Source organism: Succinivibrio dextrinosolvens (assembly GCF_900116345.1).
Lineage (GTDB): Bacteria > Pseudomonadota > Gammaproteobacteria > Enterobacterales > Succinivibrionaceae > Succinivibrio > Succinivibrio dextrinosolvens_B.
This window is the reverse complement of the sequence record NZ_FPAH01000023.1, coordinates 1-41,171: the sequence shown is the minus strand read 5'-3', so window position 1 is coordinate 41,171 and position 41,171 is coordinate 1. Positions and strand designations below refer to the sequence as shown.

At 39.7% G+C, this 41,171-nt stretch carries 23 protein-coding genes and 1 rRNA gene; 11 read left to right on the top strand and 13 right to left on the bottom strand.

Annotated elements, in window-relative coordinates; translation table 11 throughout:
* Positions 1-282 (bottom strand): 16S ribosomal RNA (locus BM308_RS08195); the annotation flags it as partial.
* Positions 283-799: 517 nt separating this feature from the next.
* Between BM308_RS08195 and BM308_RS08190 the strand changes: the two genes are divergently transcribed.
* A complete protein-coding gene (locus tag BM308_RS08190; RefSeq protein WP_074944427.1) occupies positions 800-1,255 on the top strand; it encodes a CesT family type III secretion system chaperone in 456 nt (151 codons plus the stop codon).
* Between the two features lie 10 nt (positions 1,256-1,265).
* Entirely contained in the window at positions 1,266-2,684 is a 1,419-nt protein-coding gene (locus BM308_RS08185) for a hypothetical protein (protein WP_074944426.1), read from the top strand.
* A gap of 86 nt (positions 2,685-2,770) precedes the next feature.
* Here the strand turns inward: BM308_RS08185 and BM308_RS08180 are convergent, their stop codons facing one another.
* The 5 genes from BM308_RS08180 to BM308_RS08160 all read right to left on the bottom strand — a co-directional run bounded on the left by BM308_RS08180 (position 2,771) and on the right by BM308_RS08160 (position 9,926).
* Positions 2,771-4,081, bottom strand: a complete 1,311-nt coding sequence (locus tag BM308_RS08180) for a histidine-type phosphatase (protein ID WP_074944425.1) — start codon at positions 4,079-4,081, stop codon at positions 2,771-2,773.
* A 237-nt stretch (positions 4,082-4,318) separates the two neighbouring features.
* Positions 4,319-4,885, bottom strand: a complete 567-nt coding sequence (locus tag BM308_RS08175) for a flavodoxin (RefSeq protein WP_083425506.1) — start codon at positions 4,883-4,885, stop codon at positions 4,319-4,321.
* 221 nt (positions 4,886-5,106) lie between these two features.
* The gene (locus tag BM308_RS08170; protein WP_074944423.1) at positions 5,107-5,628 is read right to left on the bottom strand and encodes a nitroreductase family protein; all 522 of its coding nucleotides are present in this window, start codon (positions 5,626-5,628) and stop codon (positions 5,107-5,109) included.
* 35 nt (positions 5,629-5,663) lie between these two features.
* Positions 5,664-8,801, bottom strand: coding sequence for an efflux RND transporter permease subunit (locus BM308_RS08165; protein WP_074944422.1), 3,138 nt, complete (start codon positions 8,799-8,801; stop codon positions 5,664-5,666).
* Between the two features lie 3 nt (positions 8,802-8,804).
* The gene (locus tag BM308_RS08160; RefSeq protein WP_074944420.1) at positions 8,805-9,926 is read right to left on the bottom strand and encodes an efflux RND transporter periplasmic adaptor subunit; all 1,122 of its coding nucleotides are present in this window, start codon (positions 9,924-9,926) and stop codon (positions 8,805-8,807) included.
* A 262-nt stretch (positions 9,927-10,188) separates the two neighbouring features.
* Between BM308_RS08160 and BM308_RS08155 the strand changes: the two genes are divergently transcribed.
* Complete coding sequence (locus BM308_RS08155; protein WP_074944419.1) at positions 10,189-11,214, top strand: hypothetical protein; 1,026 nt, start codon at positions 10,189-10,191, stop codon at positions 11,212-11,214.
* Positions 11,207-11,659 carry a CesT family type III secretion system chaperone gene (locus BM308_RS08150; RefSeq protein WP_074944417.1) on the top strand — a complete coding sequence of 151 codons (453 nt, stop codon included), beginning with the start codon at positions 11,207-11,209 and terminating at the stop codon, positions 11,657-11,659. The genes BM308_RS08155 and BM308_RS08150 overlap by 8 nt, the downstream gene beginning before the upstream one ends.
* A 148-nt stretch (positions 11,660-11,807) precedes the next feature.
* On the opposite strand, the gene guaA is transcribed toward BM308_RS08150, so the two are convergent.
* From guaA to BM308_RS08135, 3 genes are all read right to left on the bottom strand, one after another.
* Positions 11,808-13,376 carry a glutamine-hydrolyzing GMP synthase gene (gene guaA, locus BM308_RS08145; protein ID WP_074840823.1) on the bottom strand — a complete coding sequence of 523 codons (1,569 nt, stop codon included), beginning with the start codon at positions 13,374-13,376 and terminating at the stop codon, positions 11,808-11,810.
* Positions 13,377-13,491: 115 nt separating this feature from the next.
* Complete coding sequence (gene guaB, locus BM308_RS08140; RefSeq protein WP_074944416.1) at positions 13,492-14,958, bottom strand: IMP dehydrogenase; 1,467 nt, start codon at positions 14,956-14,958, stop codon at positions 13,492-13,494.
* Between the two features lie 337 nt (positions 14,959-15,295).
* Positions 15,296-19,741, bottom strand: coding sequence for an AarF/UbiB family protein (locus BM308_RS08135; RefSeq protein WP_074944414.1), 4,446 nt, complete (start codon positions 19,739-19,741; stop codon positions 15,296-15,298).
* Between the two features lie 333 nt (positions 19,742-20,074).
* Here BM308_RS08135 and BM308_RS08130 point away from each other — a divergent pair, with 333 nt between their 5' ends.
* A complete protein-coding gene (locus tag BM308_RS08130) occupies positions 20,075-21,940 on the top strand; it encodes an IS1634 family transposase (RefSeq protein WP_074944412.1) in 1,866 nt (621 codons plus the stop codon).
* Positions 21,941-22,049: 109 nt separating this feature from the next.
* On the opposite strand, the gene BM308_RS08125 is transcribed toward BM308_RS08130, so the two are convergent.
* From BM308_RS08125 to BM308_RS08115, 3 genes are all read right to left on the bottom strand, one after another.
* Positions 22,050-28,361 carry an AarF/UbiB family protein gene (locus BM308_RS08125; protein ID WP_074944410.1) on the bottom strand — a complete coding sequence of 2,104 codons (6,312 nt, stop codon included), beginning with the start codon at positions 28,359-28,361 and terminating at the stop codon, positions 22,050-22,052.
* Between the two features lie 406 nt (positions 28,362-28,767).
* Complete coding sequence (locus BM308_RS08120; RefSeq protein WP_074944409.1) at positions 28,768-31,176, bottom strand: hypothetical protein; 2,409 nt, start codon at positions 31,174-31,176, stop codon at positions 28,768-28,770.
* A gap of 46 nt (positions 31,177-31,222) precedes the next feature.
* Positions 31,223-31,678 carry a type III secretion system chaperone gene (locus tag BM308_RS08115; RefSeq protein WP_074944407.1) on the bottom strand — a complete coding sequence of 152 codons (456 nt, stop codon included), beginning with the start codon at positions 31,676-31,678 and terminating at the stop codon, positions 31,223-31,225.
* A 649-nt stretch (positions 31,679-32,327) separates the two neighbouring features.
* Here BM308_RS08115 and BM308_RS08110 point away from each other — a divergent pair.
* From BM308_RS08110 to BM308_RS08095, 4 genes are all read left to right on the top strand, one after another.
* Positions 32,328-32,804: a hypothetical protein gene (locus BM308_RS08110; protein ID WP_074944406.1), complete on the top strand. Its 477-nt coding sequence runs from the start codon at positions 32,328-32,330 to the stop codon at positions 32,802-32,804.
* 3 nt (positions 32,805-32,807) lie between these two features.
* The gene (locus tag BM308_RS08105; protein WP_074944404.1) at positions 32,808-33,224 is read left to right on the top strand and encodes an NfeD family protein; all 417 of its coding nucleotides are present in this window, start codon (positions 32,808-32,810) and stop codon (positions 33,222-33,224) included.
* Between the two features lie 15 nt (positions 33,225-33,239).
* Positions 33,240-34,193 carry an SPFH domain-containing protein gene (locus tag BM308_RS08100; protein WP_074944403.1) on the top strand — a complete coding sequence of 318 codons (954 nt, stop codon included), beginning with the start codon at positions 33,240-33,242 and terminating at the stop codon, positions 34,191-34,193.
* 63 nt (positions 34,194-34,256) lie between these two features.
* Positions 34,257-36,317: a S49 family peptidase gene (locus BM308_RS08095; protein WP_074944401.1), complete on the top strand. Its 2,061-nt coding sequence runs from the start codon at positions 34,257-34,259 to the stop codon at positions 36,315-36,317.
* 125 nt (positions 36,318-36,442) lie between these two features.
* Here BM308_RS08095 and glgX read toward each other — a convergent pair whose 3' ends face one another.
* On the bottom strand, positions 36,443-38,602 hold the full coding sequence (gene glgX, locus BM308_RS08090) for a glycogen debranching protein GlgX (protein WP_074944400.1): 2,160 nt from the start codon (positions 38,600-38,602) through the stop codon (positions 36,443-36,445).
* A 494-nt stretch (positions 38,603-39,096) separates the two neighbouring features.
* Here glgX and BM308_RS08085 point away from each other — a divergent pair, with 494 nt between their 5' ends.
* Both BM308_RS08085 and BM308_RS08080 read left to right on the top strand, forming a co-directional pair.
* The gene (locus tag BM308_RS08085) at positions 39,097-39,567 is read left to right on the top strand and encodes a type III secretion system chaperone (RefSeq protein WP_074944398.1); all 471 of its coding nucleotides are present in this window, start codon (positions 39,097-39,099) and stop codon (positions 39,565-39,567) included.
* 36 nt (positions 39,568-39,603) lie between these two features.
* The gene (locus tag BM308_RS08080; RefSeq protein ID WP_074944397.1) at positions 39,604-40,887 is read left to right on the top strand and encodes a hypothetical protein; all 1,284 of its coding nucleotides are present in this window, start codon (positions 39,604-39,606) and stop codon (positions 40,885-40,887) included.
* Positions 40,888-41,171 lie beyond the last annotated feature (284 nt).

Here is a 41,171-nt window from a genome sequence, read left to right as displayed (position 1 = left end):
CAGCTAGAGATCGTCGCCTAGGTGAGCCTTTACCTCACCTACTAGCTAATCCCATTTGGGCGCATCTGATAGCGCATCGCTGCTTTCACCCTCAGGCTGTATGCGGTATTAGCAGTCGTTTCCAACTGTTGTCCCCCTCTATCAGGTAGCTTCCCAAACTTTACTCACCCGTCCGCCACTCGTCATCAGGAAAAGCAAGCTTTTCCTATGTTACCGTTCGACTTGCATGTATTAGGCCTGCCGCCAGCGTTCAATCTGAGCCATGATCAAACTCTTCGATAAAAAAGATTTTGATTTATTTTTTTTGATAGTCCTTCAGCCTTAGCCTTCTCTATCTCTTTGTTTCCCTCTTCCGAGGGCCCACACAGATTGTCCGTACTTGTTTTTAAAGAACTTTTAAAACGCTTGGTTTTATTTGTCGTTGTCGTTCGTGACAACGGAAATGCATTATAGACTCTTTTTTTTTAGTGTCAAACATTTTTTTATTAGAAGTTTGTCACATTTTAATACTTTCGCTTATTTATGCGGTTTCTAAATTTTAAATAGTATATTTTATTATACATGGCATATTTCATGTTCAGTTATCTGCATTTTTAATCAAAAAATAATAATAAGACAGTACACTATTTTAGAATCCACAAACAAGAATCGTCAAAATCTTTTTCTTATATATCATAAGGTTAAATGTATTTTTGTTCTTTTTTTTTGATCTACCTCTCCATTATTACATATATTTTTACACTACAAACTTTAATCTATCCTATAATTAAAAAGAATAAGACAAACATGAGGCTCTCTTATGAACAACTCTAACTATGAAAACTACCTTAAACAGATAGGAAACAAGATTAACCTTAATCTTGAATTCGACAGCAACAATTTATGTGAAATTTCCATAAACGAAGATGATGCTATCTCTGTTGTAGCAAATCCCGAGGACCACAATCTGATTTTTACAACAGCAGTTGCAGTTGCGCTTCCTGATCCCATCAGTTACTCAGTTGTATTGGATCTATTTGATCTTGGATTAGGTCCCGTGCTGAGTCATGGAGGTAATTCTCCAGTCATAGGAAGAGATCCTGATACAGAGGCAATTATTCTCTATCAGGTTAATACAGAATCCATTTTAGAAAGTTCCGATGTTGGGGAACTATTCTTAGATTTCTTTAAATTTAAACAGGCTATTGCACAGCATCTTAAAAAAGTTGATTCTGATTCAAAAACTATAGATTCAGTGCCAACATCCTTTGCCTAGGAGGTATGTTATGTCCGACAACATCAATTTGAATACAATCCGCGCTAACACCATTGATGATATTGGTACCATAGATGTTATTGACAAGCTTCAGGACAAAACAGGCAAACTAAATAGTACCGCCAAAATTGTTATCAATGGAGAAAGCTTTACCCTTTCAGCAAAGGATAAAGGCAATAATAAGGTAGCGATCAATGTAACCAAAAACTATGCTTCTGGTCTTAAGGGTTTTTTACAGAAACTTTTTGGATATCGCAGTCAGGTGGCACATAGCATAACCAATAAACTTGCCACTATTATGACGAGTAACCAATATGCCCAGATCACTCAGAATCTTTTACAGTTCAGATCCATTGTCAGTGAAAGTCTGAAAAAAGGCGTAAAAGACATCGAGATTGCAGATTACGGACTATCTCCAAATAGACAAATTGTAAGTACAAACAATCTTGTAAAAAAAATTCAGAATGAATTTGCCTCAGAGGGAGTAAAACTCAGATTTATACAAATTGATAATTATAATGCAGCACTAAATATTGCTCCAGATAGGCTTTTAATCTGTCCAAAAGCTAAAAATATGAAAAATTCAGAAACCTATTCACAAACAATTAACAACATCAAAAATGGAGAACATAATATAAGAGAAGATCGGAGAAAAAGTTATAACATTAGTCCTGAGATGCTAGGTGCATGGAAAAATTTTCTTTCAAGAGAAGAGAATGTAAAAAAAATAGATATTCCAACCAAACTAAATGAATATCTTCATCAGGATCCGAATTCAATTCCTGAAAAAGAAACAGGATGGAAAGCCCAATTTAAGGCAGATCCGGACAAAGCATTGCGAAACTTTGTGTTAAAAAATCTTAGCTATGATTATAAAGATATAACACAGGAAGAATTTGAGGAGCTGGTATCTGACGTTAAAAATTATCTGGATGTTATGAATATTAAAGATGAAAAAGAACGTAACGAGAAATTAAAGGAGTTCTGTGCAACCGAAAACTGGAGAAATGAAAAAGAACAGGAAAGATACGATAAATATTATAACGATGACATTAAAGCCGGTTATTCTCCAGAGGAGGCTCGTGAAAGAGCTGATGATGGTCCAATGTATACAGAGCGTTTTCAAAGGCTGAATTCTATATTTTCTATAGCAACATTCAGAGAAACCAGCAAACTTGGACTGGAATTCTTCAAAGAACAGAATATTCCGGTAATGTTCCAGTTTGCTGATTACTACGGAAATAATCTCCAGGGAGAAAAATTCAATAATATCCTATCAGAAACAAAGTCATTGGATGAAGACAAAAAACAAGGCTCTGCAATTACCCATTCAGAGCTGAGACATGCAAAACGTCTGAAGGAAAGATTTACCGATTTTGCACTTAAGCTCGCAGGAGGAGGAAAAGAAGAAAGAGCTCAGCAGGCATAAAATAAGCTACTTGGACTCTCAAAAAAAGAGATTAGTGCTGTTCTGCGCTAATCTCTAAATAATGAGGAGAAGATTTTAATTAGTAATTATGCGGCCTTTTTAACTTCCTGATCTTTTGGCAGATCGTCATAGGCATCAATTGCTTTCTTGAATCTCTGCTGAACATCCTCTAGCAGATATAGACCGTCACTGTTAGCCTTTAAGCCCTTTAGCTTGATTGGGAAGCACTCAGGTGGAGTCTCCAAGGTTAAAGCTGTACGATCACGTAGCTGAGCAGTGTTCTGATATACAATGCTTAGACCAACGTATTCCTTTCCATCCTTACCCTTGAATTTCTCAAGAACAAGTTTAGAACCAATTGGAGTCTTCTTCTCGATGCTGTTAGGCAGTGAGTACTCCTCAACATCTAAGGCTGCAAGAACACTGGCAATATTTGAATCATGACCGCAGAGGAAAGTGAACTTGCGTTTATCTAAGGCAAGCTCTTCACTCATAACCTTCAGTAGAGGATGAGCAACGTTAACAGCTACAGATGGAGCGGTAAACAGCACATCACCGTAGATATCCTTGATTGAAGCAATCAGTTCCCACTCTTTCTGGGTTAACTTGTGACCGAAACCGGCCTTAACAGGATCTTTTTCTTCATAGTACTGAAGAATGAAGGCATCAGATGCAGAATTTGCAAGCTTCAATGAGCCCTTCATTGCTGGTTCCTTGTTAATCTCAAGGATAATCTGCAGATCGTCATCTCTAAACTTGGTTAAACCATCAGTCTTTGCAACAGGAGAATCTTTCAGATCTAGAGCTTTTTCAATAGTTCTGTACTGAGCGGACATGTTCTTGCCAATTCCCTGCAGACCAGCATCACCGCCCATGTGACCGATTTCCTTCATAGCCTGATACATGAATTCATTTGAAATGAAAGTAAGCTGAGGATTAAATACAGGATCCATCTTTGATGGAGCGAACTTGTGCTCGATGGTTACATTGGCAACAGGAAGCATACCAGATGAGAAATACTGAGCTGTAGCAATGGTACGCTGCATTGAGTTTGCGTAGAAACGCATCTCGCCTTCTGCAGGAATATAGTTTTCTGTCATCAGACCATCAGCAACCAGTCTCTTGCAGAAATACTGCCCCATCATAGTCTCTAGCTGACCGCCACGAAGAGATAATTCGCTAGGACCAGAAGTCCAGTTGAACCACTTGTGAGGGGTAACATTGCCTAAAGCTGAACCGTTACCAGACAGAGGTGAACGAATATTATGACGGCTTAGAACAACCATCTCTTCAAGCTGGTATTTATTGCCAAAATCTGCAGGTCTGGATGCATATACTGAACTAGATAATGCAAGCATAGATGCACATAAGGCAAAAGCCATAGATTTAATCTTCATTATGTAAACTCCAATATGTCTTTAATTAATTTTTTTTGTTGTTCTATGTATAAAGACTTTTATACATGACAGATAAAAATTCTAAATAAATTCACAAAAATTTCAGTTTAAAAATGAAGAAAATTAGACAAAGCCTAAAAAATATAATAGACAATCCACGCAAACAAGATCTTTATCAACTTTTTTATAAAAATATATTGAACAGCGTAGAATTAAGAGAATTGTACAAGAAAAAAATTATTTCAGCCCGTCAAGCCACTCATCAACATTTTCCTGAATCTCATCAGGACGGAAGCGACGGCCTTCAACAAAGTTCAGTTGAGGATAAAGAGTTCTGAGCTCTTCAACATAATTGAATACAGGAGAACCGCCTGAGGTTACAAAGACATAGATCTTCTTCCCTTTTAAATCGTATTTATCCAAGAAAGATAAAATAATCTTAGGAGGCTTTCTAAACCAGACAGGCGAACCTAAGAAAATCACATCGTACTTCTGTACAATTTTCAGATCATTTGCAATTTCTGGTCTGGCTTTAGGATCAGTAGATTCTACAATTGCCCTGCAGTTTTCCAATCGGTAATTGAGATCATCAGCAGTATATGGCTGCTCAGGAATAATCTCCATAAGAGGAGCTTCTTTACTGTTGGCAATCATCTTGCCAACTTCCTTGGTATGAGAATTTGGAGAAAAAACGACTACTGCAGAGGTTAACTTAGCAGCCTCTGAATGCGCACTTATCGTGGACAATGAAAATACAGCAAAAAGAATTGCTATAAGTAGTTTAATCAGTTTTCCTTCAAACATGGTGAATCGTCGTAATCGCAGCTACCGCGCAAAAGGCAGCAGCTGCAAAAACTCTTTTGTTTTTGAGATCACAAAAACAAAAGATGGATTTAATTATGTAAATCAACAGATTAGCTGCCGATTTATGTATTTCACATACCTCATCGCGTTGCGATGGCGCACATTATAACAAAAAAAATGAGAGATCGATCGTTTATTTATTTATACAAGTAAAAATTTTTTTACCACTTATCCAAGTGAACTTTCTCATATTCATAAAGGTCTCTAACTTCTCTCTTATTATCAAGAGGATAACCAAATGCAAGTGTCCCCAGAGGTATGACATGATTTGATAGAGAAAATAATTTCTGAATAGCAGTATATTTTGCTTTTTCAGGATAGGTTCCAAGCCACACACTTCCGATACCCAAAGCATTTGCAGCTAAAATCATATTCTGTGCCGCAATTGTGCTATCAATAATCCAGTACCCTTCTTTTCCAAGATAAGCCTTATCGGTATCTCCGCAGACAATAATGCCCACATTAGCCAGTTTAAGTGGACCAGAATAAGGACCGTTTGCCTCTGCTATCTGCTCTAAAAGAGCTTTTTTTCTGGTGACAATAAACTCAAAAGGTCTCATATTTACAGCACTAGGTCCGCTCATTCCAGCAGTCAGAATAGTTTTAAGATCTTTCTCTGAAATCTCCTTATCAGAGAATTCTCTTACACTTTTTCTGGATAGAATATTTTCAATAGCATCCATCAATAATCCTCCTCTGCAAATAGGCTTTGTTCATATTATGTGCTTATTTTACGGCTCTTCTTTTTTCTAAATAGGAAAACGTAAGACACCATCACAAAAAATCCTGGTATAAAGGACACACCTATAAATGTTGCGAAAAATGTGCCTCCAACAATTGCGGTTCCGATTGAAATCTGACTGGCAGCACCAGCACCTGTAGCAAACATCAGAGGAAATACACCTAAAAGAAAAGCTACCGAGGTCATAACAATAGGTCTGAAACGAATCAAAGCAGCTTTTTGCGCACTCTTCATGAGAGACAATCCCTTTAAATTGAATTTATGGGCATATTCAATCAGAAGAATAGCATTCTTACATGCTAAAGCTCCGGAAGTTAACAGACCGATCTGCAGATAAACGTCATTTACAAGCGATCTCATGAACACAAATAACAAAGCGCCTAAAATGCCGAACGGAATAATAAAAATCACTGATACAGGTATGGTCCAGCTTTCATACAGAGCAGCTAAAATCAGGAACACAATCAGAGCAGACAGGAAGAATAGCTTTGAGGACTGTGCGCCTAGAAGTTTTTCCTGGAAAGACTGTCCCTGCCAGGCATAGGCGTAATTGTTTGGATGCTCAGATACAATTTTTGCAATCATATCCATAGCCTGACCAGAGCTGACGCCTTTTACAGGATCACCAGAAATAGGAATAGAGGAAATACCATTGAATCTCTGACTCTGTACAGGACCATAGTCGAATCTTGCCTTTGCAACACTGTTTAAAGGAACAAGCTGATCCTGAGAATTAACCAGATTCATCTTGAACAGATCTGAAAGCGAAGTACGGTATTTAGCATCAGCCTGAACATAAACTCTCTTGATTCGGCCTCTATCAAGAAAATCATTTACGTACTTGCCCGCCCAGGCAACTGATATATTGTTGTTGATAACCTCGGGTGAAAGATGATGAGATAAGGCCATACTATCGTTAAAGGACATAATAAGCTGAGGAGAATCCGGCATTGAATCAGAGCGTACATTGGTAATTACACCTGACTGATTAGCAGTAGCAACAATCTCATTTACATCTTTAACAAAAGTATCACGGTCAACGCCCATGATATTCTGAACCTGAATACTGAATCCGGCAGAAGGCCCCATGCCGCGGACACCACTAGGCAGAACCACATTGATCCTTGCAGAATCATGATTTTTGAAGTGAGCATAGGCTCTGTCCTTGATGGACATCGCTGTATTTTCTTCTCCTGGTCTGTCATCCCAGTTTTTAAGCTTTACGTAAACAGAGGCTACAGACTGACCTCGCGAACCACCTCCACTGAAACCTAAGGAGGCCATTACGCCTTCAATATTATCCTTCTCAATCTCTTCAAAGTACGACTGAACTTCATTGGCAACTGCCCTTGTCTGTTTTTGGGAGGCGCCTGCCGGCATTGTAATGTTCGCAAATAGAATGCCCTGATCCTCTGTTGGCAGGAAAGATGATGGAATAACTTTAACAAGTCCCAGGCTCAGTACTGCCAGAACCACTGATACAATAAAACAGAGTTTCAGATGCTTTAAAAGATAGGCAACATAGACCAGAAACTTCTCTCTTCCAAGCTCTAAAAGTCTTACACCAAAATCAAGCTTTGTGCGTGAAGAAGAAAGGTGTTCATGACGGACGGGTTTTTTAAGATATTTTGCACACCAGGATGGAGTAATAATCAGAGCAACGGCGATAGAGAAAAGCATTGCACTGACAATACTTACTGAAAACTGTCGATAGATTTTTCCCGTGGCTCCAGAGAAAAATCCCATTGGGATAAAGACGGCAGCAATTACCAAACCAACACCGAAGAGTGCAGAGGATATCTCTGACATAGATTTTAAAGCCGCTTCCTTCGGTGTCAGCTCCTGCTCTACCATCAGACGATTAATGTTCTCGACCACCACAATGGCATCATCTACAAGCAGACCGATTGAAAGAACAATACCAAACAGAGTCAGTGTGTTTATTGAATAACCTAAAAGGTAAAGCACACTGAAAGTGGCACTGATAACAATAGGAATAGTAAGACAGACTATCATGGTTGCTCTGATATCTCTTAAAAACAGCAGAATAACCAGAGCAACAAGTAGCAGAGCTTCACATAAAGTTTTTAAAACTTCGTGCAGAGAGGCTGTTACAAAAGGAACAGTATCATAAGGGATTGCGTATTTGAGACCTTCAGGAAGATTGTGCTTTACACTTTCTAAGAAGTCTTCGATTCTATGGGCAGTCTCAACAGCATTGGCACCATCGGTCAGATCGATTGAAACTGCAGTTACAGGATAGCCATTATAGTTACCTGAGAAGGTGTAGCTCTCTCGACCAAATTCAATTCTTGCCACATCCTTAAGAAATACAGTAGCACCATTCTCATAGGACTTGAGGACAACCTTTTCAAAATCCTCGATAGAACTTAACATTTCACGAGACTTGATAGTGATATTTATAGGCTCATCATAGTCATTTGGAAGAGCACCAAGCTGCCCCGAGGAAATCTGTCGGTTCTGAGAGCTTAAAGCATTAACCACATCCTGAGGATTCAGTTTATAGGAGGCCATCTTGTCAAGATTAAGCCAGATTCTGACTGCAAAGGCAGAACCAAATACAGAGACACTACCCACTCCGTTGATACGACTTAACTGATCCTGCAGTACCGAAACCACGAAATCCGAGATATCCTCCTGAGACATGGAGCCGTCAACACAGTAAAAAGCTATTCGCTGCAGGGTATCCTCAGAGACCTTTCTTACCGAAACTCCATTATCCTGTACCGCCTGAGGAAGTCTGCTCATAATATTCTGCAGGCGGTTCTGAATCTGCATCTGAGCGACATCCGGGTCAATTGACGGATCAAAGCTAAAGCTTATATTAGCATCACCCTCTGAGGTTGATCGGGAGGAGAAATATAGAAGACCATCTAGACCAGACATCTGCTGTTCTACCACCTGAACTACAGAGTTTTCAATGGTGATAGCAGAGGCTCCGTTATATCTTAGGTTTAATCGAACAGATGGAGGTGCAATATTTGGGAAACGGGCAATCTCAAGATTAGGTACACATAGAAAGCCCATCAGAATGGTAATAAAGGCAACGACGGTTGCAAGAACAGGGCGATAGATAAAAAAACGACTTAACATGCCCTACTCTCCAGCTGCTACTTTAACTTTAATTCCGTTTTTAAGCAGCTTCTTACCGCTGACAACAACCTTATCGCCTTCAGCAAGACCTGATTTCACAAGATAATAGCCATTTACAGAAGGAGTTAAATCAACCTGCACTCTTGAGGCGGTCCCCTCTTTAACCACAAAGACAAAGGTTGTACCTTTAGGTTCTCTGATAATTGCGCTTTCCGGGATGCTTAGCGAATCTCTAGCAACACCATAGTCAATTACAGCACTCACTGTCATGCCAGGCAGAAGAATATGGTCCTCGTTATCAAAGATAGCACGAAGGGTCAGATTACCAGAATCTTCATTGACTACCACTTCATGAAACTTAAATGAGCCTTCCTTTACGTAACGGTTATCATCAGAGAGAATCTTCACCTTAAAGCCGTCCTTTGGCATGTGAAGTTCACCGTTTTTTAGTTTAAGCTGCCATTTTCTGAAGGCATCAGCACTCTGCTGCAGATCAACATAGACCTTTGAGATATCAACAACAGTGGTAAGGAGGTCACTCTGATTCTGAGTTACAAGAGCACCCTTGGTAACATTTGACTTACCCACAATACCGTCTATAGGAGATAGAACTCTGGTATATTCCAGATTAAGCTTGGCATCCTCAAAATTGGCAAGAGAAATCTTCTGCTGAGCAAGCGCCTCAGCATATTCTGATCTGACGTTCTCTAGCTCCTGATTACTTACAGAGTTGGTCTTCTGAAGATTTCTGTATCTGTCGAGTTTGATTTTTACAAGATTGAATTTGGCACAGTATTTCTGATACTCAGCCTCGGTGTAGTCATAGCGGTTTTTAAAAGGTCGGTCGTCAATCTGATATAAAGGCTGACCTTTCTTTACAGTCTCGCCTCCAGAAAAAAGCTGATCACGGATAATACCGCTGATCTGAGGTCTGATATCAGCACTCTCATAAGCTCTTACACTTCCGTTTAAATGAGCAATAAGCGACACATCCTGTTTTGCAAGGCTTACAACCTTAACCTCTACTTCCTGAACGTTTTTGTTTTTGTCGTTCTGATAATCTCTACAGCCAAAGCTTAATACAGAAAGCAGAAATATAGAACAGACTATAAATCTTTTATTCACGGTGGTATCTCAAAACATTATTCACATTCATAGGATAACGAAAATAAAAGCAACATAGTCTGAGAATTATTATTTTTTAATAAAAATTAATGCTCATTGTCACAAAACAGTTATTTTACCCTCTTTAATTTTTTTAAATGTCATAAAATAATAATGTAGTTACAATTATTCATCTTAATACATTTTATTCAGAGGAATAATTCAAAAAGATTTTCACAATTCAACCTTTAAATGGTTTGTTTAAGTTTTTGGGGAAGAAAAAATGTCAGATAATCTAAATGTCAATAATCTTAACATTGGACCAATCTTACCTGAGGATAAAGAAGTCAAAGTTGAAGGTAATAAAGTACCTCAGAATCTGGAGAATGCAAAGGTAAATAATCCTCCTCCAGTAGAGAAGAAAGATCTCCCTGACAACCCAGTTGAGCTTAGAAAGCAGATCGATAAGATTGTATCTACAGAATTAAGTCCACTAGCTGCAAGTATAGCCAATACCGGATTTGAGGCTTTAAAGGCGGGAGTTCAATTAGAAGAAATTAAGGCAAATATTGAGAGAGCCTTAAAAGATTCAGAAGATATGAGAGAGCAGCGTAAGCTAAATCAGAAAGAATATGAGAAGATATTACAGCTGCTCCATATGACAGTAAAAGAAAGAGATATGATTTCCGTTGGACAGTTACCTTCTATCAAGAATGCAACCGATCTTACTGATTTTGTAAGATTCCAACTAAAAAATGATATTGAAAGAGGTTCAACAGCCAAAACATCTGAAGCTTTAGACAATGAAAATGTTAAGCGCGATGTTTATGAATTCAAAGGTATCGTTTTCAGAGGAGATAATCGTTCTCCAAATGAAATCAAGGATGCAGGCGGATTCTTATCTCGTAACGATTTAACCGTACCTGATAATATGCAGCAGGCAAAGGGTCTTGGAAAAACCAAGGGAGCAACTGGTCCAAACGGCGTATCAACAGCAACAAATATTACAAACAGTAAGAATTATCTTGTAGATCCAAAAGGTCGTATCTATATCATCGATACCAATAAACTTGGTGAGAACGAACATTCATATGCAATGAAGGATATTCTTCTGAAGAACAAGTTGAAAGATATTGATGAGAGTGGTGGCGAGGTAAACATTACCAAGATTCGTCCAAATGCAATTATTGGATGGATTCAGCTACCTGAGGGTATGATAAAAAATGATACCACTCTTACTCTGGAGAAGATTTCTGTTGGTATTAATACCGGAGATGTGAAGGTAGAATTCAATCGCGATTATGTTTAATACGGAAAATAACTTTGTATCACTGATTGATACATTAGGTTCCAGACTTAAGGTCTCTATCATTATGAGTCCGCAGAACACCTGTTGTCTTATCTTTGATAGAGATCCTGTCAATTTTGAAATCAGAAACAATGTCTTATACATCTATGCCCCTATCTCTTCAGCAGAGAACTGTGACAGTAAAGTTTTATACGGAATGCTGCAGGAAAATCATTTAGGGGATGTTTTTACAAGCATAAGTCCAACGACTAAGGATTTTTGTCTGAATATGGTCGTAACCTATGAGTGTGAATACGAACTCTTTGAAAAAAATCTTTCTCTTTTTGTAAGCAAACTGAGAGAATTTAAGGAAAGAGTAAAAGATAATTCTTTTGATTCTAACGATAAAAAGAATTCATCAGCACAGTCAGTAAAAGACATGATGGTTACAGCATTGTCAGTCTAGAACGACAAAGCCTATTAACAGATCAGCATCCTGTAAATCACAGGATGCAGTCTATCTTCATCCGTAACAGTATCCACAACAATTCTTTTGAGCAAGACTGAAGACAAAAAAAGGCCCCACATTTTACTGCAGGGCTCTTCTAACTATTTTATTCCCACTCGATAGTTGCTGGTGGTTTACCAGAAATATCATAAACTACACGGGAAATACCGTTAATCTCATTGATGATTCTGTTGGAGATATGTCCTAACAGATCATATGGAAGCTCAGCCCACTTTGCTGTCATAAAGTCGATGGTCTTAACCGCTCTTAAAGATACTACGAAATCATAGCTGCGGTGATCGCCCATAACACCAACTGCTCTTACAGGCAGGAATACAGTGAAAGCCTGACTTACCTTCTGGTACCATCCGGTCTTGTTAAGCTCTTCCATGAAGATTGCATCAGCACGTCTTAGCAGATCAAGATACTCTTTCTTAACCTCACCTAAAACTCTAACGCCTAAACCTGGGCCTGGGAAAGGATGACGCATAACCATGCTCTCAGGAAGACCTAAAGCAATACCGATACGTCTAACTTCATCCTTGAATAGCTCACGTAATGGTTCAACCAGCTTGAACTTAAGATCATCAGGAAGACCGCCAACGTTGTGGTGAGACTTTATAACATGAGCCTTTCCTGATTTTGCAGCAGCAGATTCAATAACATCTGGGTAAATAGTACCCTGAGCAAGGAACTCAACATCATCAAGTTTTCTTGCCTCATCAGCAAACACATCAATAAAAGTCTTGCCGATTGCCTTACGCTTTAACTCAGGATCAGAAATCCCCTTTAAAGCCTCAAGGAATCTGTCAGATGCATCGGCATATACAAAGTTAAGATCCATAGGCTCAAACATCTGCTTAACCTGCTGACCTTCGTTCAGTCTTAGAAGACCGTTATCAACGAATACACAGGTCAGCTGTTTACCGATTGCTTTCTGCAGCAGCAAGGCAGTAACAGATGAATCAACACCGCCTGAAAGACCTAATAAAACCTTCTTATCACCAACCTGCTCACGAATTCTGGCAACAGCGTCATCAATAATTGCGCTAGGAGACCACAGCCCATGCAGACCGCATACATTTAAAGCAAAGCGCTTTAACATCTCAGCGCCCTGAACAGAGTGTGTTACCTCTGGGTGGAACTGTACACCGTAGAACTGCTTCTCTGCATTATATACAGCTGCATATGGGCAGGTGTCAGTGCTGCCTACGGTTACGAAGCCCTCAGGAATTGAGGTTACCTTGTCACCGTGTGACATCCACACATCAAGCTTTTTCTCACCGACATGATCGGTCAGTCCGTCAAACAGAGGACATGCAGCCTTTACTTCAACAGTAGCATGGCCATACTCTCTCTTGCTTGAGCCCTGAACGGTTCCGCCTAACTGTACAGTCATGGTCTGAAGACCGTAACAGATACCTAAAACAGGAACACCAGCCTCAAATACCCATGAAGGAGCACGAGGAGAATTGTCCTCAGTGGTAGACTCAGGACTTCCAGAAAGGATGATACCCTGAGCATTGAATTCTTTAATTAAGCTTAAATCAGCATCAAAAGGATAGATTTCGCAGTATACGCCGATTTCACGGATACGACGGGCAATCAGCTGGGTTACCTGTGAACCGAAATCTAGGATGAGGATTTTTTCAGAATGTATGTTCTGTGAAGACATATTTACTACTCTTGTTGAGATTATCCTGTAATCTGAACAAATCAAAGATATTACAGGACAGAAATAAAAAAGCACCTTAGTATTATACATCAGGTGCTCTGTATTTTAACGTTTCTTATACGTGGCTCTGGTAATTAGGAGCTTCCTTGGTAATTGAAACGTCGTGAACATGTGACTCGCTGAAGCCAGCGGAGGTGATGCGTACGAACTGAGCCTTGGTACGCAGTTCATCGATGGTTGCACAGCCGGTTAAGCCCATTGCTGAACGCAGACCGCCCATCTGCTGGTGGATGATGCCCTTTAGCATACCCTTATAGGCCACACGACCTTCGATACCTTCAGGAACCAGCTTGTCAGCAGCATTGTCAGACTGGAAGTAACGGTCGGCAGAACCCTTTGACATAGCAGCCAGAGAGCCCATGCCGCGGTATGACTTGAAGGAACGACCCTGATAGATTTCGATCTCGCCAGGAGCTTCCTCGGTACCAGCGAACATAGAACCAACCATAACGCAGTTTGCACCTGCAGCTAAAGCCTTGGCAATATCACCTGAGTAGCGGATACCGCCGTCAGCGATAACTGTTACATCAGATCCCTTAAGAGCATCAACAGCATTTGAAACAGCGGTCATCTGAGGAACACCGCAGCCGGTAACGATACGGGTAGTACAGATAGAACCTGGACCGATACCAACCTTAACAGCATTTACACCGGCATCAGCTAATGCTAAAGCACCTGCAGCAGTTGCAACATTACCGCCGATGATTGGTAACTCAGGATACTCATTGCGAAGCCACTTTAATCTGTCTAAAACGCCCTGTGAGTGACCGTGTGAAGAGTCAACCAGAAGAACGTCTACACCAGCCTCAACCAGAGCCTTAGCTCTTTCCTCATTACCTGCACCGGCGCCGATAGCACCACCCACACGTAATCTGCCCATTGCATCCTTACATGCATTAGGCTTGTTTGAGGACTTCTGGAAATCCTTAACGGTGATTAAACCTTTTAGCTTAAAGGTTGAATCAACAACTAAAACTTTTTCAATTCTATGTTTCTGCATTAAAGCCTGAACGTTTTCACGTGACTCATTTTCACGAACAGTAACAAGCCTGTCCTTTGGAGTCATAACCTCGTGAACCTTAACATCAAGCTTGGTTAGGAATCGGGTGTCACGACCAGTGATAATACCCAGAAGATTTCCATTCTCATCAACTACTGGGAAACCGTTAAAACCGCACTTTGCAGCAAGCTGAAGAACCTCGCGGATGGTTGCTTCCGGATGAACGGTAACAGGCTTGGTAACCATTCCGTTCTCATAACGTTTAACTCTGGCCACTTCCTGAGCCTGGCGCTCAATTGACATGTTTTTGTGAATAAAGCCAATGCCGCCTTCCTGAGCTAAAGCAATTGCCAGATTGGATTCTGTAACAGTATCCATTGCTGCAGAGATCATTGGAATATTCAGCTGAATATTGGAGGTCAGTCTGGTACGAAGATCAGCAGTATTAGGTAAAACAGTTGAGTGTGCTGGGACTAACAGAACGTCATCGTATGTTAGAGCCTCTTCCATAATGCGTAACATAAAATCCTCCTAAAAAAAATTTGTGTGATTATACTCTAAAATAACTTAATAATATCAGTTATATCTATATTTTTTATATATTTGATTTTTAACATCTTTTTTCTTCCAAAATAGTGCAACATAAATGAGTATGCGGCATCCCGACTGAAATTTCAGATTATAGAGCATAATCACAGGAGGAATTAAGACAGACTAATGCTGTGAAGGAGATTTTACACGCGCTCAGGACACAAACTTTTTTGGCAGAAACAAAATAGCCTGAACACACCGAAGTCTGCTCAGGCTTAATCAAGAACAAAATATGATTTGTAGAAAATACGATCCTTGTATATCAGGATTAGGTATTATTTGCACTAATCATAGTTAAGATAGCATCAAAAGTAGCTGAGATACCAACCTTGGTAGCAGTCGATATAGGCTTACTCTTTCCTACCTCATTCATAACCTTCATAAAGGAAGGCATTTCTGTACTACTCTTGATAATCGTATCCTTAAAGTTCTGTTCATAGGCATCAAGATCAGCTCTCAGGATTTCTTCGAGTTTATCTGTAACAGCCTGAACATTAACAAATGATGGGTCAAACTCATACATTTCGATTTCACGTCTTAAACGATTAAAGTAAGGGGCAATACAGACGTTGTATTCATCAGTGTCAGGTTTGCCTTTTTTAACATTATCGAGGTGCTCAGCCATAATGCGTTGTACCTCTGGATAGAAATGATAGTTTGGCTCATCAGACATATATCCAGGCACACTACTGAAGTTGCCGTCATTATCAAGCTCATTACGCAGCATATTTATCTGATCAAGCTCAGTCTGAATCGTATCTGCATCAACAAGAGACTGCTTTCCGATGTTTTTTCTGGTGTAATACAGGCAGCGGCCTGCAAAATCAAGTGGATAATACTGCTTGGTTCCACCCACTGGATTTCCAGCCATTCTGGACATGGTGGCAGCTACCTTTTTAATCATATCATTTACCTGCTCTATGGAGTTATTCAGTCTCAGCTGACACTGAGAGAACTTGAATAAGGCAGGAGGGATCTCAATACCCATATTGGAGATTTTGTTGATACATACGCCTAGCATTGCACCCACATCATCCATGGTACCTAAGGCTATAACCTCCTTAACAACATCCTCAATAGCAGCTCTGTTCTCATTGAACTTTGCCTTTCCTTCCGGAGTTAGAAGAGCTTCAAAGGAAGAATAGAAACGCTCTGGTTTCTTGAACATCAGTGCTGCCATGGTTTTGAAGATATTCTTCTGCTCATCTGAGGTCATCTGTGTGGTATTACCAAAGTCAATCATGGTCATCTCACGAGTGGAGCTGTCATACATGATATTTCCTGAATGCAGATCTCCATGATAGAAGCCTCCATCATACAGAGCCTGAGTTACCCACACACGGGTCATATCAGTCAGAGATTTCTGACATTCAACCAGTTCTTTGTAGATAGCGTTAAGTTCATTACGCTTGCTGATGTAATCCTGCAAAGTGTCTACATGCTTGAAGGCAGGTTCGTTAATAGCCTCGGAAGAGTTATATATCGTCTTCATGACAGGTTCTTTAACTTTAAAAGTCTTACCTGTTACAGGATCTGTCTTTTCAACCTCCTGCATAACGATATTAGGTTCAGTGATTGCGTCAAGCTTCTTGGTAATGCCGTTCAGATAGTTGGACACAGTCTGTCCCTTTGCAAGATTCTGCATCATCACAGAATTTGTTGAATGAACCTTACCGTTAAGGGTTGCACTCTTTACCTTTGAATATGGGGTATTGTTATAGCAGTTTGCTTTCTTGGTATTCTCTGACTCCTCTCTTAAGTCCATCTCGGCTAAGATACTGTCAAGCTGTCCCTTGAAAGTCTGCTCCATACCATCCTTATACTCACGGGCAACACTTAAGAAAATATCCTTTTCACGTTCTGCACGATTCTTGATGTCAGGTTTAATCATCTTCACCACACAGTCCTCTACAAATGGACTCTGATCAGAGTAAACCTTAACTAAGAAAGCCTGACCTACAGAGGCTGAACCCAGAGATTTAACAACCTCAATAGATTTAACCGCACCATTTGACTTCTCGACCATCTCCTGAAGCTGAGCCAGAACAACCTTATCAGGAATAGGAGCCAGATTACACTTGGTATCTGCCAGAGCCTTCTTCAGATCTGCAAGGATCTGCTTGCTCTGAGGATCGGTATCACTTGATGGCTCAGGAACAGGAATTGCCTGCAGAACCTTCTGCATAATTGGACCAACACCTTTAATCAGAGCACCAAGCTTGGCACCGTAGGAATCTGAACCTTTAGAGTAACGGACAAGGGAGGCAATCATATGATTTCTGTCCTTCGTATCCACACTCACAAAGTATCGAGCCAGAGTATTTCTTATAAAACGTCCGTAACCGCTGTTCATAGAGAAACTGTCCGCAGCCATATCAGACAGCTTGTTCTTCTTTTCCTCGGCAGTCATCTCAGAGACCGGTTTTTCGGTATTCACGACTTTTACAAAGCGGCGAGGCTCTGAATTTGCAATATAAGGAGCACGCTCCATAGCTTCCCTAATATCACTTATAAAGGTCTCGATCTTGACATCCTCGGCATTGAATTTCTTTGGCTGACCTATAGCTAAAAGACGACTGTTTTCCTCTGACATGTTTAACATAGCCAGCTTGTCATTTAAGCCCTTCTTTTCATTAATCAGCTTATTGAGAGCCGCATTTTCGGTTACATCTCTGTATTTGATAAGCTTGGTTAGCTCCTCATCAGAGCAGTCGACAAGCTTTTTGTTTTCAAGGGTAGCATTTATCTGCAATGCATTCTTAAGCTCAGTGCTCAGCTGCTTTACAAGATCATCCATGCTGTTTTTTCCGGTCTCAGGATCTGCAAAGAACTTCTTGGTTTCATCGAGCTTTACAGGATCACACAGAGACAGGAACTTAGCGATATCCTTGTTATAGGCGGTACCGTCAAGATGATTCTTTAAAGTTAAATAAAGAACAGAGGTATCCTTGGTGTCATTAATAGCGTTTTCTTCGAGCTTCATAAGTTCAACCGTATCGGTCTTATAGCCGTTGAGAACACTGAGCTTTGGATGAGTAAGAAGCTTATGAACCAGATCAGGTGCCAGCTCCTCTCTCTTTTCTGCAGAGGATTCCTTGAATTGCTTTATTTCATCAGCAAGAGCACTGTCAGCCTTGCACAGCATCTCAATCTGAGGATTCTTCATGAAGTTTACATGCTCAAGGAGCATCTCCTGTACCTTCATGCAGTCATCAGTATTTTCAGGCACCATATCGACAAAACGTTCTTTTCCTTTGACAACCCCAAGAGTCTTATCAATCTCATCGCAGATCTTCATCAGATAGCCATTCATGGTGTCCTGGAACATTTCCGTACCCTTGCCCAGAACTTCTTCCATCTGACCATATACTTTGGTAAGCGCATCATCTGGCACAAATGCTGTCATTAGGGTCAGTTTTCCTAAAAAAGCCAGCTTGTTGAACAGGAAAAAGGTACTGTTAGGATCCTTTGGAATGCCGTCGATTGTCTTTTTAAGTTGAGCCTTGACATCTGGCTCAAGATCTTTGAACTCAGGCAGATCCAGAGTATTCGGATCATGCATTAACTGCTTGAGTTTTTCTCCGGTATCTTCAGTTTTGAACTCTTTGATACTATCTAGGAATTTGTTTAAAGGTTCTACAATTAATGGCTCAACATTAAGCACCAGCTCAGGTTTGATTAAAAGATCCGCAATGGTATTAAGATGCTTTGCAAAGACCATTCTCATGTGAGTAGCATTAGCCTTCGCAGATTTCACGTCTGACTTCCAGCTCTCACTGTCGGAGATAAGATCAGCAACAAGATTTCTGACTTCCTTCTCTGTGGTTTTCAGAGGCCCTTTCTCGGACTCCTTCTTTGGCTCTTCAAGCTCAGCAGGAGCTGTATAGGAAATCTTTACCTTGATATCTTCTGGTTTGCCGCTTTTCTGAAGATTCTCGAAATGGGTGATCATTTCATTGACTTCAGGGCTGTTGGTCTGATTGTACAGGCCCATTTCCTTTGAGAAGGCAAAGTAATAGTCAAAAGCCTCTTTATCGTCCTTGTAACGACCGTCAACGGCAGTCATGCCCATACGGTACATCAGATCTAAAGGCACATCGTTAAAGGAGGTAGGGTCAGCACCAGTAGCAGCACAGATTGCATTTATACAAAGCTCTCGCGCCTGTCCTCCAAGCTCTGCAGAATCCAGCTTGGCATTTCCATTTTCATCCAGATTTCTAGAGATGGAGTTTTTCATAACATTCTGAGCATTCTCTCTTCCGTACAGCTCAGGATTACTTACAATATCATTTTCAAAACGACGAATTAGTTCCTGGAGTTTAAATGGAACTTCAAGCTCCTGACGACCATCTCGTCCGGTGATGGTTACGCTTATTTTTCCAGACTGTGCATCCGGACGCTTGATTTCGATATTAAGTTTTTCTGAATCTTTTGACAGCTCAAAAGTTGAGCTAGTCTTTGTTGGATTGTTGGCCAAATCACGAAGGTTCTTGTATAGCTCATTGGTATCCGAAACAAGTGTCTTTGCCGTCTCACTTTTGGTTCTTTCAATACTTGACTTAGCAGCACCAAAGGAAAAGATGCTCTTTACCCAGTCAAAAATTGAAAAGCTCTTTTTCTCGGTAATATTCTTTGAGGCAATTGCGTCATTCTTGGTTAAAAGATCTACTGCAAACTGTGATCTCAAGTGTAAGTCATTTACTGCGTCTACCATAATCACAACCTTATTAGCTATTTAAAATATTAGAAACTCTTCTTTTTAGTATAAGCATTCTTTAGCACTACATTATTTAAAGTTTTTGTAATTGTGACATGAGACTGATTATTTATTTAAGAGTTCACAGAATATAGATATAAGGTTTGAAGAAACTAGCTCTTTTCCAAAATATACAAGGTGTTATATTACAGCCTTTATGTTTCCGTAACTTTGTTAATTTAAACACATAACGGAATTAAATTTTAAGGAAAAGTGCATAAACATAAGCTTTTCCTTTATTTTTGTATTATAATATAAACATATAATATATGTGTTTATATAGGTGATATTATGGCTGTTGTTGAGATTCCAAAACTCCCTCCTTTAATGGTTGTTGGTCAGGGGAAATACAAGTATGTAACCTCTTATAAGATTGCCTGGAATAAAGAACTTAAACAGCCAAGGCGTATTGCTGGTCAGAACAAAACCGTGGGTAAGATTATCGGCGGTGGTGTTGAAGGAGTTATTGAGTGGACAGATGCTTTTTTAGAAGAGCATCCTGAACTTAAATCCTTTACTGTAAAAAGAGTATTTAAGAGAATGCAGGGGGCAAAAAAGGTATTTGAATTTATCTTTGAGCCTGCTGATGAAATGATCTCTTTAACAGCTGCCTTTAATCTTTTAAGACTTAATGCCGGTGCTACCTGGGTCTTAGACAATGTTATAGCCAATTCTCCTCTGACTATTGCACTTGAAAGAGTATTTGAAAAATACGGTCGTCATAAGAAACTTTTATCTGTTGCCTATTACATGTACCTGACCTCTAACTCTGCGACTCATCTGTATGAGGATTTTGCCAGAAAACACAGACTGCCATGTCAAAAGCCTCTGGATGCAGCTCAGATTTCTCGGCTATTCTCCAGAATAACTCCTGATGAAATTGACCGCTTTCTGGTTAAGTTAAACGAACTTGTAACAGAAAAGGAAAAGACTCAGGCCGGTAGAGTAAACACCTATTACGCACTGGATTCAACCTCCATATCCACCTACAGCGATGGTATTACCAAAGCAAAATGGGGGCATAACAAGGACGGTGACAGTCTTAAGCAGATTAACCTTTTAATGCTGGTTAACCAGGAAACTGCTATGCCTCTGTACTACAGAAGTTATACCGGCAATACTCCTGATGTTTCTACAGTAAGAAATCTGATTTCCGAGATTATCCGTACCGGCATTAACCGCAGAGCCATTCTTGTTGCAGATAAAGGATACTGCAGTATTCGTAACATTAACGAGCTTATCCTGAGTGAACTTGGCTTTGTAATTAACTGCAGAAACACCTATACCTTTGCAAAGCAAATCATTGCTGAAAACTATTCTGCTCTTGAGGATTACTGTTCCTACAATTCAAAGATTCAGTGCTACTGCCTTACCACTAAATGTGAATGGTCCTATCCTACATACGACAAGACTCCTACGGGCAGAGCCGTTAAGGCCAGAACCTCACTTTATCTGCATCTGTATCTGGATAAGAACATTAGAGCCGAATGCGAAAATACTCTTCTAAAACGAACAATCATGCCGGTTTTAGAAAAACTTAGAGCCAATATTCCTCTGAATCAGGAGGAAAACTCTATCAGAGAGAATTTCCTTAAAGATAACGGTAATGGTAACTACTCCACCAATCATATTAAGAAAGCTGAATTCCTTTTAACCAAGGGAATTAGAATCCTAATCTCAAATGAGGTTGATGATGCTGTGGAAGCCTGGAGAGCTTATTACGAAAGAGAAAGAGTTGAAGATGTCTTTAAGGTTATTAAACAGACTGTAGGTGGCAGCAGATTCAGAACTGCCAAAAATGAATCCACTGAAGGAAAGGCTTTTGTTATGTTCCTGTCCTGTGCTGTTGGGATGATGTTCCGTCAGAGAGTTAATCTGGCATGCAAAAAAGGTATGCAGCTTCCTTATGATTCTGACAACAAACTTCTGGTTATGCTTGATTCAATTGAGCAGACGGTATTCAGAAACGGAGCTTATTATTCAGAAGTTACTGGTGTACAGAAAGAGCTTTTGAATGCTTTAGATATACCTCTGCCAACTCCTGAACCATATGGAAAAGTAGGTAAAGAGGAAGAAGACGTGGATGAGGATGATGACATCAGATCACTTGATGAACTGGAGATCGTCTTAAACAAGATTGAATCCCAGTCAAAATAAAGGCAGGAGTTTAGTCCTGCCTCTACTAGAAACCTAAACATATAAAAATTAAAAAGTTTAGGTAATTATAGAGCGTCATTTGCACACTGAATTATGACTTCAGATTAACCTATGCGAAGATGCTCTTAAGTCCGTACTTAATAGAAGTCATAGTGCCAAGTGTCTTAACCGCATCCCACTTATAGGTCTGTAAGACCTCAGACATACCTGTCAGGAAATTTTCTTCCCCCTTATTCTTTTCCTCGAGGAAGCTCTTAAGGATTTCAAACTCCTGCTGCATCTGGGCTGTCACCTTCTCCTTATAATAGGCAAAGAACTCATCAAAGGCCTCTTCTTCAGCCCTCTGTTCTGCTAAAGTTATCTCCTGATTTTTATTTGTCTTCTTTTCATTTTCAAGACGAGGTCCCTGCCACTTTTCATACAGATCTTTGAATTTAGGATCATCCATAAAGCAGAATGCGGCTTTAACACTGCCAGTCTGAGCAGAAAAATCCAAAGAATTTGTTTGAGAACCGACATGCTTTACCTTTCGCTTTAATTTTTCCTCAGGATCCTTTAACAGATTATCAAGCTCTTCGTTGTAAAGTTTCAGAAGAGCCTTGCTCTGATCCTTCTCTTCTATATCACCGACAAAGATATTAACAGCCTTCTTTGCAAAACTTGCTGTAGGACACAGAGAGTTGCTTCTTGTATCATCTCTGCTTAACCCCAGCTTTAAGAATAGCTTTCGTACGGTATCAATCTGAGAATTCATCTCATCAATGGTATTCTGCAAAGACAACTGACACAGCTCAAAGTTATATATAGGAGCAGGAATTTCAATACCCTCCTTAAGAATAGCCTCCATAGCAAGCTTGATTCTAAGTCCGGTATCGTTCTCTTCGCCCTTACTCAAAATAGCAGAGATCACATCAGTCAGATGCTGTTCTACCGTCATCTGCACACCATTGTAATCTTTAACCTCTGAAAGGCGCTGAAGACTCTTCTCTGAGAGAAGATTCTTCAAGCCCTGCATAAAGGCCTGTCCGTTTGAATCGATGGAAGCTGCCATCATGCGAATGATATTTTCCTGCTGGTAAGGCTTTAACTTGATACAGTTACCAAAGTCAATAACGGTAAGCTTGTCTTTTGATGTCATGATATTACCAGCATGAAGATCACCATGATAGAAGCCTGTTTCAAAAATCCCCTGAGAAACCCATTCCTTAGAGAATTTAACCAGATTATTACGCTGCTCAATCAGATCCTTGTACTCGGTAAGTAGCTTGCTATGCATATCCACAAAGTCACTTTCTGACGGGGTGAGATCGTCCCTCTCTGCAAGAAACTCATCAATAGATGCATACTGAGGTTTGAATTCAAGTCCTGGGATTCTTGATTCAACCTTGGTTACAGGCTTCAGAATGTCGTCTAAGACCTTATTTTCGAGAGAATTGATAACACAGTTTACAGTTACTCCAGGAGCCTTTTCAATAATCAGTACATCAGTAGATGGTGGTACCAGATCAAAAAGCTTCATACTCTGAACATTAGGATCAAAGTTGTTGTAAACCTGACCGGAAATAATGTTCTGAGCTTCAATGGTGAGATCAAGCTCCTCCATAATTGACTTTAAAGAACCTTCAAAGGTTACATCCATGCCAGGAATATTCTTGGCTGCTTCCCTGAAGATCTCAAGCTCACGGTGAGCCTTGTTCATAACATCCGGACGCAGGATCTTGATAACACAGTCAACGCCCTCAGGCTTGTCAGAAGTATAAACCTTGCAGAGGAAAGCCTCCCCCACTGAGGCTGCACCTAATGAGCGCTCTATTTCAATCTTCTTAACCTTGCCATCCGAATTGTTAACAATCTGTAAAAGATGAGCCTGAACCACAGATTCAGGTATAGGAGCCAGATTACTCTTCATGTCAGAGAAGGACTTTTTGAGTTCCTCGCTGATCTCTTTCTGAGGTGTCTTCTGTAGCATCTTCTGCATGATAGGTCCTGCTCCCTTAAAGGCAGAACCAATCATTTTATCTGTTGAAATATTGCCATTCTTGTCTGCTCTTGAATACCTGATTGAGGCAGATACCATGGAAAGCTTATCCATTTTGGAAAGCTTGTTGAAGTAGTTCTTGCGGACATTGGTAACGAACTGAGTCATGACATCATCTTTATTGCCAGAACTCTCATCTAAAGACTTTAAAGTAGAGTTCGGATTAAGAGGATCGGACATATCACCTTTGTCAACAGGAGGATTTTGTGCTTTTTCCTCCTCTGCATTGACAGCTTCACCGTTAACCTCATCACCATCCAGTGCAATAGGTTCAGCCTGAACCTCCTGTTCAGGAACCGCCTCAGGAGTATTTATCATCTCACTTAAATTTTCTAAAATCGTATCAACTGAGTCTTCAAGAGTCTTTTCGGCACTGATAAGACTGAGCTTAAGCTCAAGCTGTGTCTGAGTAAACTCTGAATTAGCCTTGTTTATATCAAAGTTCAGCAGGTTTCTTATAAAATCAGCACCGTTTTCAAGCTGACCATCTGTGAAGATGTCTGTATTTTTATCTGCAAGTATTTCCAGACCGGATTCCCTTATCTGTTTTACCAGAGCCTCAACCTGAGGCTTGATTACAGATGGAAGAGTATTTAACGCCATAGGATCCTTAATCATATAGGAAAGCGCCTTGGCGTGCTTTTTCAGAAGTCGTAGGAGCTTAGCTCCAGGCTGTATTGCATCAGGAGCGTCTTTTTCAAGCTTATCAATAGATTTATCATACTCTCTGCCGTCTTCTTCAAAAATCAGATCGGCAAGGAAATTGTGAACCCAGAAAGCACGCTGCTCAGCCGTAAGCTCTTTCTGATCATTTGCAAAAGAAGAAACAATATCCAGATCAAAACGTATATAGTCCTCCTGAGCATTTCTTACCGCCAGGATATCATCCTCAAGCTTATCCATGGCGCTCTTGAAGTCAAAAGCTCCATTATCGGATAGACTTGCCGAACCAATGGCCTCATTTGAGGTTAGAGTAACTCCCGGAACACTCTTTGGAATGGTCGTGGTAACGGTATACATTGCGTCAGAGAACATATCTCTGAGATCCTGAGTTATAGGATTGTAAAGCTTCTTATTAAAGGTTAGAGGATCATGATTAAAAGTATAAAGAAGTTTATCTGCAAGTTCTCTATAGTCAGAGGTATTCAGATATTCCCTCCCCTTTCCTGAGGTATAAGTCTGAGTCAACACAGTGCGGAAAGGAGCAAAGGCAAGAATCAGATGTTTTGACAGATAAGTCTGCTGCGGAGTCAGCCCATCAGAGAAACTCAAATCAAAAGCATGAACAAGAAGTGAAGGGTGATTCTCAAGCACTCTCCTCATGGTAGCCTCATCGAGATTACCCTGATTAGTCAGCTCTTCAATTTCCTTCAAACCTGTTTCAACATCACGATTTTCAATGGTGGCAAACAGTGAGGCAAAGTTCTCGCACATCCTGTGCTGACAGGCGTTTTTTTCGTCCCCCAGGAAATCATCTCTGGTCTTTCTCAGTTCTTCATTTGTGACATCTTTTTCAAGCTGCTCTAGCACAGAGGAAATCGGAGACTTTAACCCAGAAGCAAGACAGGTTTCAACCATCTCCTTGAAAAGACCGGTTATATCAGTATCTTTATTTGAGTTAAGCACTCCCTTGATATAGTTGCTTCCAAGAAATCCAGAAAAAACTGAAGCAAATTTAGTAATCACGGAATAATCTGACTTGGACATGTAAGGTTTGAACCTTTGCAGATTTTTCTGAACATCCTTTGAATTGTTGGATTGTACAAGTTCCGAGAATAACCTGAATAATGGCTTATTCTCGCTGATTTTTAAAGGAGGCATAGTATCATCAGAAATAAGGTTGGTTAAAACCTTATCAATAGTCAGACCTTTACCCTTGAGAGAGTCAATCTCCTTTGCCATGGCAGAGAATTCCTCTGCCTTTTTATATCTGCTGATTGCAGTATAAAAAGCTTCTTCATTCTTAACCTTGTTTAGAGCCAGAAGAAGATTTCTGGTTTTCTCTGGTACGCTCTGGGTAATAAAGTTTTTGTGGTCAGGATTTTCAAAGAGACTGATAACAGCGATGTATTTGCCTTTAAGCTCCTTAAACTGTTCATAGGTGAAATTTTTTGACCTTAATGCTATTGACAGTTCCTCGGTGAGATTCTGTAACTTGACAACACTCATAGAGGAAATTGCATTTGGAATACGGGATACTTTTACAAAGAAAGGATCAACCGTTTTTTTCTCCTCAGCCTTAGGAACATCACCGCCCCCGAAGAAAGATCCGATTGAAGAAAAGAAACCGGCAATGCTGTTCTTCATATCAAATGCAGTCAGAGAAGAGTCAATATCACCAGCTGTTATCTTGTCAAACCCGATTTCTCGACACAGAGAACAGACAATATCCCCAACCTCGGAATTTATGATCTTACCGATTGAGGTGTTGCTGAAGGCCAACTCCGGATTTGTGGAATTGGTCTCCTGCATAATCTTTTTTATCTCCGCATTGATAGAGGCAAATATTTCCTTATTCTCCAGAACCATATTCTTGATAAGCTTTTCATCACTCAAATAGGTTGGATTCTTCTTCAGATTGTTAAGTTCAGTGTTAAGGTGTTTTAATGTTTCCTGTGCAGCAGGATCCTGACTGTTCTTAAGTTTGGCAATCTCAGACTCTAGCTTGTAGAGCTTGTCATCATATTCGGCTTTAAGGATATGATTATGATTGAAGTCACTATTAAGGCCGATAATCTTAGAGGTCAGCAAATCTGCAGTATAGAAGTTTTTGAGTTTGTTCTGAGAATTCTCCTTTAGCGATCTGAGGCCATCTGTATATTTCTTTGCGTTCTCAGTACCATACTCTTTAACAAGTTCTATCTTATTCTGCAGAACCGCTTTCTGCTTAGTGTACTTGTTATCGGTTCCGTTTAGTATTACTGAGGTATCAACTTTCTGAGAAACGCTCTGAGGAGATTCCTTCTTTTCCGTCTCAAGCTTTTCAATAATGGAATTTACATAAATAGAATTTATCTTCTGACTATGCTTACCAGCCTCGCCAAGCTCCTCAGGCATGACCTGATTATTCAGAGGCACAGGATTATCCAGTGCATTCTGAGCTCTCTGGGCAAGTAAATTCTCATGCTCCTCATTTAAGGTATCAATTCTCTTCTCCAGATCTGCAATCTTATCTACAACCAGTGTTCTGTTTTTGGTTGCTGTCTCAAGCTCAGATTCAACTCCTCGTTTTTTCTGAAGATCTTCAGGAGTCAGATCTTTTTTCTCAAGATAGGAAGCAATAGCGGAACTTTTCTCTGAGATAGTCTTATCTAGAGATTCCTTTTTAGTTTTCTGAGCATTAAGCTCAAGTGTCAGCTTGTTTAGATTGCTCTGATAAATCTGATCTTCAATATTGGCGATGGACTCGTTATATAGAGCCTCCTTCTGAACAAGAGAACTGTTAAGCTTAGTGGCAATAAGCTGATGTTTAGCTTCCACTTTCTTAAGCTCATTCTCAAGAAATGTCCTATTGCTCTGAAAAATATCTGCATCAGAACTGCCACTCTCGCGAAGTGTTTCAGAATTGTTTCTAATATCTCTTACAATGGATTCTAGAGAGTTGAAGTCCATTACACTGAGCTCATCGTATTTCTTCTCACCGCCAGTCATATGAGAGAGAATGTTTGTAAGCATACCTCTGCGGTTTATATCCTTATTCTCAGCATCCAGACTGATAAGAGCAGATTCCAGCCCAAAAATATCAATATGGGAGCAGATATCGGTAGAGATCAGAGTCTTCATCTGCTGTAAATCATATGGCAGTCTGATTTTCTGCTCCATACGCGGAAGTTTGATAAAAAGCTGATTCTTCTCATTACGTTCTAACTGAGCATGAATTACTTTTCCATCGTTGAAGAGATCGACATTGACGCTGTTAGAGTGTTCATCCTTAGGAAAATTTGCCAGAGCATAATTAACAGCCAGAGTGTTGTTCTTAAGCTCCATAGCTTCTTTACGGTCATTACTTTTATTCAGATGGTTGATGAGGGGGGATGCAAGACCGAAGGATATCACACACAGAAACTTTTCAAAGAAATTGAATTTGTGCTTACGCTGCAGAGTTCTCTCAAAGGTGTCATGAGTTTCAAGAGGAGACCTGAAGAGCTGCAGAGCCTTGTTTTTGCTTACAAGAGCATCAGATAAGACGGGAACATCGGTTAGTTCGTTAACTACCTGAGGAGGATTAAGCTGTTCCTCATGCTCATCGGATTCCTCAATATCATCCATGTTCTCGATGGTGGTATTAAGTCCGTTCATTTCAGCAATAAGGCTGTTTTTATCATATTCGTAATTGTTCTGAACGTTATTCTGATTACCGCCATTAATTGGAAAATCGGACATAATACACCTCTCGACACATACAGTCCTTTTGACATGCCTCCAAAAGGAGCTCTTTTATAGTACTTATACAATCTTTAAGTCAGCAGGATTAACACAAAGATATCCGCTTAAAAATTATTGAAACATATACACATATATATAATATTTTTTCAGCTACATTTATAACAATTATCAAAATTGTGAACTGCAATAAATAAATCAATTAAGAATATATCAGTTATAAGGTTACTTATTGTTATTAAAGATAATTAATAAAATTTAATGAAATGTTACAGAAAATTTTATATATATTTTTTTTACTAAATAAAAAAAATTGCCTTAAACCAAAAGCCCACCAGCATAATATATTTCCATTACGTTGGGGGCTCATTAAAATCTGAAAGATAAATAAATATCTATCCGTCTTCTAATCTGGTTCCACAATAGAATAAGTAGACTCAGTCATTCTAATATTTGACTCAAAATCCTTCGAGAATGTATCCATGATTCGTTTCATCTTGTCATGGGCATTATCTCCCTGATTCTCAGGACCAACCTCTTCATCAATATTTTGTACATGAGCATTGTTCAGGGATTTGTAATCAAACTTACCAAGTCTTGAAAGCTCACTTTCGTCAATTCTGAACTCAAAATTGCCTTTAACCTTGGTATTAGGATTCAGAGTGATATCCTGACCTCCATACTGTAGGGACGAAGCATCCTGCTCATAAGAGCAGTTAACGACAAAACTATCTCCTGAGTACCTAAGATTAAGTGACGATTTTTCACTCTGAGGACCATTTCCGGATAGTTTAAACAGTGGTTTATCATGATTATCACTCAGACCAAGAGGAACACCATCAGTAATTGTCTTGACGGTTTGCTTACTTATCATTGACATCACAATACCAACCTTATTCTTCTCTTCGGCGGTTAATCCATCAAATGCAGACTTCTTTCCCTGAGTAACAAACTGAGCAAGCTGATCCAGCGCAATTTTAGGATCTTTATTTAAAGGCTTGTCTTCTATTTTGACATCAAGTACTGAGAGATCCTTGAAAAATGAAGTATCCTCAATTCGACCATTAGAAAAAGAAATCATGGAAGAAATAATATTCCAGTCCAGCATTCTCTTAACGTCTTTAAAAACGGCAGCAGAGAACATCTCAGAAGTATTGAATGGACGTTTGGCAGCAATACTCTTGTTATAAGCTATATTCTCAAACTTGTCCCTGAGAAAGCCAAAATGTTCTCCTTTCATATAATCTTGATAATGATTTTCAAGTCTGGTTTTTGCCTCTCTGTTAGCCTCAGATATAGCATCGGATTTGATCTGAGCTATTAAATCAGAATTAGCCTGCCCTAATGAAGCCACAAAAACTTTAGGATCCGTTCCTGTAAACTCGTGCAGCAGTGTCATAAAGTTATTAGACAGAAGATCCATATAATGAAGTTCTTCGCGTTGAAGATCCTGCATCTGTCTTGTGGTATCTTCAGATCTAAGAAAAGAGTTTGACTGCTGTTGGTAAGCTGCAGAAAGATTTGACAGCATCACAGAATCAAATCCTTTCATAATATTCATTCGCTGTGCTGGCTCAAGTTTTAAAAGAATAAGATTCATCTGCAGAGACCTGAATGCAGCCATGTAATCCTCGCCTGTATCTGGATGTTTCTCAGGGAGAACTCTAGATGCATCTATCATTACATTTTTAAGTTTTAAAATAGCCTTATGCAGATCCATAGCAGATGAATTGCCATTAATTTTCGTCAGATCCCCAAGATCTGCAGAATTTATAAAGTTAAACTGCGAAGCAATTGTGCCTTTAGGAAAACTTGCGCCACGAAGAGCGATAAGCAGCTCTTTACCTTTATCCAAAATCTTAGGGTTATTGACGCTTAGCGCACGATATTCCTCAAGATTAGTTTTAATACCTTCAATTTTCTTCTTTATAGCATCTACGGTACGGAAGGTATTATCAGCTCTCAGTATAAGAGGCAGAGCAACCTTTCTAACAATAGACTGTAACTCAGGATCACCCTTTAAATCCTCTGCCGTGTACTTCACAACAGCTTCAATTACAGCACTTTTATCAGGAGAATTTTTACTATTCAAAAATTTCTGAAGTTTTTGTTCACTAGCCACATCAGGACTCTTCAAATTCTCAATAGAAAAATCCTCAGGCTTAATCTTGCCGTTTATAACCTCAGAGAGAGCTGACTGAAGGTATTCTGCATAATCATCCGATATCTCAGGTTTGCCCAGAGCCTCAGAATTCTTTATGTCTATAATCAGCTTTCCCAACAAAGAAAGGTCGTTATTTACATGATTTCGCAAAGTCTCTTCATCAATAACAGTCTGACCATCCTTATTTGTGGTTGGAGGATTATCAACATATTTCTCTACATAAGAGGTTAACAGTTTTTTTAAACTATCAGAAAACTTGATTTGTCCATTTGATACAAAAGATAAAGATTCAATAGTCTGATTAGCCAGGGAAGAAACCATTTTTGAGGCATTATGCTTCAGAATAGACTTTTTGTTCGATGTAATAAAATTATCAGCCAGTACTTTGATTTCGCTTCCGGTAAGAGCCTTTTTGGTGCTGATATTCTTCATCTGATTATCCAACGCCTCTTTTCCCATTTCGTTGGATTCTGTTATCAGGGTCCTTCTAATGGCATTGACAAGATTAGCGACACGCTCTCTTGAATGACCAAGATTAAAAAGACATTTGAACTTGTGAAGCAATCCCGATTTTTTTATCTCTCCACTGTCAGAAAGATAATAAGATTTGCTTGTGTCGATTTTGGAAATATTCTCAAGATTAAGATCCATATTCTCTACCTCATATCAATCTAATCGGGTTATCGCTCATTTCTGTTTAAACAGAAAGTCCATGCTCCAGCATTTTCTCGTTTCCCTGAGAACTTACGGTTGCCGGAATATCCTGATATGCAGCAATAATCGCATTATGAACATCATAAGCAGTCTCGCCAAAAGCGTTCAGAATAGCAGCAAACTTTTCCACACTCAGATCTTTTAAAGGAACATATCTGGTCAGTACCAGATTTTCTTCAAAAAGACCTATAAAACACCCTCCTGTTCCCACACCGTTATAGCAAAGTGAAAGAGCCATCCTCAAGGCAGATTCATTTAGACGGACTATCTTGTCAGGATCTGTTACGGGAGCAAAAATAGCGATATCATCACTCTCCTGTTGATGCTTAAAACTTATAACAATACCGTCCCTTTCCAGCATACAGGTATCGTAGATGTCAGGTTCTAAATCAAGCCCGCTCTCCTCGGACAGTTTTGCTACAAGATCCTTGAAAAACATTAAATGCTCCTTAGTTGTCGGTTAACCGTTATCTTCTGAATATTTCTATTCAAATATTGCTTTATCTGCATAAGTTATAGGCTTAATACTTCGAAGAGAGCATTCATACCACCTGTAGTTATGCATACATCAAGACCTTCCGGTCATGAAGGACTCCGCTGTTTTCTTTGAATTTACACAGAAAGCAACACTTCGAAAAGTGTTGAGCTATTTATAAGGATAGGATATTTTTTCAGCTACATTTGTAGTAGAATTGCAAGAGTGTGAGCTAGGATAAATTATTAAATAAAAAATCAAGATAAAAAAATCTTACTTATTGATATTAAAAATAATTTTTTAATTCTTTGAAATATAAAAATAAAAGTTTATATTTTTTTTCACTATATTCAAATAAATCTTAAACTATTAATTAAATCACTGTTTATTTCCACTAACTTTCCAATAAGGTAAATGGAGTATATATACAGAATCTTTTTGACAGAGTTTAAAAAAGACTAGCTCTGTCCCGATTAAAACAGACGGCTGTGATATAATTTTTCATACAAAAGCAGTCAAAATCTGCCTTATAAGAACAAACAGCTCTCCAAGTCACCAAACGGCTTAGAGAAAAAAAATCACCGCTCAGACAAAAGATATATATAAGGATTTTATGAGCAACATTCCTTTTGAACCTAAAGATGGAGATTATGTATCTCTCATTGAAAAACTGGGGAAGACCTCAATCGATGAGATTAAGGATGAAATAGCCAAATCTCAGAAAGAGCATCAGCAGCACGCTGGCGTGCTGAACAGTCCTTCAATTGAAAAGAGCATTTCACAGAAGAATCAGAACCATTCTCCTGCACAGGCACAAATTTCCGGCACCACACAGAACACAACCCGGGCGCAGAGCTATTCAAATACCACCGGCTCAGGCTCTGTAACCTATGAATCTGCGATAAATAAAATACTCAAGGTTCTGCTCTTCATTGGTTTTCTGTTTGCAGCCACCATCACCGGCGTTATAGCTGTCACAGTTGATACAGAGGATGAGGAAATTATACTGTTTCCTATGATCGTCTACATAATCTTTGTAGCAGTGGTCTCCTCAAAGCTCAGCAAGAGAAAAAACACTAAGGAGAAATAGGAAATGGATAACTATCTTATCTGGCTGATCTTAGGCCTGGTGCTTTTAGGTGTGGAGATGATGATTGGCAGTATCTATCTTCTGGCTCTGGTAGCCGGCTGTGCCATCGCCTGTATCTTCGCCTTTATGGGCACAACTTTTACCGCACAGTGCATCATTGCTGCTGTGGTGGCAATTGCAGGTGTGATTACAGCCTTCATCTTCAGGCGCAATATCAGAAAAAAGCTTACCCCAAATCAGGACTGTGACAATCTTGATAAGGGACAGATTATTACCGTCGAGAAAATCGATTCTGACGGAGGTGCCACTGTCAGCTACAGAGGTTCTTTGTGGAAGGCCTATGCCAGAGAAGGAACTCTGGAAGCAGGTATTTACCACATTGAGAAGGTTGAAGGCACCAGACTGATTTTAATCAAATAGTAAAGGAGCATGTAAATGTATTTAGATATGGATATTTCAGGCGGCACTGTTGCCCTGATTCTGATTATTATTGCAATCATCTTTGCACTAAAGGCTATCAAGGTTATTCCACAGCAGACTGCATGGGTAATTGAAAGACTTGGTAAATTCCACAAGGTTTTAAATCCAGGTCTTAATTTCATTATTCCTTTTATCGACAAGGTTGCCTACAAGCATTCCCTAAAGGAAATTCCTCTGGATACTCCAAGCCAGGTATGTATCACCCGTGATAACACCCAGCTTTCAGTAGACGGTATTCTATACTTCCAGGTAACAGATCCTAAGCTTGCCTCCTACGGTACCTCAAACTATATCATCGCCATCACCCAGCTGGCTCAGACCACTCTGCGTTCTGTTATCGGTAAAATGGTACTTGATGAGACCTTTGAGGAGCGTGACGTAATCAACAATCAGGTGGTAGCTGCAATTGATGAGGCAGCATTAAACTGGGGTGTTAAGGTACTGCGTTATGAAATCAAGGATCTCACACCTCCTGCCGTAATTCTGCAGGCAATGCAGAGACAGATCACTGCAGAAAGAGAGAAAAGAGCTGTTATCTTCGAGTCTGAAGGTAGAAAACAGGAACAGATTAACCTTGCAAACGGTGCAAGAGAAGCTGCTATTGCCAAGTCAGAAGGTGAGAAGCAGTCAGAAATCAATATCGCAGAAGGTAAGGCTCAGGCTACCATCGCCATCGCCAATGCAACGGCCAAGGCTCTTGAAACCATCGCTTCAGCTACTCAGGCTGAAGGCGGCAACACCGCTGTAAACCTCAAGGTTGCAGAGCAGTATATCGAGGCTTTCTCAAATCTTGCCAAGACCAACAATACTCTGATTGTGCCAAACAACCTTTCAGATGTATCAGGCATGGTAAGCTCTGTGATGAAGATTGTTCAGTCAACATCTCAGGCCCCTGCTGTAACCAAATAATCAGAACAACTCTCATAAGACAGGACATAATTGTCCTGTCTTATCTTTTTGAGGATATGCATTATGGATTTTAAAGATCCTGATAATTCCACCTCCCAGAACCGTAAAGACTACATAACCATTCAGACAGGGGCAGAGAACAACGCAAGTTCCCCTTCCCTGCTCAAAGGCTTATGTCATATCTTTATGATGATTGGCTCCATTATCACCTTTATCAGAAACACGGTTTTCAATATCATTTTCATCCTGCTTATCATCGCCATCTTTGCCCTGGTGGGACTTGTAAACACAGTTTCCGATAAAGGCTCTGAAGTGATTGCAGAACTATCTGGAAAGAGTACACATGAAATCGAACAGATTGAACCGGTACTGTGCTTTGACTTAAACGGCCCTATCTACGAGTATCCTTTACCTGATGATGACTACTCAAAGCTATCCAGAAGCCTGGATGAGAAGCTGAACAACCGCCGCATCAATGACATTCTCTCCATTGAAAAAGCCCTGAAAGCAGCTTTGAATGAAGATGGAATCAAGGAGATCTATCTTAATCTCACAGAATGCAAGACCACCTTCCCGGTCGCAGAACGTATCTATAATGCAGTTCGAGAGTATAAGGAGAAAAAGCCTGACACCAAGATCACCGCTTTTGCAGAAAGCTATGGAGCATCAGCATACAGAATCGCCACTGCAGCTGACAGAATCGTGATTGATCCTCTGGGAGGATTCGATTTCAAGGGCTTTGCAAGCTCTAATCTTTATCTGAAAGATCTTTTGGACAGGTTCAGAGTGGAGCCTTTGGTATTCAAGGCAGGTGAATTTAAGAGTGCCGTAGAAATCTTTACAGAGAACAGAATGTCAGATGGAGTAAAAAAAGAATATCAGCATATCTTTGATTCTCTGTGGAAGCTTTACAAGAACTCTTTAAATGCAAGAGATCATGCCTCTTCAGCCTTAACCGCAGTCTTTGACAATCCTGAACGTTTCTTATCAGAACTGGATAGATTCCGTGGATCTGAGGCAGAGCTTCTAAAGAACATGGGACTTGTGGATGAAATCAACTCTCAGCTCAATCTTGAATATGCCTACTCAAAGGATTACGGCTTTGAAGACAATATGCTAAATCCTAACATGACTGACTATCAGGATCTTGCAGACTCCATAGCTACTGTTTCTACAATCTCCAAGGCAAAGAAAAAGAAACACAAAAAGAGCAGTTCAGAAAACACCGTAAAGAGTGAAAGTTCTGATGGTAAATCAGAGATTGCGGTTTTATACGGTATCGGTGAGATTGTGGATTTCTCAGAGAGACCAACTGATTTTACCCCAGACAATATCGCCTCTCAGATTGAGAAGATTCTTGAAGATAAAAACATCAAAGGTGTTATCTTCTATATCAATTCCCCTGGCGGTTCTGTTACTGCATCAGAAAAAATCAGAAATCTGATTGTAAAGCTCAAGGAGACACGTGAAATTCCTGTTTATGTTTCCATGAACTCACTTTGTGCTTCAGGTGCCTACTGGATCAGTACTGCCTGTGACAGACTCTATGCTACACCAACCACCATTACAGGCTCCATCGGAGTATTCTCAGTAGGACTGGGTCTGCACGATCTCTTAAACGAGTATGGAATCAGACAGGACGGTGTTGAGACTTCAGAGCTTGAAAGAACACCTTTTGCGGTCAGAATGCCAGAATCTCAGCGCAGAATGAATACCCTTCAGATTGAAGGTATTTACGAGAACTTTATCTCTCTGGTCAAAAATTCCCGTAGGGCTCTCAGGAACACAGACTACAGAGTCTTCGCCGAGGGTAAGGTATTCCTCTGTGAAGATGCTCTGTCTTTAAAGCTTATCGATGATAGTAAAGATCTCTTTGGTGTCTATGAAGAGATGAAAGCAGCTATCAAGAAGGATGATAAAGATGAAATTACACTTGTACATCTGTCTTCAGACAGTGGCAACAAGGCAAATCTCTTCAAATCGCTTTTCCTGAAAACAGCGTCTGGCTTTGTAGAACCTGAGTATGTAAAGACCATACTTGATCTACTGGATAAGAGTGCCAGAGTCAGCGAGAATAAACCAAAGCTTATGGCTATAGGTGCTATCAGAGAGGTAACTCTTTAGGATTTACGTCCACTTTGCATATACAGCGAAGGCGTCTTCAAAAGACGCCTTCACTGCAATTTAAGCAATAAAAAAACGCTATTCCAAAGAGAGCCCCGGAATAGCGTGCACAATTAACAACATTCCTAAGAACGATTAGAATGTCTGGTCTTAGATTCAATTGAAGTTGAATCCACAATCTTTTTTACAACAGTGTTTCTAAGTTTAAAGACTCTGATACAAGGACATTTTGTGGTTATGCTCTTTACACTATGAGTCGATTCAGGAAGACCTGTATCAGTAGCCGTATTGAAGATCTCCACCCATTCTCTGCCCGGAGATGCAGGAGGAAGTTTAAAACTCTGCGACTTGGACTTCTGATTAAAAATTACACACCAGGATTCACCTTCATCGTCATTCACTGCACCTGCAACGAGAACCACAGTATCAGTCTCAGGATTATTCCAGTCTGCAGAGTGCATCTGCACACCGTCAGGTCGATACCAGGTAGCCTCATAACTTGCTCGTTTAGTACTTACTCGATAGTTATCATCAACCAGCAGCAGTTCTCTTAAAAGCATCGACTCATGTCGAATCTGATTAAGCATGGAGATAAAGTAGATAAAGTTCTTGTTCTCCTCAGAGTAATCCCATTTTGTCCAGGAGATCTCATTATCCTGACAGTAAGCATTATTGTTGCCCTGCTGAGTACGGGAAAACTCATCTCCTCCCAAAAGATGAGGAATACCCTGACTTAAAATGGTTGATGCAATCAGATTGCGTTTCATCTGCCAGCGTTTTGCATTTATCTTCTTGTCTGAAGTTGGACCTTCCTTGCCGCAGTTGGTAGAGTAATTGTCATTACAGCCGTCACGGTTATTCTCTCCGTTATCCTCATTGTGCTTGGAGTTATAGGAAACCAGATCATTAAGGGTAAAACCGTCATGATAGGTTACAAAGTTCAGACTGGATTTGATGGACCTGGTCTCTTTTAAGTAAATATCACGTGAGCCCATAATGCGGGTGATATACTCACCGATAAGGCCCTTGTCGCCTCGCCAGAAACGTCTTACCGTGTCACGGAATCTGTCGTTCTGCTCAGCCCAGCCCTGAGGGAAACCACCCACATGATAACCATTGTTTCCAACATCCCAAGGCTCAGCAATAAGAATGGACTTGTTAATAGAATCATTGCAGAAACACCCCTTTAAAAATGCACAATTAGGATCGAAATCATTAAAGACCTCACCGTGACTTTCACGACACAAGGTTACACAGAGATCGAATCTGAAACCATCAACCTTCATGTCGTTAAGCCAGTGAGTCATGGAATTTAGCACCAGATTAAGTGTTGGGCTTGAATCCACATTAACCGAGTTACCGCAGCCGGTAACATCAAAGAAATTACCATAATCACTGGAGCCATCCTTATTGCGAGGATGTACGTAGTAGTTATGAGCATCAAAGCCCTTAAGACTTAATACACTGCCTCCGTTTCCGCCTTCACCGGTATGGTTGTAAACCACATCCAGAATTACTGCAATACCGTTACGATGGAACTCACGAACCATCTCTTTAAATTCATTGACGGCATTTCTTGGGTTTACAGCAAATCTTGGGTCTGGGGCGAAGTAGCAGACAGGGTTATACCCCCAGTAGTTTACCTTACCGATTTTGGATAAATGAGGCTCAGATATATAGGCATAGATTGGATTTAACTGAACCGCAGTAATACCGAGTCTCTTTAAATGAGCAATCACCTTCTCATGGCACATGCCTAAAAATTTGCCACGCTGCTCCTGAGGAACATCTTCATTAAGCATGGTCATGCCTTTGACATTACACTCGTAAATTAGAATGTCATCAAGAGAGATAGCTGGTTTTTGAACGCCCTGCCAGTCAAAATCACTATCATCACATACAATGCTCTTTGGAATAAAATCGTCGTAATGATTATGATAACGATCCTCGGTATAGACAAAGGGCTTTGAAATAGCCTTGGCATAAGGGTCAACCAGAATATGATCCTTCATGAAATATAGACCGCGTGAAGGATCGTACTCGCCTATTGCCTCATAGCCGTATAGATCACCGACCTGAACACCATCGATAAAGCCATACCAGACACTTCCCTTTTTCTCAGGAAGACTTACCTTTCTGATTTCATGTTCGCTTTTATCATACAGATGGACAACTATCTGTTCAGCCTTAGGAGACCATACTGAAAAATAGCATCCGCCTTCGGCAGGAGTTACGCCCAAAGGCACAAGCCTGAAATCCACATGCCGGGAGATAGGTTGATTCATACCACATTCCTCAGTTCTCAAGATCTGCTGTTTTATCTTTTAAATTATTGTTCTAGTTTTACAGCTTCAAATGCTGTTTTTTCTTATAAAAATTTAAGTCGGAACCTTTTCTAATTATCGGAAATTAAACTTAGCAAGTTTATCTTTAGAAGAATTTAGAACAGCTTTTCTTATCAACTCTGTGAAGCTCTCTGATTTTTGAAAAAAATCATAAAAAATGCCTACCTTTTTGTGAATTTTGACCTTGTTGAAAAATAGAAGACAAGTGACACATAACCAGTTTGAACAGATGTGAATTTTGTTTTATTACTGATATATATGAAACTGTGAATTAGCAAAGAAGTTTTTTTGTAACAGGAACCATCTTTTTACATATTTGTATCCAAAGAATGTGAACCTTGACATTTTTGAGCTTTTATTATGCATAATTATGATGTATACATACTTATATGTAGTTCTTTTTTTAGTGCATTTGATTATATGAGAGGCAGACTGTGATTAGTTCAAAAGAGTCATATGACAAACTACTTGAAGTATTAGGCAAAACCCTTGGAATAAAGCTGGCTTTCGAGGACGACAGCTGTCATCTACAAATAGAGGAATTAGATCTTGGATGCTGTATCCGCAAATTTGAGAATGAAGAAAGAGTAGTTCTTCTGGGGGTACTGGCAAAGGGAATGCCAGATGATTTGAGATATGATCTGGTTATTGATTTTCTTTCCTCTGCAATCAATCCTCTATACAAATCAGGACCAACAGTTGCTTATGACGAGGAGGATGATGTTCTTCTTGCCTATGTAAGTATTGATATCAAAGATATTGACGTAAATGAATTTCCTGAAATTGTCGAGGAATTCATGGTGTTTGAAAAACACTACCGCGACAGAATCAACGAAACTCCAGATACAGCTGAAAATTCAGGCAATTCATCAGCATCTGAGATTATCGGAAAGATTAACAACTAGTGTACCGTTAACCGCAGGTTAACCAGAGAGGAAGATATGGCAGGGCCAGAGCTAAGAGTAAATAACATAAGCCAAATTAATACCTCTGCATTTGTCGAAAAAGAAACAAATACACTGCAGAATGGATCTATTCGTCTTGGAAAATCAATATATAACGTTAAGTTTGTAAATGGAGACATTCAGGTTAAATTTAAAAACTGGTTTTTGAATCTGTTTAACCGCAACATGTCTAAAGAAATCAAATCACACCTTGAGGAAAAACTTACCGCAGACAGATTCGTGATCACTGAAAGCTTTAATGCCGCAAAAAAAATAGGCTCTAAAAGTGGAATAAAACAGGTAGTTCTTTATGGAATGTCTGAAGTTAGAGACAAAGGCAAAAAAGCAATAGATCAGGCAAACGAACAGTTAAAGACTGAAGGAAAGCAGGGGTTCAAGGCAACAACTGTTGATACCTATAATTCAAGTATTGGTATAGATTGGGAGCAGATTGCAGATGATCCAGTAAGTATGTTTGCTAAAATCAAGGACGGCACCATCGGCAACAATATGACCGAAAAAGATGAGAATGGCTTCGAAGAGGTTATTGAACAGGACACACGTCAGGAGTGGAAGCAGTTCTTACAGAAAAATGCCGACAAAGTAGATATCTTTAAGAAAATTTCTTCCTTCATAAAGGAAGGAATAAAGCCTCTACATATGGGACAAAAGACCACCGGCTGGGCCAATCAGGTCAATAAATATGGAGTAGATGCCACTTTAAAAGGCTTTATTTTAAAACAGATGGAACCTGACCTCAGAGATAACTATCTTAAAGACGGAACAATAGATTCCTATGTTGAGATTCTGAAGGAATGTGTGGATAAATACAATAAAGGAGATCTTACCAAAGAAGAATACAATGCAATACTGGATAAGCATTTTCCTCATCATAAAGTAGATGACAATGAGGACCCCCATGAAGACTTCTATAAACATAGAGCCTTTGGTGATGTTATAGCAAATGCGTTCTTCAGACAGACCAGTAAACTTGGACTTGAGTTCTTCCAGGAAAAAGGCATCAAAGTAGTATTTCAGTGGACCAACAAACATGGTCACTCTATGAATACAGAAAAGAATCAGGCTGAACTCCACAACAAATGGTGGCTTAATAACCAACACACAAAATTAAGCAACAAGCTCAAGTACGGCTCCATAACCTACTCAGAGATGAGACATGTAGAACGTCTAGCCAAGAAGCTAGGTGAAAAGAACCTGAACGTCAACAAACTTACAGGAACAACAAACGACAAGATTGACGGATGGAATAGTGATATCTGACAGGATTAGAAATTACAAAGAGGGTGACTAAAAAGGTCGCCCTCTATTTTTACCTAAATTTTGTGGTTTTATTAACATTATTGATAATATTTTTATATTAAATCTTTATCTATTTCCTTGATATACAAAGTTAATATACTATACTTAATAATATAAAGAGTTATATTATTGGTAATATCGTTATGGATAAAGAAGATCTTTTCAAACCCTATATTCAAGATGATTTAGCCTTACTTCCTCCTTGTATTGGTGATTTTATCTCCCCTTCAGATCCCGTCAGACTC

Bases quoted from the DNA above. Each gene is read 5' to 3' on its own strand.
- BM308_RS08100 (WP_074944403.1), top strand. From the start codon at position 33,240: ATGTATTTAGATATGGATATTTCAGGCGGCACTGTTGCCCTGATTCTG.
- glgX (WP_074944400.1), bottom strand. From the start codon at position 38,602: ATGAATCAACCTATCTCCCGGCATGTGGATTTCAGGCTTGTGCCTTTG.
- BM308_RS08135 (WP_074944414.1), bottom strand. From the start codon at position 19,741: ATGGTAGACGCAGTAAATGACTTACACTTGAGATCACAGTTTGCAGTA.
- BM308_RS08190 (WP_074944427.1), top strand. From the start codon at position 800: ATGAACAACTCTAACTATGAAAACTACCTTAAACAGATAGGAAACAAG.
- BM308_RS08105 (WP_074944404.1), top strand. From the start codon at position 32,808: ATGGATAACTATCTTATCTGGCTGATCTTAGGCCTGGTGCTTTTAGGT.
- BM308_RS08185 (WP_074944426.1), top strand. From the start codon at position 1,266: ATGTCCGACAACATCAATTTGAATACAATCCGCGCTAACACCATTGAT.
- BM308_RS08120 (WP_074944409.1), bottom strand. From the start codon at position 31,176: ATGGATCTTAATCTTGAGAATATTTCCAAAATCGACACAAGCAAATCT.
- BM308_RS08170 (WP_074944423.1), bottom strand. From the start codon at position 5,628: ATGGATGCTATTGAAAATATTCTATCCAGAAAAAGTGTAAGAGAATTC.
- BM308_RS08095 (WP_074944401.1), top strand. From the start codon at position 34,257: ATGGATTTTAAAGATCCTGATAATTCCACCTCCCAGAACCGTAAAGAC.
- BM308_RS08125 (WP_074944410.1), bottom strand. From the start codon at position 28,361: ATGTCCGATTTTCCAATTAATGGCGGTAATCAGAATAACGTTCAGAAC.
- BM308_RS08130 (WP_074944412.1), top strand. From the start codon at position 20,075: ATGGCTGTTGTTGAGATTCCAAAACTCCCTCCTTTAATGGTTGTTGGT.
- guaB (WP_074944416.1), bottom strand. From the start codon at position 14,958: ATGTTACGCATTATGGAAGAGGCTCTAACATACGATGACGTTCTGTTA.
- BM308_RS08110 (WP_074944406.1), top strand. From the start codon at position 32,328: ATGAGCAACATTCCTTTTGAACCTAAAGATGGAGATTATGTATCTCTC.
- guaA (WP_074840823.1), bottom strand. From the start codon at position 13,376: ATGTCTTCACAGAACATACATTCTGAAAAAATCCTCATCCTAGATTTC.
- BM308_RS08155 (WP_074944419.1), top strand. From the start codon at position 10,189: ATGTCAGATAATCTAAATGTCAATAATCTTAACATTGGACCAATCTTA.
- BM308_RS08175 (WP_083425506.1), bottom strand. From the start codon at position 4,885: ATGTTTGAAGGAAAACTGATTAAACTACTTATAGCAATTCTTTTTGCT.
- BM308_RS08115 (WP_074944407.1), bottom strand. From the start codon at position 31,678: ATGTTTTTCAAGGATCTTGTAGCAAAACTGTCCGAGGAGAGCGGGCTT.
- BM308_RS08165 (WP_074944422.1), bottom strand. From the start codon at position 8,801: ATGTTAAGTCGTTTTTTTATCTATCGCCCTGTTCTTGCAACCGTCGTT.
- BM308_RS08180 (WP_074944425.1), bottom strand. From the start codon at position 4,081: ATGAAGATTAAATCTATGGCTTTTGCCTTATGTGCATCTATGCTTGCA.
- BM308_RS08150 (WP_074944417.1), top strand. From the start codon at position 11,207: ATGTTTAATACGGAAAATAACTTTGTATCACTGATTGATACATTAGGT.
- BM308_RS08080 (WP_074944397.1), top strand. From the start codon at position 39,604: ATGGCAGGGCCAGAGCTAAGAGTAAATAACATAAGCCAAATTAATACC.